Origin of the sequence: Streptomyces sp. NPDC050416, assembly GCF_044458845.1 — a bacterium.
Lineage (GTDB): Bacteria > Actinomycetota > Actinomycetes > Streptomycetales > Streptomycetaceae > Streptomyces.
In genome coordinates, this window is sequence record NZ_JBITII010000009.1 from 1 (window position 1) to 56896 (window position 56896).

Sequence of the window (56896 nt, forward strand, 5' to 3'; positions counted from 1 at the left end):
GCGGCGGGTTGGTGGGCGTTGGGGGGGGGGGGGGGGGTGGGGGGGGGGGGGGGGGTTGGGTGGGGGGGGGGGGGGGGTGGGGCGGGGCCGGGGCCCCGCGGGGGGGGGGGGGGGGGGGGGGGTGGGCAGGTGCGGCGGGTATGTGGGCTGGGGTGGGTGAAGGGGCTCCGCCCCTTTGACCCCGCCAGGGGGCTTCGCCCCCTGGACCCCCGGGATCTCTGCCCACCCGCCGCCCGAAGCGGTCGGACAGGAAGCTGGGCTCGCGTCCCCTCAGGCCCTGATGATCGCCAGTGCCTCGTCCCTCACCCTGGTCATCGTCTCCTGGTCCCTTGCCTCCGCGTTGAGGCGGAGCAGTGGTTCCGTGTTGGAGGGGCGGACGTTGAACCACCAGTCGGCGGCGGAGACGGTCAGGCCGTCCAGCTCGTCGAGGGTGACGCCCTCGCGGTTCTCGTACGCGGAGCGGATCGCGGCGAGGCGGGCCGCCTGGTCGGTGACCGTGGAGTTGATCTCGCCGGAACCGGCGTAGCGGTCGTACTGGGCGACGAGAGCGGACAGGGGGCCCGACTGGCCGCCGAGGGCCGCCAGGACGTGCAGGGCGGCCAGCATGCCCGTGTCGGCGTTCCAGAAGTCGCGGAAGTAGTAGTGCGCGGAGTGCTCGCCGCCGAAGATCGCGCCCGAGCGCGCCATCTCCGCCTTGATGAAGGAGTGGCCGACGCGGGTGCGGACCGGGGTGCCGCCGTTCTCCACGACGACCTCGGGGACCGACCAGGACGTGATCAGGTTGTGGATGATCGTGCCCTTGCCGCCGTGCCTGGCCAGCTCACGGGAGGCCACCAGGGCGGTGATCGCCGACGGGGAGACCGGCTCGCCGCGCTCGTCGACGACGAAGCAGCGGTCGGCGTCCCCATCGAAGGCGAGGCCGAGGTCGGCGCCCTCTTCGCGGACCCGCTTCTGGAGGTCGACGAGGTTGGCCGGGTCGAGGGGGTTGGCCTCGTGGTTGGGGAACGTGCCGTCGAGTTCGAAGTACATCGGGACCAGCGTCAGGGGCAGGCCGGCGAAGACCTCGGGGACCGTGTGGCCGCCCATGCCGTTGCCCGCGTCGACGACGACCTTCAGGGGGCGGATGGAGGTCAGGTCGACCAGGGAGCGCAGGTGCGCCGCGTAGTCCGACAACGTGTCGCGGCCGGTGATGGTTCCCGGCGTCGCGGCGGGCTCGGGGGCGCCCGACTCGCTCCAGCGCTCGACCAGTTCGCGGATCTCGGCGAGCCCGGTGTCCTGGCCGACCGGGGCCGCTCCCATGCGGCACATCTTGATGCCGTTGTACTGCGCCGGGTTGTGCGAGGCGGTGAACATGGCGCCCGGCAGGTTCAGCGCGCCCGAGGCGTAGTAGAGCTGGTCCGTGGAGCACAGGCCGATCTCGGTCACGTCGGCGCCCAGCGCCGCCGCCCCGCGCGCGAAGGCCCGCGACAGGCCCGGCGAGGAGGGCCGCATGTCGTGCCCGGTCGCGATGGCGCTCGCGCCGGTGACCCGCACGAAGGCAGCTCCGAAGAGCTCGGCCAGGGACTCGTCCCACTGGTCGGGGACGACCCCGCGTACGTCGTACGCCTTGACGACCTGCGACAGATCAGCAGCCACGGCCAACCTTCCTGAAAAAGTACTGTCGGTCCGCCCAAACTACCCCCGGCCACTGACAGCGCGCTGTGCGGACGCCGAGTCGGCGCCCGGGCGTCGTCTCAGGTCACGGCAGCATCCAGTCCAGGACGGGGGTGCTCTGGCCGACCACGATCAGGCACATCACCAGCAGCAGGCCGAGGCTCCACGGCAGTACCTTGCGCAGCAAGTCGCCCTCGCGGCCCGCGAGGGCGACGGCCGCGCAGGCGATGGTGAGGTTCTGCGGGGAGATCATCTTGCCGAGGACGCCGCCGGAGCTGTTGGCGGCGGCCAGGAGGTCGGGCGGCAGCCCGGACTCGCGGGCCGCGGTCACCTGGAGGGCGCCGAAGAGGGCGTTGGCCGAGGTGTCCGACCCGGAGACGGCGACTCCGAACCAGCCGAGGACGGGCGAGAGGAAGGCGAGCCCGGCTCCGGCCGCCGCCACGAAGTGGCCGATGGTCGCCGCCTGCCCGGAGAGGTTCATGACATACGCCAGCGCCAGACGGACGTCACCGTCAGGATCGCGAAGCGCAGCTCGTGCACGGTCGCGAGCCATTCCTTCACCGCCACGCGCGCGTGCACCCCGATGACGGCGGCCGTGCTGATCCCGGCGAGCAGCACGAGCGTGCCGCCGGTCGACACGATCGGCCAGGTGAAGACGTTCCCGCCGACCGGTTCGCCGTCGGAGCCGAGCACGTTCAGCAAGGGCCAGTCGTAGGTCTGGGTGGTCCTGTCCAGCCAGTCCTTGACGGCCGGGATCTGGGCGACGGAGAAGATCTGGACGATCAGCGCGTAGGGGGCGCGCGCAGGACCTCGCGGGGCGGGTCCTCCTCGTCCAGTTCCTCGCTGCGTACGCCGGTCAGCACGGAGGCGCGTACGGACTCGGTGGCGGGCACGCGCGCGTGCGGCACGGCGACCAGGGCGCCCGCGCCCGCCAGGGCGGCGCCGATGTCGGCGAGTTGGGCGGAGACGTAGTTGGAGGCGGCGAACTGGGCGACGGCGAAGGCGACTCCGCAGGCGAGGGCGGGCACCCAGGTCTCGCGCAGCCCGCGCCGGCCGTCCACGAGCCAGACCAGCACGAGGGGCACCACGAGGGCCAGCAGCGGTGTCTGACGGCCCACCACGGACGCCACCGAGTCCAGCGGCAGCCCGGTGACCTGGGCGAGCGTGACGACCGGTGTGCCCATCGCGCCGAGGGCCACGGGCGCGGTGTTGGCGACCAGGGCGACGACGGCCGCGCGCACGGGTTCGAAGCCGAGGGCGACCAGCATGATCGCGCTGATCGCGACGGGCGCCCCGAAGCCGGCGAGCGCCTCCAGCCGCGCCCCGAAGCAGAAGGCGATGGCGAGCGCCTGGATGCGGGGGTCGTCGGAGAGCCGCCCGAAGGACCGGCGCAGGATGTCGAAGTGCCGGGTGCGGACGGTCATCCGGTCCACCCACAGGGCGTTGACGACGATCCACAGGGTGGGGAAGAGGCCGAAGACGGCGCCCTGGGCGGCGCCGGCGAGCGTCTGCCCCAGGGGCATGCCGTAGGCGAGCCGGGCGACGAGTACGGCGGCGAGGAGGCCGGTCAGGCCGGCCAGGTGCGCCTTCATGCGGACGCCGCCGATCAGGACCAGGACCAGGACGAGCACGAGGGGCAGGGCGGAAAGGCCCAGTGAGCCGGCGACGGGTTCCGGTTCCTGGACGTACACGGGCGCCTCCCCGCCTTCCGTCACGCGAAAGCGATTTCTCGCGCCTCCCCAAACGGAATGGTCATGTCCGCGCCAAGCGCGCGTTCAATGGGTGTGCACGGGGAGGAACCGGGAGGTGCGGTCAGTTGTCGGGCGAGCGGAGCACCCGCAGGTGCCCTCGCCGGGCGACCTCCATCGGGTCGGCCGAGCGCCCGCCGCCACCGGCCCCGGCCGCCCGTTCCTGGGGACGGGCCGCCTCGCGCACGGCATTGGCAAGCGCTTCCAGATCGTCGCCACTGGGGCGCGCCGGGGCCGAGCCGTCGAGGAGCCGGACGACCTCCCAGCCACGCGGGGCGGTGAGGCGCTCGGAGTGCTCGGCGCACAGGTCGTAGCAGTGGGGTTCGGCATAGGTGGCGAGCGGGCCGAGGACCGCGGTCGAGTCGGCGTAGACGTACGTCAGCGTCGCGACGGCGGGACGGCCGCAGGCGGTGCGCGAACAGCGACGTACAGGGCTCACGACGTTGGACGGTACCGCACTCTTGAGCGGGCCGCGACGACTCTCCACCAGGTCACTCCCCCGTGTCGTGCTGTGAAACGCCCCACACCCCCCTTCGGGCGCACCCTGCTGACCTGCCCGGACAGTGTCGTCCGGGGTGTCGAACGACCTCTCAGGCGGTCAAGAGTCGTCACAAAACCCTCAATTGCCGTGAGGTAGCCGGTCTCGGCGGGATGCGAAATCGAGCCCAACCTTGGCTGGAATGGTCATGTAACGACATGCCGTACCGGTCGGCCGGAAGCCGTCCGTGCCGCCGTGCGGTGCCGGGCGCGGGGACGCGTCGGGGACTACCCTTCAGCAGTGATGGACATGCCCGTAACGCCCCGAGCCGCCGCCCCCGGGCCCCGCCGCCGTGATCGCCACGGCCGGGGCATGCGCGGCCCGATCGCACCGCCGCAGGTGCCGCTCGCCGCCAGCCGCGCGGATGCGTTCGCCGATCTGGTGCAGGACTCCGTGGAGCGCCTGGAGCGGCGCTGGCCGCAGCTCGCCGACATCGATTTCCTGGTGCTGGAGGTGCCGCGGCTCGACGGGCCCGGCCAGGCCTGGAACGACGAGGCGGTACCGCTGGGCGGCACGATCAGCGCCCGCGAGGGCCGCCCCGCGCGCGTGGTGGTCTACCGGCGGCCGGTCGAGATCCGCACCAAGGGCCGCGACGAGCGGGCGGCGCTGGTGCACGAGGTCGTCGTCGAGCAGGTCGCCGAGCTGCTGGGGCTGACCCCGGAGACGGTCGATCCGCGGTACGGCGAGGACCAGGGCTGAGACGGCCGGCAGCGGTCGGGGCTGCTTCCGCAGCGCCTACCGCAGTGGTCAGGGCTACTTCTGCAGCACCTACTTCTGCAGCACCGACAGGTCCTCGTCCGCCTCCGGCACCGCGACCGTCCCCCGGTCGTCGGGGAGCGTCTGCACGGTGAAGCCGGGCACGCCGCCCTCCGTCGCCACCAGGGTGCGGGCGCCGTAGACCGGGCCGCCGGACTTCGGCTCGACCGTGAGCGCGTACGTGCCCTTCAGGCCGCTGGGGACCGGGGGCTCGATGTCCTGGGTGGTGCCGGCCTTGATCGTGTACGTCTTCGACACCGGCGTGCCGCCCTCGCTGCCCGCCGAGGCGGTGACCTCGACCGTGGCGGCGCGGTCGGGGGCGGTCAGGGAGAGTGTGCTGCCCTTGGCGCTGTTGTCCGCGGACGTCGCGCGCGTGCCGACGGGGCGGGTGGCCGGGATGAAGGCCGTCTCCTGCTTGTCGCCCTTGCCGCGTACGACCCGCAGGGCCGCCACGAGGGGCACGGACCGGTCCGTCGGCGTCAGCACCAGGGAGCCCGCCTCGCCGCGCGTCACTTCGCCCAGGTCGACGGCGGTGGTCATGCCGCCCTTGACGTGCACCGTCTCGTGTCCGGCCGGGGTGATCAGCCCGGAGGGGGAGGCGAGGCGCACCTTGAGGTCCGCGTCGGCGTCGCCCGGGGTGAAGGCAACCAGGCGCACGGAGGTGGCGTCCTTGGGGATGCCGGGCAGGACCAGGCTGCCCGTCGGGTCCGTGGACGCGGTCAGCCAGTCGCCCCCGAGCTTGTCGTCCAGGGCCTGCACGGCGGCGCCCACCCGACCGCTGCGGACGTTGACGTGCACGGTGAGGTTCGTCTGCTGCTCGTCGGTGAGGGTGGAGAGCAGGACCGGGTCGCTGGAGTGCGGCTGGACCGTGATGCCCTCCCCTACCGTGGACTTGAGGGTGCCGTCCTTGCCGTAGAGCTCGATGTCGACCACGGCGGCCGAGTCGTCGGGGTTCGTCAGGTGGACGTAGTCGGTGCGGTCGGGCGCGGTGCTGGCGCCGGGGAACCAGAAACTGGTGTCCGGGGCCGTGCAGTTGACGCCCTGGAGGCCGCGGCCGGTGCCCGCGGCGACCTCCGTCGTCTCCTGGACCGTCCAGCCGGGCGCGAACCTGCCGTCCGCGGTCCCGACCAGCGCGGGCGGTTCGGCGCCCGAGGTGTCCCCGGTGACCGGCTTGCCGGGCTCCTTGGGGGTCAGCACCGGCTTCTCGGTCTTCCGCTCGCCGGTCTTCCCGCCGTCCTTGCCCTTGTCCCCGCCCGCGCCGTCCTTCGACTCCTGGGCGGCCGCCTGGAGTTCGGCCTTGCCGCCGCTCCCGGTGCCCTTCGTGACGGGTGTGAAGGAGGTGTACGACGTCTCCGCGATGTCGGACATGCTGGGCGCGGGGCACAGCAGGCTCGTGCGCTCCACGGGCAGTTGGGCGGCCGCCTTGGCGGTGGTGTCCGCGCCCGGGGTGTCCGGGGCGGACAGCGCGGCGAAGCCGGTGACGGCGGCGAGCGCGGTCGCGCCGGCGATCAGGGACAGGGTCGTGCGGTTCACTGCTGGCTCCCGTCGGGACGCTCACTGCCCGTGCCGTGGGGGTGGTGCTGCTGCGCCGGGTCGTACGGCGTGCCGTGGCCCTGGGGGTAGGCCTGGTCGTAGCCCTGTTGGTCGTACGACGGGTTCTGGGGCTGGCCGCCGTACGCGTACGGGTCGTACTGGCCGCCCTGGTAGGGATCCGCCGGGTACTGCTGTCCGTACGCGTCCGCCGGGTACTGGGCGCCCTGATACTGGTCGCCGTGGTTCGCGTACTCGCCGCTCTGGTAGCCGGCGTTGTCCCACTGCCCCTGGTTCTGCTGGGGCAGGGGTACCGGGGGCTGCTCGGGTTGCGGGGGCGGGAACTCCCCGGGCTGCGCCGCCCCTTCGGCCTCGGCCTCCGCCTGGGCGCGCAGGCGGCGGGCCCGGCGGCCCTCGCCCGCGACCGGCTGGGCCGGGACGACCGGCTCCTCGGGCAGGTCGTCGTCGACGTCGCGGCGCCGGCCGGGCAGGGCCAGCACGACGAGGACGACGGCGAGGAGGCCCTGTGCCCACAGCCACGCGGTGTGGCCGACCGGGTCGTCGTAGGTGACGTCCAGCCTGCCGCCGGTGGCGGGGAGCTCGAAGCCCTGGGCCCAGCCGTCGACCGTGGTGCGGGTGAGCGGCTTGCCGTCGAGCGTGGCGGTCCAGCCCTCGGAGGCGGTGTCGGCCAGGCGCAGCACGCGTCCGTCGGGGCCGGCCGGGATCGTGGTGTGGATGTCGACGGGCCCGGCGGCGACGGTCTGCGAGGTGCCGGAGCCGGAGGCGGGGACGATGGTGGCGCGTGCGACGTCCTGGTCGATCTGCCACAGCGCGCCGCTGTCCTGCTGGCTGAGCCGGGTCAGGCCGGGCGTGGTGTCGAGGACGCGGGTGACGTCGCGGGGAGCGCCCCGGTGGACGAGGACGTAGCGCACGGCGAAGCCGCCGAGCTGGTCGGCCTGGTCGGCGCCGGAGCCGGCGACGAGGTTGGCGACGACCTTGTCGAGCCTGCTGTTCTCGCCGTCGGCCGCGGCGATCTCGCCGTCGCCGAGGCGGGCGCCGGAGCCGCGGACCAGCATGTATCCGACGTGGGAGGCGGAGTCGCTGTCGAGGACGAGGGTGCGGGCCTGGTCGCTGCCGCCGCTCTCCTCGGCGACGAACGCGGGGACCTGGGTCGGGTCGCGCCGCTCCAGGGGGCCGTCGGCGCCGCGGATCATCCAGCCCGCGGCGACGAGCAGCGGGCCCGCGGCCGAGGCGAAGGCGATCAGCACGGCGACGGGCTGGCGCCAGCCGAAGCTCTGCTCGGCCACGCGCGCGCGTGCCCCGTCGGCGCCGAGCGCGGCGGCCGCCAGCAGGGCGATGCCGTAGACGAGCGTCGCGGGGCCGGACCAGGTGGAGTTGTTGGCCAGGACCGCGAAGACGAAGCCGGTCAGGGCGGCCGTCCAGGCCGTCCAGATGCCCAGCCTGCGCTCCGAGCGGAGCAGGGCGGCGAGCGCGGCCAGGACGATGCCGATCAGCATGAGGCCGCTGACGGTGCCGGGGCCGCCCGGGCTGGCGCCGAGCAGGTCGAGGGGAGAGGCGGCCGACGGGCCGTACTCCAGACCGGCTTCCTGGAAGAAGCCGAAGGGGAGCAGCGACAGCGACCAGGGCGCGAGGACCAGCAGGGGCGTGCCGAGCTGGGCGAGGAACCGCAGCCCGTACGCCGTGATGTCGGTCCGGCGCAGGACCAGCAGCCCGGCGCCGAGGAGCAGCGCGATGGGCCACACGATCGGGGTGAACGCGGTGGTGACGGTCAGCAGCAGCGCGTACGCCCAGGTGGCGCGCCAACTGCCACGCGCCCCCGAGGGGTTCGCCAGGCCGCCGGCGGCGATGCCCGCGCGGGCGATGAGCGGGAGCAGCACGGCCAGGACGGCGGTGCCGATCCGGCCGCCGGCGAGGGCGCCGGTGGCGGCGGGCAGGAAGGCGTAGACGACGGCCGCCCACGCGCGCAGCAGCCGGGACTCGACCAGCGGGCGGGAGGCGAAGTAGGCGGTGACGCCGGCGAGCGGCACCGAGCAGACGAGCAGCAGCGTGACGGCGAGGCCGGTCGAGCCGAACAGCAGGGACGCCAGCATCGCCACGAGCGCGAGGTACGGCGGCGCGGAGGAGGTGCCGCCGGCGGCGACCGGGTGCCAGGCGTCCAGGTAGCGCGCCCACAGGTCGGAGGAGCCGGCCGGGGCGGGCAGCAGGGCGCCGCCCGTGAGCGCGCCGCCGCCGAGGAGTTCGCGGCAGGCGGCCAGGGAGACCACCAGCAGGACCAGGAAGAGCACCGGGCCGGGCTTGCGCGCGACGCGCTTGAGCCGGGCGAACTGCTCGATCTCCAGGAAGTCGGCGTCGTCACCGCCGGGGCCGGACTCGACGGCGCCGCCGTGCCGTCCGGCGCCGGAGGCGACCTCGGAGTCGGAGCCGCCGACGAGGTTGCCCGCGACCTGCTCGATGGTCATCCGGACGGTCGCGCCGGGCGGCGGGAACAGCGGCCGCAGCTCGTCCTTGTCGACACCGGAGGCGCCTCTGCCGCGCCGCCCGGCGAGGATCCGCTCGGGCCTGAGGAGCGTGCCCATGAGGCCGCGGATCTCGTCGACGGCCTGTCCCGGGACCTTGCCGACGAGGTAGGCGACGGTCCGCAGCAGCGTGCCGAGCACGATCCGCAGCAGCACCCAGGGCAGGACGGCCGTACGCGCGTTGACGAGCAGGGTGTAGACGGCGCCGGCCTTGTCGACCTTGTGAGGAGAGGCGGCCGTACGGCCCACGCAGTCGACCGTGCGGCGCTCGCGGGATGCCGCCTCGGCGTGCCGGACGACGGCATCGGGCGCGACGAGGACCCGGTAGCCGGCCGCGTGTGCGCGCCAGCACAGATCGACGTCGTCGCGCATGAGGGGCAGGTGGCGGTCGAAACCGCCGAGCTGTTCGAAGATGTCGCGGCGGATCAGCATGCCGGCGGTGGACACCGACAGCACGGGCCGGACGTGGTCGTGCTGGCCCTGGTCCTGCTCGCGGCGGTCCAGGCCGGTCCAGCGGCGGCCGGAGTTGGCGATGCTGACGCCGACCTCCAGCAGCTGCCGCCGGTCGTACCAGCCGCGGAGCTTGGGGCCGACGACGGCGACGTCCTCGCGGCCCAGCTCGTACTCGTTGTCCACGACGCGCAGCAGCTGGGCCAGGGCGTCGGGCTCCGGGGCGCAGTCGTCGTGCAGCAGCCACAGCCACTGGACCGGCTCGCCGTGCGGGAACTCGGGCAGGTCGTAGGCGTCGTCGCGCCAGGAGCGGGTGACCGGGTCCCAGCCGCTGGGCCGCTTCAGATACGGCAGCTCCTCCGGGGTGAGGTGCGGGGCCGTGCGGTCGCACTCCTCGACGGCCTGGCCGAAGCCGGTGCGGCGGGCGAGGTGCAGCACGCGGTCGGCGCCGAGGGCGTCGGTGACCAGCTGGGCGGAGTCGTCCGCGCTGCCGGTGTCGGCGCCCATCGCGTACTGGACGGGTCGCTCCTGGCCGAGCAGCCCGGCGAGCGCGTCGGGCAGCCAGCGGGCGCCGTCATGGGAGACGAGGACCGCGGTCACCACATGACGCGGGAACTCAGGTGCGGCAGCGCTGTCGTGATGAGCTGCCGGGTGGCTGTGCACGGACATCGAGGTACGGGCCCCGGTTCGGTGGACTGCGGTGGACGCCCGCGACCGGTGGGGGCAGCGGGGCGTCTCGGACGAGCGACCACACTATCGGCTGCGCAACAAGGGGGCCCGCCGCCTGTGGATAACCCACCCGCGACGGGCCGTTCGAACCGGGCGTACGGATCCGGATGACGTCAGACCGCGGCCTTCTTCAGCCGGCGGCGCTCCCGCTCGGACAGGCCGCCCCAGATGCCGAAGCGCTCGTCGTTCGCGAGGGCGTACTCGAGGCACTCGGAGCGGACCTCACAGGCGAGGCAGACCTTCTTGGCCTCCCTGGTCGAGCCGCCCTTCTCGGGGAAGAAGGACTCGGGGTCGGTCTGGGCGCACAGTGCGCGCTCCTGCCAGCCGAGTTCCTCGTCCGCGTCGTCGACCAGCAGTTGCTGCACCGTCTCGGTCATGTGCGCCCCTCGTCTGTCTTTCGCGTCCCCGTGATCTAGCCGTTACCGATTCCGGCTGAACGACACGAGTGAAATTACAAGTGTGCGGCTCCGGGCGAGTCAAGCCGAGATCTGCTATTGAGCCCCTTATTCACTCTGCGGAACCAAGCCCAAGCGGAAAGTGTTCAAATCACCATAAAACCTGACACACCGACGGAGCCCGCAGGGGCTCACGCCGTCCGCCGGACCCCTTGCAGACCTGTACGAAGAAGGACGCCCAGAGGTTCGATCTCGTTCCGGCACGCACCTCGAAGCGAAACGGATCACAGTCGGATCACGAGTACGCAACGGGGTTTCGTGCGCCCGGTTGGACGCCATGTGTCCCGGGCGGGCCATGAACAAACCTTTCATCTGAGTGAACGACCGGATGAGGTGAACCACATCCCACATGACGGGTGCCGAGTTGACAGTGAAGGTGTGAACCGGTGTCCTTGTGGGCATGCTCGCGAACTCGGCACTCACCTCGACCCGCACCGCCGGGTCCCACGGTGCTGCCCGCGCTCGCTGTAGCTGTTGCTGTTCCAGCTGTTGAGCCTCACCTGCTCCAGCCGAAGGCCGAGCCACCCGTCTCTCGGCCTCTGTTCCCTCTGACCTTCTTTCACTGAGGAACCACCACACCCATGAACAGCGACAGCGACCTCCAGATCGCCGGCGACATCCTCGAAGTCCCGCATCTGCTCCAGACCCCGCGCGAGCATCCGGCCACCGTCGCCGAGTTCGTCGGACTCGCCCGCTCCATCGCCGCAGACCGCTCCCAGTGGGAGCACCTCGTCCATTACGACGCGACCAGCCGCTGGTACCACCGGCTGCGCACCGGCCCGGGCTACGAGGTGTGGCTCCTGTCCTGGGTGCCCGGACAGGGCAGCGGGCTCCACGACCACGGCCGCTCCTCCGGTGTGCTGACCGTGCTGGACGGCACGCTGACCGAGCGCACGGAGCGGGGCACACGCGCGTTGCGGGCAGGCGCGCAGCGTGTTTTCGCGCCGGGGTACGTGCACGAAGTCGTCAACGACGCACTGGAGCCGGCGGTCAGCCTGCACGTCTACTACCCGGGCCTGACGGAGATGCCGATGCACACGGCCCAGCACTGCGAGGCCCGGAGCGTACCGGGGACCGTGACCGCCTGACCGATGGCGGACGTGCCCGATCGGTTGGCGTGCCTGTCTGACCGGTTGCGGTAGTCGCCGACCGGTTGTCACAGGCGCCTGCAAGACTGGCTTCCATGCGCATTGTGGTTCTGGCAGGCGGCATCGGTGGTGCCCGGTTCCTGCGTGGTCTGAAGCGTGCCGTGCCGGACGCGGACATCACGGTCATCGGAAACACCGGGGACGACATCCACCTCTTCGGGCTGAAGGTCTGCCCGGACCTCGACACGGTGATGTACACGCTCGGCGGCGGCATCAACGAGGACCAGGGCTGGGGGCGCGCCGACGAGACCTTCCACCTCAAGGAGGAACTCGCGGCGTACGGCGTCGGGCCCGAGTGGTTCGGCCTCGGCGACCGGGACTTCGCCACGCACATCGTGCGGACGCAGATGATCGGCGCCGGGTATCCGCTGAGCGCGGTGACCCAGGCGCTGTGCGACCGCTGGGAGCCGGGCGTGCGGCTGATCCCGATGTCCGACGACCGCGTGGAGACCCACGTGGCCGTGGAGATCGACGGCGAGCGCAAGGCGATCCACTTCCAGGAGTACTGGGTGCGGCTGCGCGCCTCGGTGCCCGCGGAGGCGATCGTGCCGGTCGGTGCCGACCAGGCCAAGCCCGCGCCGGGAGTGCTGGAGGCGATCGCCGAGGCGGACGTGATCCTCTTCCCGCCGTCCAACCCGGTCGTGTCGATCGGCACGATCCTGGCCGTGCCCGGCATCCGGGAGGCCATCGCCGACGCCGGGGTGCCGGTCGTCGGCCTGTCCCCCATCGTCGGTGACGCCCCCGTGCGGGGCATGGCCGACAAGGTGCTCGCCGCCGTGGGAGTCGAGTCGACCGCCCCGGCGGTGGCCGAGCACTACGGCTCGGGCCTGCTGGACGGCTGGCTCGTCGACACGGTGGACGCGGGCGCTGTGGAGCGGGTCGAGGCGGCGGGGATCCGCTGCCGGGCCGTGCCGCTGATGATGACCGACGCCGACGCGACCGCGCAGATGGCGCGGGAGGCGCTGGCACTGGCGGAGGAGGTGCGGGCGGCTTGAGCGGCGAGGTCCCGGAGAACCGGCAGGGTGCCGACGGGTACCGGCTGTGGGCCCCGGGCGGGATACCCGAGGTCACGGCCGGGGACGATCTGGCCAAGCTGATCGCGGCCGCCGAGCCCGGCCTGGGCGACGGTGACGTCGTGCTGGTCACGTCGAAGATCGTGTCCAAGGCGGAGGGCCGGGCGGTCCGGGCGGCCGACCGGGAGGCGGCCATCGACGCCGAGACGGTCCGCGTGGTCGCCCGGCGCGGCAGCCTCCGGATCGTCGAGAACCGGCAGGGCCTCGTCATGGCCGCGGCCGGGGTCGACGCCTCCAACACCCCGCCCGGAACAGTGCTGTTGCTGCCCGAGGACCCGGACGCCTCCGCCCGCGCGATCCGCGACGGGCTGCGCGACATCCTCGGCGTCGACGTCGGTGTCCTGGTCACCGACACGTTCGGCCGGCCCTGGCGCGCGGGGCTGACGGACGTCGCGATCGGCGCCGCCGGGGTGCGCGTCCTGGACGATCTGCGCGGGGGCACGGACGCGCACGGCAACCCGCTCAGCGCCACCGTCGTCGCCACGGCCGACGAACTCGCCGCGGCCGGCGACCTGGTCAAGGGCAAGGCGGCCGGACTCCCCGTCGCCGTGGTGCGCGGACTGCCGCACGTGCTGGCGCCGGGCGACGGAGAGGGAGCGCGGGCCATGGTGCGCGGCGCGCGCGACGACATGTTCCGGCTCGGCACGTCGGAGGCGGTACGGCTGGCGGTGACCCAGCGGCGCACGGTCCGGGCCTTCACGGACGAGCCCGTCGACCCCGGCGCGGTACGGCGGGCGGTGGCCGCGGCGGTGACGGCGCCGGCGCCGCACCACACCACCCCCTGGCGCTTCGTGCTGCTGGAGTCCGAGGAGTCGCGGACGCGGCTGCTCGACGCCATGCGCGACGCGTGGATCGCGGATCTGCGGCGGGACGGCAAGTCGGAGGAGTCCATCGCCAAGCGGGTCCGGCGCGGGGACGTCCTGCGGAACGCGCCGTATCTCGTCGTCCCGTGTCTGGTCATGGACGGCTCGCACACCTACGGCGACGCGCGGCGCGACGGGGCCGAGCGGGAGATGTTCGTGGTCGCCACGGGCGCCGGCGTGCAGAACTTCCTGGTCGCGCTGGCCGGGGAGCGGCTGGGTTCGGCGTGGGTGTCCTCGACGATGTTCTGCCGGGACGTGGTGCGCGAGGTGCTGGGGCTGCCGGACGACTGGGACCCGATGGGCGCGGTGGCGGTCGGGCATCCGGCGGAGGAACCGCGTCCGCGGCCGGAGCGGGACGCGGGGGCCTTCATCGAGGTGCGGTGACCGGCGCTGCCCGGCGCCTACGCTCGTAGGGCTCCTCTCGCTTCGCATCGTTTCCCAGGGACTTCACTCATGGCAGGACGGTTCGCTCCCCGGCCCACGCGTACCACTGTGCGCGGTGGCCATGTCGGCGTGGCCGGGGGCGTGCCGAGGCAGGCGGCGGGGCCGGGGCAGGCCGCCGGGCCGGGGCGGGTGCGCGACTGGGTGCCGGACGGGCCGCTGGATCTCGGTCTGGTGCTCGGGCCGCTGCGGCGCGGGCCGGGTGATCCGACGTTCCGGGCGATGCCGGACGGGTCCGTGTGGCGGGCCTGTCGTACACCCGCCGGGCCCGGGACGCTACGGGTGTGCGCCTACGGCGGTGGGGTGCGCGGCCAGGCCTGGGGGCCCGGGGCGGAGTGGCTGCTGGACCGGTTGCCGGAGCTGCTCGGGGCCGCCGACAACCCGTCCGTGTTCGTGCCCCGGCACCGGCTGGTGGCGCTGGCCCGGCATCGGCGGCCGGGGCTCAGGCTGACGCGGAGCGGGCTGGTGCTGGAGTCGCTGATTCCGTCGATTCTGGAGCAGAAGGTCACGACCGATGAGGCGTATCGGGCGTGGCGGCTGCTGGTGCGGAAGTTCGGGGAGCCGGCGCCGGGACCCGCGCCCGGGCGGATGTACGTGATGCCGGGGCCTCGGGAGTGGGCGTTGATCCCGTCGTGGGAGTGGCATCGGGCCGGGGTCGACAACAAGCGGGCGTCGACGATTCTGCGTGCGGTGCGGGTGGCCGGGCGGTTGGAGGAGGCGGCCGGGATGGAGCCGGGGGCGGCTCGGGCGCGGCTGGAAGTCGTGCCGGGGGTCGGGCCGTGGACGTCGGCGGAGACGGTGCAGCGCAGTCACGGGGCGCCGGATGAAGTGACCGTGGGGGATCTGCACCTGCCGCGGATCGTGGGGTGGGCGTTGGCCGGGGACCGGGATGCGGATGACTCCGTGATGCTGGAGTTGCTTCGGCCGTATGCGGGACAGCGGCATCGGGCGGCTCGGTTGATTTTGTTGAGTGGGGTAGCGCCGGGGCGGAGAGCGCCGAAGATGCCGCGGTGGGATATCGGGGCGTTGTGAGCTGCGCCGGGTTTCCGGTGCTGCGGCGTTGGTGCTGAGGCCGGGTGGGTCCGCAGCCCGGCGGAGCGGGGTGCCGCTGCGCCCACCCGTGCCGCCCGGGGGCACCTCCCAGGCCCTTGAGGCACTGGGGGAGGCACGACTGCCCGCAGCGGCGGCAGCGTGCGTTACTGGTCCGAAGAGAAGCGGACTGCTCCCGCTGGGATTCGGGCGTCGCACCAGATGCGGGCGCCGTCGCGGAGTTCGTTGTCGGGGCCGATGACCGCGCCGTCGCCTATCACCGTGCCGGTGAGGACGGAGCGTTCGCCGACGCGGGCCCGGGTGCCTATGAGGGAGTCGGTGATGACCGCGCCCGGTTCGATCACGGCGCCCGGGAGGATCGTGCTGCCGAAGACGCGGGCGCCCTCCGCGACGAACGCGCCCTCGCCCACCACCGTGCCGCCGGACAGCTTCGCGTCGGCCGCGACCGTCGCCGTCGGCAGGACCAGGCGGTCGCCGCAGCGGCCGGGGACCGCCGGGGACGGGGCCCGGCCCAGGACCAGGTCCGCCGAGCCCCGGACGAACGCCGCCGGAGTGCCCAGGTCCAGCCAGTACGTCGAGTCGACCATGCCCTGGAGATGGGCCCCGGCGGTCAACAGGTCCGGAAACGTCTCGCGCTCCACCGACACCGGCCGGCCCCGCGGGATCGTGTCGATGACCGAGCGGCGGAAGACGTACGCCCCCGCGTTGATCTGGTCGGTGACGATCTCCTCGGGCGTCTGCGGCTTCTCCAGGAACGCCAGGACCCTGCCCGTGTCGTTCGTGGGGACGAGACCGTAGGCGCGCGGGTCCGTGACCTTGGTGAGGTGCAGGGAGATGTCCGCGCCCGTGGTCTCGTGAGTGTCGACCAGGGCCCGGATGTCGAGGCCCGTCAGGATGTCGCCGTTGAAGATCAGCACCGGGTCGTCGGGGCCGGAGTGCAGCCGGGAGGCGACGTTGCGGATGGCGCCGCCCGTGCCGAGGGGCTCCTCCTCCGTCACGTACTCCAGGTGGAGTCCCAGCGCGGAACCGTCACCGAAGTACGGCTCGAAGACCTCGGCCAGATAGGACGTGGCCAGGACGATGTGCTCGACGCCCGCCGCTCTCGCTCTTGCCAGCTGGTGCGTGAGGAACGGCACCCCGGCCGCCGGCACCATGGGCTTGGGTGTGTGCACCGTGAGCGGGCGCAGCCGGGTGCCCTTGCCGCCGACCAGGAGGATCGCTTCTGTCACGTGTCGTCTCTGCTTCCTGCCGGGACCGGCCGAACTGTCTTTCGGCCGGTCAGTGTATGCAGACCGTTCCGTGGCGCCTTCGCTGGCCGTGCGGCATTCCGCCCGATGCCCCCGGCGGTGAACGTGTGTCTCAGCGGCCCTGGTACCGGGCCGCCTTGGAGCGGGCCGAGCCGAGCTTCTTGTAGAGGTTCCGCCCCGGGCACTCCGTGATGAAGCCGTCCCGGTGACCGGAGATCACGTTCAGTCGTACCTTCTTGCCCTTCCGATGGAGATTGCTGCCCCCCGACTTCAGGTAGGTCTTACCCCGCGGATTCACCCGGTACAGGCCCAGCTTCCACGCCGTGAGCCGGGCGACGGCCCGGACGGAGGCGGACGACGGCTTCTTGGCGTCGTACGACCCGAGGACGGCGATCCCCATGGTCTTGGTGTTGAAACCAAGGGTGTGCGCGCCGAGGACGGGCTTGGCCACGCCACCGGCACGGCCCTCGTAGATCTTTCCGCACTTGTCGATGAGGAAGTTGTAGCCGATGTCCCGCCAGCCCATGCTCTTGACGTGGTAGCGGTAGATACTGCGGATGAGTGACGGGGAGTGCGAGCAGCGGTAGTTGTTGCCGCTGGCCGTGTGGTGCACGAAAGCCGCCTTGACCTTCTTCGTGTACCGGAAACCCCGCTCCCGCAGCCCCTCGTCCGCGCCCCAGCCGCGCCGCGTGACGATGCGCGGGCGCGGGCCGACGTACGGTTTCGCCCGCTGCTGCTGCTCCGTCAGCTCGCCGGAGTTGAGGGCGAGGAACTCCTGCTCGGTCTCCGCGCGGTTCAGTGCCGGGATCTCGGTGGCGCCGAGCGGGGCCAGGTCGGCGTTGACGGCGGAGGCTTCGGTGGCGGCGGAGTTCTCACCGGCGAGGCCGGCGAGGTCGACGGTGCGGGGGCCGCCCGCGGAGGCGTCGGGCGGTGGGGCGTCATCGCCCGGGTCGACTAGTTCGAGGCGGAGGCCGGAGGGGAGCGGGGGCGCGGCGGGCAGGTTGCGGGTGTCCGTGCCGTGGTGCGCGGAGTCGGCTTCCGCGCTCTCGGGTTCGGAGCGGACGCGGAGTTCCACGCCGTCGGAGTCGCCGACCCACAGCGGTGCCGTGGCGCCGCGGACGCGGCCGGAGGTTCTCTCGGGTGTGTCGGGGTCGGCCGCGTGGTCGCCGTTGTGCGTCTCGACGTCCTGCCAGCCCGACCAGGTGCCGGTGCCGGCGGCGCGGGTGCGGACCTGGACGCGGCCGTGCAGTTCGGCTTCGGGGTCGTCCCAGACGACGCCGACCAGGGAGAAGTGGCGTACGGCACGGCGGGTCAGGCCCTGGTCGGGAGCGCCGGGAGTGGTGGGGGTGGCACGGTTGCGGGTGAGGGGTTCGAGGGGGAGGGACTGGGTACTTCCGGGGGCGTACGGTTCGGCCGCGCGCCGGCTGGTGAGGGTCGTGTCCGGTGTCCCCGCGTGGGGCGCGGGTCTCGCTGCCGTGGCGGCTTCCGTGGTCGGCACCGGTCTCGCCGTCGCCGCGACGGCGGGTGGAGTGAGCGGGAGGGCCAGAGCGGCCGCACAGGTGACACCGATCGAAGAGGCAAGAAATCCACGCATGCTTCTGAGATTGGACATAGCCCTATTAATCTGTCCATTTGGGATTTGACGGACCGTCGGCCGGGGTTCGGCCGAACCGGTGGCGGATTCACGGCGGACGGCGGTCGGGCCGTTGGGCGGCGGCGTGGGTGCGGCGTACGCTTGCGCGGGTGAACGCCACCGATCGCACCCCTGCCGACCTGCTGAATTCCGCGCTCGCAGCGGATCCGGGACGCCCCCTGGTGACCTTCTACGACGACGCCACGGGCGAACGCGTCGAACTGTCCGTGGCCACCTTCGCCAATTGGGTGGCCAAGACCGCCAACCTCCTCCAGGACGAGCTGTCCGTCGAGCCCGGGGACCGGGTGGCGCTGCTGCTGCCCGCGCACTGGCAGACGGCGGTGTGGCTGCTGGCGTGTTCGTCGGTGGGAGTCGTCGCGGACATGTCGGGGGATGCGCGGGCCGCCGATGTCGTGGTGAGCGGGCCGGACGGGCTGGAAGCTGCGCGGGCGTGTTCCGGGGCGCGGATCGCGATGGCGCTGCGGCCGCTCGGGGGGCGGTTTCCGCAGGTGCCCGAGGGGTTCGTCGACTACGCGGTGGAGGTGCCGGGGCAGGGGGACCGGTTCGTTCCGTATGCGCCGGTGGATCCGGACGAGCCCGCGCTGATCGTGGCGGGGCGGGAGTTCAGCGGGGCGGAGGTGGTCGAGCGGGCTCGGGCGGAGGCGGCGGGGCTGGGGTTGACCGGGCCGGGGTCGCGGATTCTGACGGGGTTGCCGTACGACACGTGGGAGGGGTTGAACGCGGGGTTGTACGGGCCGTTGGCCACGGGCGGGTCTGTGGTGTTGTGCCGGCATCTGGAGCGGGCGGGGGACGGAGTGCTGGACAAGCGGGTGGAGAGCGAGCGGGTTACGGCTATTGCCCGGTAGGGCCTGTTTGGTGGGTGCTCGGTGTAGGGCTGGGGGCGGGTGGGTGCGCAGCCCGGCGTGGCGGGGTGCCGCTGCGCCCGTCCATGCCGCCTGGGGGCACCTCCCAGGCCCTTAAGGCACTGGGGGAGGCACGACTGCCAGCGGCGGCGGCATGCGCGCCCGCAGCTCAGCAGGAACTGCCTCTCCCCCGTTCAGCCCATCCTCACATCACCCCCGACCCCCATCCACGCCAAAGTCGTAAGAGCAGTGCGCGCGCACGTTCGTACGTCGTGAGGGGTGGTCTCTGTCGTGGGCGACACCGGGAGGCTCGGGCCGAGGGCGGGGGCGTCCGCCAGTGGGCCGGGGCTCGTGCGGCGGCGTCGGCGGCGGTGGGTGCGGATCGGGGCGTTCGGGCTCGCCGGTGTCGTCGTCGCGGCCGCCGGGGCCGGATGGGCTGTGTACGCGAAGCTCAGCGGGAACATCACGCCCGACGAAGCCGCCGCCGCGGAGCTCGCGCGGTACGAGAAGGAGCGGCCCACCTCGCTGGTCAAGGACGCGCGGAACATCCTGCTGATCGGGTCCGACTCGCGCGAGGGTGACGACAACGCGCGCTACGGGCGCGACTCCGGGACCGAGCGGTCGGACACGACGATCCTGCTGCACCTGTCCGCGGGCCGGGGCAGTGCCACCGCCGTCTCCCTGCCCCGGGACCTGATGGTGAACGTGCCGGGCTGCCGGCGCCCGGACGGGTCGCGCAGCGCGCCGCGGTTCACCATGTTCAACCAGGCGTTCCAGGTGGGCGGTTCGGCCTGCACCATCCGGACCGTCGAGAAGCTCACCGACATCCGCGTCGACAACCACGTCGTCGTCGACTTCCACGGCTTCAAGGAGATGGTCGACGCGGTCGACGGCGTGGAGGTGTGCCTGCGGGAGCCGATCGACGACCGGGCGGCCAAGCTGCGGCTCCCCGCCGGACGGGTGACCCTGGACGGCGAGCAGGCGCTCGGCTACGTCCGCGCCCGCAAGACGCTCGGTGACGGCAGTGACACGGAGCGGATGGAACGGCAGCAACGGTTCCTCGGGGCACTCGTCAGCAAGGTGCGCAGCAATGACGTCCTGCTGAATCCGGCGAAGCTGTATCCCGTGCTGGACGCCGCCACGTCCTCTCTCACAACGGATCCGGATCTGGCCAGCCTTCGTGGTTTGTACGAACTCGTGCGGGGGCTGCGCAACATCCCCATGGGACGTGTGCAATTCCTGACCGTTCCCCGGGAGTCGTACGCGTACGACGCGAATCGCGACCAACTCGTGGAGCCCGAGGCTCAGAGGCTGTTCGAGCGGCTGCGTACGGACACACCTGTGGTGGTGGCCGGGAATGTGCCACGCGGTTCCGCCCCGCCGAGGCCTACCGGTTCGCGTGACGGGTCGTACGGGGATTCGCATCCGGGGCCGTTCACCAGGCCCGCCGTCACCGTTTCTCCTCCACCGACGTTCCGGGGGAACACGGCAGCCGAGGACACCTGTGAGTAAAGCGGGCACCAAGGCCACTCCAAGGCAATGGACTCTTCACCCGAGAAATGGGCGAATTGCCCAGGTGTAGGGACGTGGAATTTGTCACCGCCGTCGTTCGGCACTGAACTTGGCGGTTAATGTGAGCGATCCGGTGCGCCCGGCTCTGAGGACGGTCCTGAGGTCGCGCACTGTGTGACAGAGACCCGGGCGCCTTGAAGGGGGAGGCGCCGCGTGCCCCGACGGAGGAAACAGACAACCGTGGACGCGCAAGGCCGTGGGCGGGCGGACGATATCGATCCCGCAGACCAGTGGGTGCTCAATCCGAACACCGGCGAATACGAACTGCGACTGCCCCCTTCCGCACCGCAGTCGGGCGTCCCCAGCCCTCGCCGGCCGCCGGCCTCCGACGGGGCCTCGCCAGTGCGCGGCCGCAGGGGGGCCGGGGGGCGCACGGATGCCGGCAGGCGCACGGACGGCAGCCGCCCGGAGGGCAGTCACACGGATGCGCCCGGCCGTGGGGCCCCGCCGCGCAGGCGACGCGGGGTGCCGGAGGAGCCGCTGCCGGGGCGGCGCGGGCGGCGGCCCGCCAAGAAGGCCGCGAAGGGCAAGAAGGTCCTGCTGTGGACCGGCGGCACGATGGCGTTCGTGCTGGTCGCGGGTGCGGGCGCCGCGTACTTCTACATCGAGCACCTGAACGGCAACATCGCGTCCGTCTCCGACGACGGCGCGAGCACCGGTGGCTTCCAGAAGGACAAGGCCATCAACATCCTGCTGATCGGCACGGACAAGCGCACCGGCAAGGGCAACGAGAGCTACGGCGACTCGGGCAGTGTCGGGCACGCCGACACCACGATCCTGCTGCACGTCTCCAAGGACCGTTCGAACGCGACCGCCCTCAGCATCCCGCGTGATCTGATCGTCGACGTCCCGGACTGCCCGACCACGCAGGAGGACGGGACGCAGAAGGTCATCCCCGGCACGCAGAAGGTCCGCTTCAACACCAGCCTCGGCCAGGACGGCCGCACCCCCAGCTGCACCATGCGGACCGTGACCGAGCTGACCGGGGTCAAGCCGGACAACTTCATGGTGGCGGACTTCAACGCGGTCAAGACGCTGACCAGCGCGGTGGGCGGGGTCGAGGTCTGTCTGGGCAAGGACATCGACGACCCGGACTCGCATCTGAAGCTGTCCAAGGGCACGCACACCATCGAGGGCGAGCAGGCGCTGGCGTTCGTACGGACCCGGCATGCCGTCGGTTTTGGCGGCGACCTGAGCCGGATCGGGCTCCAGCAGCAGTTCCTGAGCGCGCTGATGCGCAAGCTGAAATCCAACGACACGCTCACCAGCCCCTCCAAGATGCTCGACCTGGCCGAGGCGGGCACCAAGGCCCTGACCGTCGACTCTCAGCTGGACACCATCGGCAAGCTGAAGGACCTCGGTCTGGAGCTGGGCAAGCTCGACACCAAGAACCTGACGTTCACCACGACCCCGGTGATCGACAACCCGGCGGAGAAGGTCAAGAGCACGGTCGTGCTGAACGAGTCGACGGCCCCCCAGGTCTTCGACATGATCAAGAACGACGTCTCCTTCACCGCGGTCAAGGACAAGAAGAAGAAGGAGGCGGCCGCGGTGGCCGCCCGCCTGAAGGGCAGCAAGGCCCCGGCCTCCGACGTCCGGGTGCGGATCCTCAACGGCGGCGCCGACCCCGGCAGCGCCCAGGAGACGCTCAGCTGGCTCCAGGTCGAGGAGGGCGTGACCAAGTCGGAGAACGCCGGCAACGCGCCCGCGCAGCTGGCGAAGACGACGCTCGAGTACGCCCCCGACCAGGCCGACCAGGCCCGCCGCCTCGCCGACATCATGGGGCTGTCCGGGTCGGCGATGAAGCCGGGCGAGAGCGTGGAGAACGCCCAGGGGCTGCCGGCGATGACGCTGACCCTGGGCAAGGACTTCAAGGGTGCGGGCGCTTCCCTCACCGCTCCGTCGAAGGCGCCGGAGGGTGTTCAGAAGTCCACGGCGGACAAGGTCGAGTGCGCCGAGTGACCTGACGGGCCCGCGGTACGTCTCACAGGGCGTACGGCAGGCCTTGTCCGGTGACACGGGGGTGGGAAGAGCAGATGGCACAGAGCAGCAGTGTGTACGGGGAGGGGACCAGGCCGGGGGCCGTCCCTGGCGAGCCGGTCCCGGGCAGACCCGTCGGGCCGGGCGACGACGACGGCCCGGGAGGCCGCAGGCCGGGCCGCGGGCGCCGCGTCCTGCGCTGGTCGGCGGCGTCCCTCTCCGTGCTGATCCTCGCGACCGCCGGCGCCGGCTACCTCTACTACGAGCACCTCAACGGCAACATCGAGAAGGGCCGGCGCAGCAGCGGCGACTCCAAGGCGCGCAGGACCGCCCCGAACGCGGCCGGGCAGACGCCCCTGAACATCCTGCTGATCGGCTCCGACAGCCGTGCCTCCGACGAGAACGTGAAGCTGGGCGGCGCGCGCAAGGACCGCGGCAATCCGCCGCTGGCCGACGTGCAGATGCTCATCCACCTCGCCGCGGACCGCAAGAGCGCCGCCGTGGTGAGCATTCCGCGCGACACCCGGGTCGACATACCCAAGTGCACCGACCCGAAGACCGGGCGGACGTACCCGCCGGTCAACACGATCATCAACACCTCGCTGGCCCGGGGCGGAGCGGGCTGCACGCTGGCGACCTGGGAGAACCTCACCGGGATCTACGTCGACCACTGGATGACGATCGACTTCGCGGGCGTGGTGAAGATGGCCGACGCCATCGGCGGGGTCGAGGTGTGCGTGCGGCAGAACGTGTGGGACCGCCCCCTGCCCGGCGTGCCCGGCGGTTCGGGTCTGAAGCTGACGGCCGGCCGGAAGAAGGTCCAGGGCGAGCAGGCCCTCCAGTGGCTGCGCACCCGGCACGCCTGGGGCAGCGACCCGCTGCGGGCCAGGGCGCAGCACATGTACATGAACTCGATGATCCGCACGCTCAAGGCGCAGAACGTCTTCACCGACACGGGGCGGCTGACGGATCTGGCCGAGGCGGCGACCAAGTCGCTGCACGTGTCCGAGGAGCTCGGCACGGTGAAGAAGCTGTACGACCTGGGGATGCAGCTGAAGACGGTCCCGACGGACCGCATCACCATGACGACGCTGCCCACGGTCGAGGACCCGCAGGACCGCAACCACCTGGTCCCGGCCGGTGCCGACGCCGACCGCGTGTGGGACATGATCCGCGACGACGTGCCCTTCGACGGCAAGGGCGCGAAGAAGGCGTCCAAGGCGGCCGAGGAGCCCGAGACGTCCAAGGACCGCGCCGCCGCGGACGACGCGATCGGGGTCCTGGTGCAGAACGCCACACGTTCCACCACCCTCGGCCCGGTGACCGGCCGCGCGGGCGCCATCGCGCGGTCGCTCGCGGAGAAGGGCTTCACGAAGGCCGCCGCCGACACCTCGGGCGCGCTGTCCGAGGAGCGGACCCTGGTGCGCTATCCGAGCGCCGAACTGGCGGGCGACGCACAGCGTGTCGCCAAGTCGCTCGGCATTCCGGCGAGTTCGGTGCGCCGGTCGACGGACGTCTCCGGCGTCACGGTCGTCGTGGGCACCGACTGGCGTACGGGTACGGCCTATCCGAAGCAGCCGGCTCCGAAGGCCGGGGACTTGCCCGGCGACGCGGACGCCCTCAACGGCTCGGACACCGGAAAGTGCATGGACGTGTACGCGCCGTATCGCTGGTAGTGACCGGAGTGGCAACGCGCATGCCGGTCGACGACTTCCTTCCACACCCGCACAGGGAATTGGACGGAATTGCCCAATTGTATGGACGTTGAATTTGTCATTCAGCGCACATCGACGTTCAACTGGGCGGATAGTGTGAGCGATCCAGTGCTTCTGTGATGACCAGTACCCGTGCGCCTTCCGGGGGGAGAAGGCGCCGCGTGCCCCGACGGAGGAAACAGACAACCGTGGACGCGCAACGCCGTGGCCGGGGGGACCAGATCGACCCCGCAGACCAGTGGGTACTCAATCCGAACACCGGCGAATACGAACTGCGACTGAACCCCTCCGGTGCGCAGTCGCCGGTATCCGGGGCACGCGGATCCACCCGCCCGACGAGGGCGGGCGGCACGCGTGCCGACGTTCCGCCCCAGCGCCGGCGGCGCGGTGCGCCCGAGGAGCCGCCGCCTGGGCGGCGCGGTGGCCGCCGGCCGGTGCAGCGCAAGCCCAAGAAGGCGAAGAAGGCGCTGGTGTGGACCGGCGGCACGATGGCGTTCGTACTGGTCGCGGTCGGCGCGGCCGGCTACTTCTACCTCCGGCACCTGGAGGGCAACGTCACGACGACCGACGTCGGCAGCGCGGGCGCCAGCAACTTCAGCAAGGACGAGGCCTTCAGCATCCTCATCATCGGCACGGACAAGCGCACCGGTGAGGGCAACGAGGGCTACGGCGACAAGGGCAGCTCCGGGCACGCCGACACCACGATCCTGCTGCACGTCGCCGAGGACCGCTCCAACGCGACCGCGCTCAGCATCCCCCGGGACCTGATCGTGAACATCCCCGACTGCCCGACGAAGCTGGAGGACGGCTCGGAGAAGATCGTCCCGGGCCAGCGGGGCGTCCGCTTCAACCGGAGCCTCGGGGAGGGGGGCCGGGACCCGGGCTGCACGATGCGCACGGTGAAGGAGAACACCGGCATCCAGGTCGACCACTTCATGATGGCCGACTTCAACGCGGTGAAGACGCTGACGACGGCGGTGGACGGGGTCGACGTCTGTGTGGAGAAGCCGGTCAACGACAAGGAGTCCAAACTCGTCCTGCCCGCAGGCCCGTCGAAGGTCGAGGGCGAGCAGGCCCTCGCGTTCGTCCGTACCCGCAAGAGCTTCGGCAACAGCGGCGATCTGGACCGGATCAAGGTGCAGCAGCAGTTCCTGGGCTCGCTCATGCGCAAGATGTCCTCCGGTGACACCCTCACCAGCCCCTCGAAGCTGCTGAAGCTGGCCGAGGCCGCGACCAAGGCACTGACCGTGGACCAGGCCATCGGCAGCGTCGGCACGCTCAAGGACATCGCCCTGGAGCTGAAGAAGGTGCCGACGAAGAACATCGCCTTCACGACCGTCCCGGTGAAGGACAACCCGGCGGAGACGGTGAAGGCGACGGTCGTCCTCGACGAGTCGAAGGCTCCTCAGGTGTTCGACATGATACGGAACGACGTCTCGTTCACCGAGGTCAAGGAGCAGAAGAAGAAGGAGAAGGACGCCGAGGCCGCGCGGCTGAAGGGCACCAAGGCACCGGCCTCCGAGGTCCGGGTCCGGGTCCTCAACGGCAGTGCCGTCTCCGGTGCCGCGCAGAAGACCCTCCAGTACCTCCAGGTCGAGGAGGGCGTGACCAAGTCGGAGAACGGCGGGAACGCGCCCGCCGAGCTGGCGAAGACCACGCTGGAGTACGCCCCCGACCAGGCCGACCAGGCCCGCCGCCTCGCCGACATCATGGGCCTGTCCGGGTCGGCGCTGAAGCCCGGCGAGAGCGTGACCAACGCCCAGGGCCTGCCCGCCATGACCCTGACCCTCGGCAAGGACTTCAAGGGCGCCGGCGTGAAGCTCGACGCCCCGGTCGAGAAGGCGGACGTGGAGAAGTCCACCGCCGACAAGGTGAAGTGCGCGAGTTGACCCGCTGAGGGCAACTGACCGGCCCGTCGTGCGTCTAACAGGAGGCAGGACGGGCCTGTTGCGTGTGCGGGGGCCGGGAAGGACCGGGAAGTGACGCAGAGCGGTGTGCGGGAGAACGAGTCGCGGCAGGGCGTCCGCCGGGAGCCGGGCCCGGGTGAGACCACGTCGGCGACGGGCGGCACCCCCGGCGGTCACAGCGGCGAGGGCCGGCCTCGGCGTACCCGGCGGCTGCTGCGGTGGTCCGCGGCCGTGCTCGCCGTCCTCATACTCGGGACGGCCGGGGCCGGATACCTCTACTACCGGCACCTCAACGGCAACATCAAGAAGGACGCGCTGAACCTCGGCGACCACAAGGTCGCCGCCCCGACGCCGAACGCCGCCGGGCAGACCCCGCTGAACATCCTGCTCATCGGCTCGGACGCGCGGGACAGCAAGGAGAACCAGAAACTCGGCGGCGCCCGTGAGACGTTCGGCGCCGCGCCGCTGGCGGACGTGCAGATGCTGCTGCACCTGTCCGCCGACCGCAGCAACATGTCGGTCATCAGCATGCCCCGCGACACGCTCGTGAAGATCCCGAAGTGCACCGACCCGGACGACGGGAAGGTGTACCCGGGAACCCAGGGGCGGACGATGACCAACCAGAGCCTCGGAAACGGCGGCCCCGGCTGCACGGTGGCCACCTGGCAGGAGCTCACCGGCATCCACATCGACCACTTCATCATGGTCGACTTCGCCGGCGTGGTGTCCATGGCCGACGCCGTCGGCGGCGTCCCGGTGTGCGTCGACGCCAACATCCACTCCCGCACCTCCGACGGCAAGGGCTCGGGCCTGAAACTGGAGAAGGGCACCTCGTACATCCAGGGCGAGCAGGCCCTCCAGTGGCTGCGCACCCGCTACGGCTTCGAGGACGGCAGCGACCTCGCCCGCGCCAAGGCCCAGCACATGTACATGAACGCGATGGTCCGCCAGTTGCGCGAGAACGCCACGCTCAGCAGCCCGAACAAGCTCCGCAGACTGGCCGAGGAGGCCACCCGGGCGCTGACCGTCGACCCCGGCCTCGACACCGTCAAGAAGCTCTACGACCTCAGCGACGAGCTGCGCAAGGTCGAGCCGGCCCGCATCACCATGACCACGATGCCCAACCGGTACGTCGGCGCCCGCGTGGAGCCCACGGAGGACGCCGAGCAGCTGTTCCGGCTGGTGCGGGAGGACATCGCGCTGGACGGCAAGGACGAGGAGGGGAAGAAGGCTGCGGAGAAGGCCTCCTCCGACCCGGCCGCGGCCGACGACGAGATCCCCGTCCAGGTCCGCAACGGCACCCGGACCGACACCCTGGCCGCGGCACGCGGGCGTGCGAGCACGGTGGCCGGGCTGCTGAAGGAGCATGGCTTCGCCCAGGCCGTCGCCGACACCACCGGCTCGTGGAGCGAGGAGCGGACCGTCGTCCGCTACCCGAGCGCGGACCTGGAGGGCGATGCCCAGCGGATCGCCAAGGCCCTGGGGATTCCACTGAGTTCGGTCAAGCGGTCGACCGATGTCTCCGGCGTCACGCTCGTCGTGGGCGCCGACTGGCGGGAGGGCGCGGACTACAAGGCGCCGAAGCGGAACAACAAGACCCCGAAGTCGGCCGACGCGCTCAACGGCGCGGACGACAAGGCCTGTATGCACGTGAACCCGAACTTCACCTGGTGACGGAAACGGGCCCCTCCCGTGGGGAGGGGCCCGCACGCGTGCGGTGTGCGTCAGGCGGCGGTCGCGTCCGCGTCCGCCCGGACCGCCGGACGCCGGGACGCGATGACCTTCTTCGCCAGCGACCGCGGGCTCGTCAGGAAGCCCCAGCCCCACGACATGTGCATGGTGGCGAGCGCCACGGGGATCTGGAGCCGCGCCTTCAGCGGCAGCCCCTTGCCCGCCGGGACCGAGCCGAGCAGGATCGCCGCGAGATAGCCGCCGGGCACGACGAAGCCCCACGGCGTCAGCAGCGCGCCCACCAGGATCCCGGCCGCGATCGCGCACACGGCGGTCGGCGGGGCGAGGTAGCGCAGGTTGATCGAGCCCTCGTGGTAGCGGGCGACGACGTGCCGCCAGCGGCCGTAGTCCTTGTACTGCTTGGCGAGCGCCTTCACGCTCGGCCGCGGCCGGTAGGACACCTTCAGCTCGGGCGAGAACCAGATGAGCCCCCCGGCCTCCCTGATCCGGAAGTTCAGCTCCCAGTCCTGGGCGCGGATGAACTCCACGTTGTAGCCGCCCTGCTGCTCCAGCGCCTCGCGCCGGAACACCCCGAGGTAGACGGTCTCGGCCGGGCCCGCCTCGCCGCCCGTGTGGAAGGAGGCGTTGCCGACTCCTATCTTCGAGGTCATCGCGGCGGCGACCGCGCGCTCCCAGTCGTTCTCGCCCTCGGCGTGCATGATGCCGCCGACGTTCTGCGCGCCGGTCTCCTCCAGGAGCCGTACGGCGGTGGCGATGTAGTTGGGCGAGAGCATGCCGTGCCCGTCGACGCGGACGACGATCGGGTGGCGGGAGGCGTTGATCGCCGCGTTCAGCGCCGCAGGCGTACGGCCGGTGGGGTTGGGGACGGTGTGCACGCGCTTGCTTTTGAGAGACGCAGTTTCGGCCACGAGCTCGGCGGCGATCTCGTCCGTGCGGTCCGTGGACGGACCGAGGGCGATCACGACCTCCATCTCGCCGCCGTACTCCTGCGCGAGGATCGCTTGGACTGCTCCCCGCAGATGCCGTTCCTCGTTGAGGACGGGCATGATCACGGAAACGGCGGGGAGCCGCGCGTCGGGATTGGCGTTCATAGGGGCCTCACGTTACCGCGAACGGGGGACACCGGTGCGCGCCGCAGGGGCGAGACCCCGGGCCGCAGATCGTATCGGCCTACGGTTTTACGGATCCCACACACGGCCGTCGTCCGGAGGTGTCCCCTTGCCCACGCCGCCGCGGTCCCCTCGGTCCACCGCCGCCCCGCAGCGCCGCCCGCAGCCTACCCCCGGGCACCCGCGCAGGCCCGCGCCGCCCGCACGGCGTCGGAGGCCGCGCTGGGGCATGCGCATGGTCACCACCCTGTCCGTGGTGGTCCTCGCGTCCGCCGGTATCGGGCACGCGGTGATGACCAGCCTGGACGCGGACATCGCCCGGGTCGACCCCTTCAAGGACATGAAGAACCGGCCGCGGGCGGGCCACGGCATGAACGTGCTGCTGGTCGGCACCGACGGCCGCGAGAAGATCAGCGAGGAGGAGCGGCGGAAGTACCGGCTGGGCGGGGCGCCCTGCCACTGCACCGACACGATCATGATCGTGCACATCTCGGAGGACCGGGAGCGGGCGAGTGTGGTGAGCCTGCCGCGCGACTCCTACGCCGTGATGCCCGCGCACGTCGACCGAACGACGGGCAAACGGCACGGCGGGCACCCGGTCAGGCTGAACGCGGCGTACGCCGAGGGCGGGCCGCAGCTGACCGTGCGGACGGTCGAGAGCATGACGAAGGTGAAGATCGACCACTACCTGGAGGTCGACTTCACCAGCTTCATGAGGACGGTCGACGTGGTCGGGGGCGTACAGATCTGCACGGCGGATCCCCTGAAGGACAGCTACACCGGCCTGAACCTCCCGCCCGGACGGCACACGCTGGCGGGCGGGCAGGCGCTCCAGTACGTACGCGCCCGGCACATCGACGGGGCGTCGGACCTCGGCCGGATGAAACGGCAGCAGCGCTTCATGGCGGCGCTCGTGGAGCGGATCACCTCCTCGGGGATGCTCCTCAACCCGATGAAGTTCCGGGACGTGACCCGGGCCGTGCTCGGCTCGGTGCGCGCCGACAAGGGCTTCGGCACGGACGAGATGCTGGACCTGGGCCGGGCCATGCGGAACTTCTCCCCCTCCTCCTCCGAGTTCACGACCGTCCCGATCGGGCGGATGGGATACGCCGTGAAGGGCGTCGGCTCCACGCTCAAGTGGGACCCCGTGAAGGCGGAGCGGCTCTTCCACGCCCTGCGCGAGGACCAGCCGCTGTCCGTGCACCGGGCGCGCGGCGCGGCCCGTATCGTCTCGGTCGCCCCTCAGCAGATCCGCGTCCAGGTGGAGAACGGCACGCGCACGCCCGGACTGGGCCGCCGGGTGGACGCGGCCCTGGCCTCGACGGGTTTCCGGACGACCCGGGCCCCGGTGAACGCCGCCGTCCGTGACGTCAAGCGCACGATCATCGCCCACGACCCCCGCTGGGACCGCTCGGCCAAGTCCCTCGCCACGGCCCTGCCGGGCAGCGAGCTCCGCCCGGTCAAGGGCCTGGGCGCGACCCTGAAGGTCATCGCGGGCGCGGATTTCGAGCGCGTCCGCAAGGTGCGGGCCGAGGACCCGGGGCAGGGCGAGTTCGGGGTGGTCCGCGGCGATGAGGTGGCGTGCCCGTAGGGACCGTGACGCACGCATGGTGGATTCCTTCCCTCCGCCCCGTGGCGGTCGGGCCCCGGCAGGCGTAGGACGGAAGGGCACGAGGGCCGGCCCCGGCCCTCACACCCCGCCCGGGAGGAATCATGACCCAGCAAGCCACCATGCCCCCGCTGAGCAAGGAGATGCAGGACTGCGTCCAGGCGTGCATGACCTGCCACAGCGTGTGCGAGGAGACCATGAGCTCCTGCCTGCAGATGGGCGGCCAGGCCCAGATGCAGATCATGCGCGCGGTCATGGACTGCGCCGAGATGACGCGCATGTGCGCCGACATGATGATGCGGCGCTCGCCGCTGTCGGCCGAGATGTGCGCGATGTGCGCCCGGGCCTGTGACATGTGCGCCGAGGCGTGTATGTCCCTGCCGGACGACGCCCAGATGATGCGCTGCGCCGAGGCGTGTCGCCGCTGCGCCGAGATGTGCCGGTCGATGTCGGCCGCCACGATGTGAGCACCGCCTCACAGCAGTCGGGGGCACCCCCGTGGGTGCCCCCGACGCATGCCGGTGCTCAGTTGCCCGAGACGGTGACCGCCTCGTCGTTCTTCAGCTGGTCGACCAGCGTCTTCACCTTCGCGGTGTCCCACTGGAGGTTGCCGTTCGCGGAGTTGCCCGCGATCGGCATGTTCATCGACTTGCCCTCGCCGCCGCTGACGCCCTTCATCGCCCAGAACATGGATGCCAGGTCGAACAGGCCCATGTCCTTGTCGACCACGAGGGAGTCCAGGCCCGCGCCCATGGTCGGGTACAGCTTGAACGGGTTGAGGATCGTGCTCGGGGTGGCGACCTGGTTGGCCAGCGCGGAGAGGAACTTCTGCTGATTCTTCGTACGGTCCAGGTCGGAGCCGGCGAGCGCGTAGCGGGTGCGGACGAAGGCGAGGGCCTGCTCGCCGTTGAGGGTCTGCTTGCCCTTCTTCAGGTCCGCGCCCGACTTGGTGTCCTTGATGTCCTGCGGGATGTCCATCTCGACGCCGCCGACCGCGTCCACGATGTTCGCGAAGCCGCCGAAGCCGATCTCCACGTAGTGGTCGATGTGCAGGCCCGTGTTGGCCTCGACGGTACGGACGAGCAGCTCCGGTCCGTCCTCCGCGTACGCCGCGTTCAGCTTCGTCTGGCGGCCGGTGGCCGGGTAGAGCTTGCCGGAGTCGGAGCCCTTGTACGACGGGATCGTGACGTTCGAGTCACGCGGCAGCGAGATCAGCGTCGGGCCGTTGCCGCCGGTGTGCAGGATCATCATCGAGTCCGTGCGCTTGCCCTCGGCGGACCCGGTGTGCAGCTTCTTCTTCTCCTCGGCCGACATGCCCGCGCGGCTGTCGGAACCGACGATCAGGTAGTTCGTGCCCTCGCCCGCCTCCGGCCGGTCGATGACCTTCGACAGGTCGACGTCGCGGTTGAGCTTGGAGTCGGCCCAGAAGTACGTGGCGACGCTCGTCACGACGAGCACCGTCACGAGCGTGATGGTCGTCACCTTGATACGGCGGCGCCAGTTCGGCGCGGGGCGCGGCTCGTACATGCCGTCGCCCGGGCCGCCGGGGCCCCTGCCGCCGGGTGCGCCGTAGACCTGGCCGGTGTTGTAGCCGCTGTCGTAGCCGCTCGGCGGCTCGGCGTAGCCGCCGTCGACGTACGACGGCTGCTGCGGCACTCCGCCCTGGTACGGCGGGGCGCCGCCGTAGCCGGCCTGCCCGGGCGACGCCGCCGGACCGCGGCGGACCTGCCGCATGACACGGGCGCTCTCGGGCTGTGCGCTCGAGCTGCCGCGTCCGTAGCGGTTGCCGCGGTTGTCACCGGAGAATCCCTCGGGCCAGTCATTCATGCGCCCCAGTGTGCAGGTCCCGGTGGTACGCCATACAAGAGTCGTCGGAAAATCAGAGCACGGCTGTGGCGAAGCTGACACAAAACCCCCTCATACCGCCTCGGCATAAGGTAGGGGCCATGACAGACCAGGCCTCAGCTGCGGATTCCGGCACTGCGGATATCCCGGGCAAGCCGACTTCGGCCTCCCGCACCACCCTCAGCCACATCATGACCCACAACGACACCAACCTTCTGGGGACGGTGCACGGCGGCGTGATCATGAAGCTGGTCGACGACGCGGCGGGTGCCGTGGCCGGGCGGCACTCCGGCGGGCCGGCGGTGACGGCGTCCATGGACGAGATGGCGTTCCTGGAGCCGGTCCGCGTCGGTGACCTGGTCCACGTCAAGGCGCAGGTCAACTGGACCGGCCGCACGTCCATGGAGGTCGGTGTCCGCGTCCTGGCCGAGCGCTGGAACGAGTCGGCCCCGCCCACGCAGGTCGGCTCCGCCTACCTCGTCTTCGCGGCCGTCGACGCCGACGGCAAGCCCCGCCGGGTCCCCCCGGTCCTCCCGGAGACGGAGCGCGACAAGCGCCGCTACCAGGAGGCCCAGATCCGCCGCACCCACCGCCTGGCCCGCCGCCGGGCGATCATGGAACTGCGGGAGAAGCGGGCGGCGGAGGGGTTCGAGGACTGACTGAGCCTCCCGCGGGGCGGGAGGCTCACCTTTTCATCTCGAGCCCCTGCCCGCCTCCCCCGTCGGGGAGCAGGCGTCCGTCCGCGAGCGCGGTCAGGCGGAGGGGGCGGGACCGACCGGGCCTCGCCCGCGCGGCAGGGTCGAACCGCTGAGCGATATCTCCGTGCACCGCCAGGCGCTGAGGTGGTCAAGGCCGGACGGCGCCTCCCCCGTAGGCCGGCGAGCCCGGACGGCCTGCTCTGGTGGTTGCCGCGCTGCGCGGTCTCGGGATCAGCGCCGCGTGGAGCACCGGGGCGAGGATGTGGCGGGTCTCGGCCGGGGTCAGGGCGGCGGGGGTGGGGAGGGGGTTGAGGTAGCGCGTGTAGATGAGGCCGCCGAGGATCGTCACGACCGCCGTGGCGCGGGCGGTCGCGTCCCGGCCGCCGAGAAATTCAACAAGCCGGGCCAGCAACTCGCGTTCCAGATACTCGCGGATCACCTCGGCGGCCTCATCGCCCTGGGCGGTGAGCTGTTGGAAGCCGGCGTCCTCCCACAGGTCCGTCACCGCGTCGATCAGGCGGTCGGGGAGGGTCGCCGGGTCGCCGCCGAGAACGTCGTCCACCGCCAGTGCACTGGCGCACTGGAACTGCATCACGTCCGCGAACAGGCCCTTCTTCGAGCCGAAGTGGTACGCGATCAGCGCCGAGTCGACCCCGGCGGCCCCAGCCACCGCGCGCAGGGTGGTCCCCTGGTAGCCGCGCTCAAGGAACAGCGTGCGGGCCGCCGAGACGATCGACTCGCGGGTCGGCGGGTTGCCGCGGGGACGGCCTCGGGTCCGGGCGGCGGGAGCGGCGGCGTTATTCATCAGCGTTGAGCCTGCGTCTGGCGATCGACACAGTCAAGGGCGTTCCAGCAACCTCACGAAGGGATGGCCCGACCTCATGCGCATCGCAGTCTTCGGCGCCAATGGACCGACCGGCCGCCACCTCGCCGAACAAGCCCTCGCAATCGGCCACGAGGTCGTCGCCGTGACCCGCCGCCCCGGCTCCCTCTCTGCACGACCCGGCCTCACCGTGGCCGTCGCCGACGCCACCGACCCGGCGGCCGTCGACGCCGCGATCGCCGGGACGGACGCCGTCCTCTCCGCGTTGGGCGCGCGTTTCAGCAGGGAGACCATCACCACGTACTCGGCGAGCGCCACCGTGATCACCGGAGCCATGGCCCGCCACGGCATCAAGCGGCTGCTCGCCGTCAGCTCCAGCATCGCCGACCCGAGATGGCGTCCCACCGGAGAGCGCTTCTTCAACCATGTGCTCGACCCGCTGGTGAACCGGCGCCTCGGCCGCACGCTCCACGAGGACATGCGCCGCATGGAGGCCGTGATCCGTCAGACGGGCCTCGACTGGACCCTTGTCCGCCCCTCGGGCCTCTTCGAGCACCCCGTCGTCACGGATTACCACACCGCCGAGACCAGCGCCGACGGCGTCTTCACCGCCCGTGCCGACCTCGCCGCGAGCATGGTGCGCGAACTGGAGGAGCGGCGGTACGTCCGTACGGCCATGGGCGTCATTACCACGGCCGTGAAGCCGAACATCGCCAAGCTGATCTGGAACGAGGGCGTGAAGAAGAGGTGAGCGGGGCGACCGTCGAACTCCCGGCCACCGCTCGAGCGTTCCTCACTCTTCCCCACACGGCCGCCTTCACCACCCTGCGCCCCGACGGCACCCCGCACGTCACCCCCGTCCGCTTCACCTTCGACTCGGCCACCGCCCTGGCCCGGGTGACCACCCGGGCGGGAGCCCGCAAGGCCCGGAACGTGGCGGCGGGCGGTCCGGCGGCCCGCGTCGCGCTCTGCCAGGCGGACGGCCTCCGCTGGGTCACCCTCGAAGGCCGAGCCGCCGTCACCGACGCCCCCGCACGCCTGGCGGAGGCGGTCCACCGCTACACCGTCCGCTACCGCACGGCCCCGCCCGCCCCGCTGGACCTGGTCGTCGTCGAGATCGCCGTCGACCACGTCCTGAGCCTCAACCTCTGACTCCCCGCGGGGAAAGCGAAGTGCCGCCCTCCACTACCGCGAGTCCGGCAAGCCCGACCTCGCCTGCTCATTCGACGACCACGCCCGCTACCTCGATGCCCTGGTTCGACGCCCTCGGCCTCGACGAGGCCGTCCTCGTCGGCCACGGCTGGGGCGACGCACACGCCTTCGACCGAGCCGCCCGCGTCGCTGGCACCGTCCTCGGGCTGGCCTTCACGGAGACGATCGTCAAGCCGCTCGTCGGAGACGAGTTCCCGGCGGCGGGACGGCCGGCCACTACTCCCCGGAGGACCCGCCCCGGGGAACTGGCCGCGGCGATCAATGCCTGGGCCTGCGCCCGAGTGCAGTCGCTCGGCAGCGAACGGCCCCCGGCATGAAGACGCCGGGGGCCTGTGACCTGCAAAACCTCTGCTAGGGGAGGTTGCGCGCCATCACGATGCGCTGGACCTGGTTCGTGCCCTCGTAGATCTGCGTGATCTTGGCGTCGCGCATCATGCGCTCCACCGGGTAGTCCCGCGTGTAGCCGTAGCCGCCGAGGAGCTGGACGGCGTCCGTGGTGGCCTCCATCGCCACGTCCGAGGCGAAGCACTTGGCGGCGGCGCCCAGGTAGGTGAGGTCGGCGTCGCCGCGCTCGGAGGCGGCGGCGGCCTGGTAGGTCAGGGCGCGGGCGGCCGAGATCTTCATGGCCATGTCGGCGAGCATGAACTGGATGCCCTGGAAGTCGGCGATCGGCTTGCCGAACTGCTTGCGCTCCTGGACGTAGCCCTTGGCGTAGTCGAGGGCGCCCTGGGCGATGCCGAGGGCCTGGGCGGCGATGGTGATGCGGGTGTGGTCGAGGGTCTTCATCGCCGTGGCGAAGCCGGTGCCTTCCTCGCCGATCATGCGGTCGGCGGGGATGCGGACGTTGTCGAGGTAGACCTCGCGGGTCGGGGAGCCCTTGATGCCGAGCTTCTTCTCCGGGGCGCCGAAGGAGACGCCCTCGTCCGACTTCTCGACGACGAAGGCCGAGATGCCCTTCGAGCGCTTCGACGGGTCCGTCACCGCCATCACCGTGTAGTACTCGGACTCGCCCGCGTTGGTGATCCAGCGCTTCACGCCGTTGAGGACCCAGAAGTCGCCGTCGCGGACGGCCTTCGTCTTCATACCGGCGGCGTCGGAGCCGGCGTCCGGCTCGGACAGGCAGTACGAGAACATGCCGTCGCCCTTGGCGAGCGGGGCCATGTACTTCTTCTTCAGCTCTTCGGAGCCGGAGAGGATCACGGGGAGCGAGCCCAGCTTGTTCACCGCGGGGATGAGGGAGGAGGAGGCGCAGACGCGCGCGACCTCCTCGATCACTATGACGGTCGCCAGGGCGTCGGCGCCCGAGCCGCCGTACTCCTCGGGTACGTGCACGGCGTGCAGGTCGTTCGCGACCAGTGCCTCGAGCGCCTCGCGCGGGAAGCGGGCCTCCTCGTCCACCGCGGCGGCGTACGGCGCGATCTTCGCCTCGGCCAGTGAGCGGACGGCGTCGCGGAGCATGTCGTGCTCCTCGGACGGGCGGTACAGGTCGAAGTCAGCCGATCCGGCCAAGGTCTCTCACGCTCCAAAACGCTGCGATGGTGGCGCTAACTACCGTTAAGTAATCAAAAGTTTATGGGCTCGCCCACAGGAGGGATACGTGACCTAGACGACAGCGGGAAAGTTGCCCCGTTAAGCGCGCTCCCATGCCCCGGATATGCTCGGGCGCGCACCTGCCGTAGACCTCTGGAGCACCCATGGCCCTGAAGATCACCGTGATCGGCACCGGTTATCTCGGCGCGACACACGCGGCGGCCATGGCCGAGCTCGGCTTCGAGGTGCTCGCCCTCGACGTCGTACCCGAGAAGATCGAGAAGCTGGAGCGCGGCGAGGCCCCGATGTACGAGCCGGGGCTCGACGAGTTGCTGCGGCGGCATGTCGCGGGGATCGAGGGCGCCAGCGGGCGGCTGCGCTTCACTCAGGACTGGGCCGAGGTCGGCGCGTTCGGCGATGTGCACTTCGTCTGCGTGAACACCCCGCAGCGGCACGGCGAGTACGCCTCCGACATGAGTTACGTCGACTCCGCGTTCGCCTCACTCGCCCCGCATCTGCACGGTCCCGCCCTGGTCGTCGGCAAGTCGACCGTGCCCGTCGGCACCGCCGACCGGCTGGCGGCCTACCTGTCCGCGCACGCGCCGGCCGGCGAAGGCGCCGAGCTGGCGTGGAACCCGGAGTTCCTGCGCGAGGGCTTCGCCGTCAAGGACACGCTGCACCCCGACCGGATCGTGGTGGGCGTGCGCAGCGAGCGCGCCGAGAAGCTGCTGCGCGAGGTGTACGCCACGCCGATCGCCGAGGGCTCGCCGTTCGTGGTGACGGACTTCCCGACCGCCGAGCTGGTGAAGACCTCCGCGAACTCCTTCCTCGCGACGAAGATCTCCTTCATCAACGCGATGGCGGAGGTGTGCGAGGCCGCGGGCGGTGACGTCGCCAAGCTGGCGGAGGCCATCGGCTACGACGACCGGATCGGCAAGAAGTTCCTGCGGGCCGGGATCGGCTTCGGCGGCGGCTGTCTGCCGAAGGACATCCGGGCGTTCATGGCGCGCGCCGGTGAGCTGGGCGCGGACCAGGCGCTGACCTTCCTGCGGGAGATCGACTCCATCAACATGCGCCAGCGCGGGCAGATGGTCGAGCTGACCCGGCAGGCGCTGGGCGGCGGGCCGTTCCTCGGCAAGCGCGTCGCCGTCCTGGGCGCGACCTTCAAGCCCGACTCGGACGACGTCCGGGACTCCCCCGCGCTGAACGTCGCCGGGCAGATCCACCTCCAGGGCGGCCAGGTCACGGTCTACGACCCCAAGGGCATGGACAACGCCCGCCGCGTCTTCCCGACCCTCGGGTACGCCGACTCGGCGCTGGAGGCGGTGCGCGGTGCCGACATCGTGCTGCACCTGACGGAGTGGCGGGAGTTCCGCGAGCTGGACGAGGAGGCCCTCGGCGAGGTCGCGGCGGCCCGGGTCATCCTCGACGGCCGCAACGCCCTCGACCCGGAGCGCTGGCGCAAGGCCGGGTGGACGTACCGGGCGATGGGGCGGCCGACCGCCTGAGTCGAGGGCCGCGTCGCGGACGGCTCCTCGAATTCCGGTCCGCGTTCCATGAATTCCTGATGGCTTTGCGGGAGATTCGGGAATTCTCGTGGGGTCCGTGAAGAAACGGGCGGATCAGCGCGGATTTTCTGTGCGCCTTTCACTGTCACGCCCGGCGCCGAGGCCTCGCTCGGCCAGGTCCCCCAAGGGCAGCAGCCCCTTCCGGCTTCGACATATGCCGTCGCGCTCGAAATCACCAATATGAGTTCGAATTTCATTCGAGCAGACCGCGGAATCGACCGTTCTCACAGCCTGGCCCCCTGACAGAGAGGGTCAGGAAACAATCGATTAACAGACGCGTAGTTGCACGGAATCCCCCTTCCACTCCACTGGTCGTCATTCGCCACACCTTCCATTTGGCTTGACCCGACCATGCCAGGAGTGCCCCATGCCCTTGTTCTCCCGGGCGGAGTGGCCGCGGGATCACCGCGACGAGTTGGTGGCCGGCGCGCTCGTCGGCGCCGTCGTCATCGTGCTGGGTTACGCGTCGGGCATCGGTGCCCCCTCCGCCTCCGGCGGCACGCAGACCGCAGCTCCCCCCGCAGCACCGCCCGCGGCCACCGCGCCGGCCGACCCCACACCGGCCGCGCCGGGCGGCCCCGGCGTATCCGACCCGGGCGCCGGTGCGGGCCAAGTCCCCGTAGGCGGTGGCCCATTGCCCGGCTACGGCGGAATCGGTGCGGACGCAGGGTACGGCACCGGCGGCTCGGACGGGTCCGGCCACACCGGCCACACGCCCTCCCCGCCCACCGGCACCGGCTCCCCCTCCCCCTCTCCCACCCCCACACCCACCCCGTCGGGGTCCGCCCCGGCCGACGGTGACACCTGCGAGGACGGCGAGGTCATCCTCGTCCAACCCCTCCTCGGCGGGCTCACCGAGCCCGTGTTCGGGCTGCTCGACGGCGCGGGCGAGACCCCCGCTCCGCAGCCCTCCCCCTGTGGCGGCCTGGCCTCGGCCGGCAGCCTCCTCGGCGGCATCGCGTCCCCCCTGCCGGAGGCGACCCCGTGACCACGACCGCTCGCCGCGCCCTGCTGCTGCTCCTGCTCACCCCGCTCCTCTACGTCCTGGCCGGGGCGCCCCAGACCGCCTCCGCCCACACCGAGCTCGTCTCCTCCGCCCCGAAGGACGGGGCGGAGCTGAAGAAGGCCCCCGGCCACCTCACCCTCACCTTCGACGAGGCCGTCGACCTCGCCGACGTCCGTGTGCTGACGATGAGCGGTGACCGGCTGCCGGTGTCCCATGCGCCGGGCGGCGGGGCCGACGCCGTGCGGGTGGCGCTCGCCGCCCCGGAGCACGGTGAGATCGCCGTCATGTGGTCCGTCGTCGACGCGGAGGACGGGCACGCCTCCTCCGGCCGGATCGCCCTCACCATCGGCGCCCCGGCCGCCGGCACCGGCGGCGACGAGGCCGCCGCCTCCACTCCCGCCCCCTCCCCCGCGCTGCGCAAGGCCCTCGTCGCCGCCCGCTGGGCCGGCTACCTCGCGCTCGCCCTGTTCGTCGGCGGTCTCGCCTTCGTGGTGCTGCTGTGGCCGCGCGGCGCGGACGAGCCGCGGTGCCGGGCGCTGCTCGTCCTCGCCTGGACGGTCGGGCTGCCGGCCACCGTCGCGAGCATCGGCCTCCAGGGCGGCTACGGCACGCTCGGCGGCCTGCGGGACGCGCTGCGCCCGGCGACGTACGCCGATCTGCTGGCCACCGAGCCCGGGGTCGTGCTCGCCGCCCGCGCTCTGCTGTGGGTGCTGGCGGCCGTGGTGCTCGGTGCCCTGCTCCAGGGTGGTGCCGCCACCTCCCGTTCCCCGGGCTGGCGGGTGGGCGCCCTCGCGGTGACGTTCGGGCTGCTGCGGACGACCGGTATGACGGGCCACGGCTCCGAGGGCCCCGAGCCCACGTGGGGTGCCGTCGCCGACTTCGTCCATCTGCTGGGCGCCTCCCTGTGGATCGGCGGGCTGGCCGTGCTCGCGCTGGCCGTGCTGCCGCGTCGGCGAGCGGGGGAGCTGGCGGAGGTGGTGCCGGGTTACTCACGCCTCGCGGCGGTGAGTGTCACCGGGATCGTCGGCGCCGGACTGGTCCTCGCCTGGCAGGTGGTGGGGTCGTACGACGCCCTGCTGCACACCTCGTACGGGCAGCTGCTCCTGCTGAAGACGGGCGTGCTCGGGGCCGTCCTGCTCGCCGCGTTCGCGAGCCGCCAGTGGGTGCGCACCCGCCTCGATCTCGCCGTGCTGCTGCGCGGCGACGCCGCCACCGTGCGGCCCTTCGGTTACTCGGTCGCGGCCGAGACGGGGCTCGTCCTCGTCGTGCTCGCCGTGACGAGTCTGCTGGTCACGGCCGACCCCGGCCGCTGAACTCCCCCAAGCACAAGGAGCAGAAGTGAAACGAACCAACGAGAGCGACGAGACCGGTCAGGGGCGGCGCCGGCCGCCCGCCGGGAACCGGGGTCTGCTCGTCGCCGGGCTCGGTGCGGCGCTGGCCGCCGTGCTCAGCCTCGGATTGCTGAGCGCCGTCTCCGGTTCCACACCGGCCGGCTCGGAGCAGGTCACGGGCGCGGCTCAGGCGCCCGTGGCCGCCGCCGAGGCACGGCCCGCCGCCGCCGAGGCCGACCACCAGGTCGACATCATGGGCAACAAGTTCGGCGACGGGAAGCAGCTCGTCGTCGAGGTCGGCGAGACCGTCCAGTGGACCAACCACGACAGCGTGCCGCACACGGTCACCACCACCAAGGCCCCGGTGAAGTTCGACTCGGGGACGCTGGAGCAGGGTGACTCCTGGTCGTACACCTTCACCAAGGCCGGGACCTACGAGTACTACTGCGCGGTGCACCCGGACATGACCAGCTCGGTGAAGGTCGTCGCGGCCGGCGGTGGCGGCGGTGGCGGCGGGTCGACGCCCGCCCCGACGCCTGCCCCGACGGGCACCCCCACGGCAGGTCCCGCCCCCACGCACGCACCGACCACCGCGCCCACCACCGGCCCGTCCCCCACGGGCGGCACCGGCGGCGGGAGCGGAGGCGGCTCGGGCGGCAGCGACGAGCAGTGCGCCAGCGTCCAGAACGAGCTGCTTCCGATCCTGCAGCACCTCTACACGGCGCACCTGGAGCGGTCGCCGGGGCAGCAGGTGCAGGACGCGCTGGCCCTCGACTCGTACCTCAGGACGCACACGGTGTGGGTCGAGAGCATCCTCAAGCCCGCGATCGCGGACGGCGGTTCGGTGCTAGACGACACGCTCGGCGTGCTGCTGAACCACATCAACAAGGCGCACCTGGAGGAGTCGCCCGGGCAGCAGGTCACCGATCTGCTGAACCCCGACGCCTACGTGAAGATGCACACCGTCTGGGCCGGGCAGATGCTCAAGCCCACGACGGACTTCCTCACCGGCAACTGCTGACGCGGTCCGCGACAGCAGGGTGGACGCCGCTCCGGCCGGGGCTCAGCCGGCCGGAGCGGCGCCCGCTCCATTCTCCACACCCTCACCATGCTTCGGGAACCGCCTTCCAAGGAGACCGGGATGACGACCGTCACCCTGCCCACCGTCCCTCCCCCGTCGCCGTCGCGCGGCGGCGCCGGCAGCCGGCTGCCGCTGCCCGGCCGGTACACCGTGGCCCCCGGCCGCTCGCTCACCGAACTCACCGCCTGGTGCGGACCGCTGCCCGTGCTGCGCCGGCGCGTCACGCTCGGCGGGGCGTCCCTCACCGTGCCGGAGGACGCCGAACACCCTTCGTTCCGCTACGAGTTCGACGACCGCCTGCTGTCCGCCGCGCTCACCTCGGAGCGGGTGGACGAGGTCCACGGCCGTCTCCAGCTCACCGGCGACCTCGACCTGGACGGCCTGGCCTTTCCCGTCCTGCTGCGGCTGCGGGTGGTCGAGCGGGCCGACGACCGGTTGCTGGTCGTGGGGCACGCCCGGCTGCCGTACCGGCTGCTGCGGCGCGCCACGGGGTTCCGGCTGCCGTGGCGCCGGCCGGCCACCCGGCTGCGACTGCTGGTCGCGGCGGAGTTCGCGTGAGGGCGGCCCGGCGGACGGCCCGGGGTGCCGCCGTGTCCGCCGTCCTGACGCTCCTCGCCCTGCCGCTGCTGCCGGCCGGGCAGGCGTCGGCGGCCTCGTACAGCGTGACGATGAAGGGGTACGCCTTCTCGCCCGCGAGCCTGAGCGTCCCGGCCGGGTCGACGGTGACCTGGACCAACCAGGACACGGCACCGCACGACGTGAAGACCACCTCGGGCCCCGTCCAGATCCACTCCCCGATGCTCGACAAGGGACAGAGCTGGAGCTTCACGTTCACCACGGCCGGGTCGTACGGCTACGTCTGCACCGTCCACCCGAACATGACGGCCGGGATCACGGTCCGTGCGGCGGCACCGGCGACGACGGCGGCACCGACGGCGCACGAGCACCACACCGGCTCCTCCTCGAAGCACCGGGCGACCGCGCCGAGCCGCACCACGCCGGGCGGCGGGACGCCGACGATGCGCATGCCGTCCTCGTCGCCGTCTTCCGCCACCTCCCCGGCGGCCGCGGGCCAGTCACCGCCGGCGTCACCGTCCACGGCCGCACAGGCCGCGCAGCAGCCGCAGACCCAGACGGCCGCCTCATCCACCCGCCCCCTCGACCCGCTGCTCGTGCTGACCGGCATCGTGGCCGGGGTCGCGGTGCTGTGCCTGCTCCTGGTCGGCTCCCGGGCGTCGGCTCCCCAGGCATCCCGGGCGCCACGGGAGGAGGAGCCGTAGGTCAGCCCTTCGCCCGGTAGCGGCGCATCTTCGCCCGGGCGCCGCAAACCTGCATCGAGCACCAGCGGCCCCGGCCGGCCGGGCTGCGGTCGTAGTACGCCCAGAGGCAGTCGGTGGCCTCGCAGGCCTTGAGCCTGCTCCAGGTGCCGGCGACCAGTGCCTCGGCGACGGCGGCTGCGACCCGGGAGAGCAGCGGGCCTCCGTCGGCCGGGGCGAGGGCCGCCGAGCCGTCCCGGCGGTCGACCGCCACCAGCAGCGGCGCCCCGGCCAGCAGGTCGCCGAGCGGGGTCACCTCGCGGTGCGGCGGGTGGCCCGCGTGGGCGAGCAGGACCACGCGCAGCGACTCACGCAGCGCCTTGGCGTCCTCGACCTCGTCCTGCGTGATCCCGAAGCGCGCCCGGCCCTCCGCCGTGTCCAGCGAGTCGGCACCCGACTCGATGTCCAGCGTGTTCACCAGGGCCTCGACCAGGGCCAGGCCGCCGGGCGCGGGCGCTCTCTCCGTCATGGCTGGACCGTACCTCTCGCGTTTCCCCTTGCGAGGTTACCGCCAATGCGGGAGCATGCAGTAACGGTTACCGGTTACCCGGCCTATGAGGGTAACCACGAAGGTGACCCGCAAGGTAACAGCCGCTTCAAGGAGGAAGTCATGGCTCTCGCCAAGCTGGATGTCGTCGTCCTGGACTGTCCCGACCCGCGCGCACTGGCCGGTTTCTACGCCGAGGTGCTCGGCGGCACTCCCACGGTGGAGTCCGACGACTCGGGCGAGTGGGTCGACCTGAAGGTGCCGGGCGGAGCGGCGCTGGCCTTCCAGCAGTCCCCGGGGTACGTACCGCCGAAGTGGCCGTCGCCCGACGGCTCTCAGCAGTTCCATCTCGACCTGGTCGTGGAGGATCTGGACGCGGCCGAGAAGGGCGTGCTGGCGCTCGGCGCGAAGCCGCTGGACGCCGAGGACCGGACGCGGACGTTCCGGGTTTATGCCGATCCGGCCGGGCACCCGTTCTGCCTCTGCGCCTGCTGACACCGGGAGGCTTCATGTCCGCTGTGGCACGTTTCCGTTCCGTCGTCGTCGACTGCCCCGATCCGCGCGAGCTGGCCCGTTTCTACGCGCAGGTCGGGGGCGGCACGCCCGAGGACGACGACCCCGACTGGGTGGTGCTGCGGATCCCCGGCGGGCCGCGGCTCGCCTTCCAGCGCTCGCCCGGGTACACCCCGCCGGAGTGGCCCCGGTCCGACCGCAACGCCCAGCAGTTCCACCTGGACTTCGACGGCGGGTCGACCTGGGAGGAGATCGACGCGGCCGAGGAGCGGGTGCTGGCGCTGGGGGCGCGGGTGCTGGACCGGGAGGACTACGAGAAGAAGGACTTCCGGGTGTACGCCGACCCGGCGGGGCATCCGTTCTGCCTGTGCCGGATCGAGCACACGCCCTGAGTCACCCGCCGGTCATCCGTCCAGCTCGGAGATGGTCGCCGTCGACGGCTCGCGTCGCTGCTGGGCGGCGCGGGCGGTGAAGTCGGCGCCGCGCAGAATCCGCTGGACGTTGCCCCAGGTCAGCAGGGCCACGTCCGCCTCGTCCCAGCCGCGTCGCAGCAGCTCGGCGATCAGCCGCGGATAGCAGGAGGTGTCGCCGAGCTCCTGCGGGTGGGCCGAGCCCGAGTCGTACGTACCGGACAGCCCGACGCACTGCGCCCCGGCCACGCCCCGGATGTGGTCGAGATGGTCGGCGACGTCGCGGACGGTCGGGCCGGTCTGCTCGGCGGTCAGCGGCACCAGGCACAGTCCCTTGGCCGCGCCCAGCTCCGCCAGCAGGTCGTCGGGGAGGTTGACCGGGTGGGGGCGAAGGGCCCGGGCGGCGGAGCGGCTGAACAGCACGGGAGCCCGGGACAGGATCAGCACCCGGCGGACGGTCGGCGCGGAGGCCCCGGAGAGATCCGCGATCACACCGATCCGGTTCATCTCGCGCACGACTTCCTCGCCGAACCGCGTCAGCCCCGCGTCACTCGCCCAGGAGACCCCGGTCAGCGTCAGTACGCGCAGGCCGAGGAAGCGCAGCTGGCGCAGGACGCCCAGCGAGTCACCCATGGCCGGGGCCCCGGCGGGACCGAGGAGCACGGCGACGCGGCCGCAGTTGCGGGCGTCCGCGACCTGCCCCGCCGAACAGGCCGGCCGCAGCCCCTCCTCGCAGCTCCGGGCGATGCTCTTGGCCACGTCCAACTGCTCCAGGGTGGCGCCGACGGCCCGGTCGCCGTCCAGGCCCTCGGGCAGGTGCAGCGACCAGAACAGCGCGCCCACATGCCCGCGGCGCAGGCGGGGCACGTCCGTGCCGACGGTGCCCTCGCCCTCCTCCAGGTCGTAGTAGGACAGGCGCCTGAGTGCCCAGGGCAGTCCGTTGTAGCCGTCGGCGACGGGGTGGGCGGCGAGGATGGCGTGGGCCCGGGTCATCGGCGCGTCGTCCGGGTCGGAGACGGGCTCATAGGGCTCCGCCGGGTCCGCCGCCATGACGGCCTCATCGGGGGACGACTGGGACAGGTCGTCGAACTCACCGGCCGCGGCGGTGGGGCGCAGGTCGTCCTGGAGGTCTGCCATGGCGGCTCCGTACGGTCGTTCGTGAGGTACGGTCACCGTCGCACGCAGCGCTGAAGGGTTCCTGGTGGGCGGGGCGTTCGGAGTACGGTCCCGGGCTCGCGCGGCGACCCCCTCAGGGCAGCCGGGCCGCCTCGATCACCTCGTCGAGGGTGTCACGGGAGCGGACCAGGTCGGCGATCATCCGGTCGATGCGGGCACGCTCGGTGGTGAGCTCGGCGACCAGGTTGGGTGTGGCGCGGACCGAGGGCCCGCCGTCCGTGTCCCGCAGGCACGGCAGCAGCTGGACGATCTTCTCGCTGCACAGTCCCGCCGCGAACAGCTCCTGGATCCGGATGACCCGGTCCACGGCCGCCTCCGGATACTCCCGGTGTCCGCCGGACGTCCGCTCGGCGGTGAGCATCCCCTGTTTCTCGTAGTAGCGCAGCGACCGCTCGCTGACATTGGTACGCCGGGCCAGTTCACCGATCCGCACGTCCCACTCCCGGACTTGAATCTGACATCAGTGTCAGGTTTTAGCGTACGGGCATGACGCAGCACACGACAGCACTCTTCGAACCGGCTCGTCTCCCCGGGCTGGACCTGCCCAACCGTCTGGTGATGGCGCCCCTGACCCGCAACCGGGCCGAGGCCGACGGCACCCCCACCCCACTGATGGCCACGTACTACGCCCAGCGCGCCTCCGCCGGGCTGATCATCGCCGAGGCCGCGACGCCGAACGCGGTCGGGCAGACGTACCCGAACATCACCGCCGTCCACACCCCCGCGCACGTGGCCGGCTGGCGGCAGGTCACGGACGCCGTGCGCGACGCGGGCGGCCGGATGTTCCTCCAGCTCCAGCACGGCGGCCGGGTCGGCCACCCGGCGACCAGCGGGCTGACGCCGGTCGCGCCCTCGCCCGTCCCGCTCCCCGAGACGATCTTCACGCTGGAGGGTCACCGGCCGGCCCCGGTACCGCGGGAGATGACCGCCGAGGACATCCGCACCACCGTCGCCGACTTCGCACGCGCCGCCCGGAACGCGACCGACGCCGGGTTCGAGGGGGTGGAGGTGCACTCCGCCAACGGCCATCTGCTCCACCAGTTCCTCGCCCGCAACACCAACCTGCGCACCGACGGCTACGGCGGGCCGGTCGCCGCCCGGATCCGGTTCACCGCCGAGGTGACCGAGGCCGTGGCCGCCGAGATCGGCGCGGAGCGTGTGGGTCTGAGGGTCTCCCCCGGCAACACCGTCAACGGCATCGAGGAGGGCGAGACGGAGGAGATCTACCCGGCGCTCGTCGAACGGCTGGGCGGCCTGAATCTGGCGTATCTGCACCTGGGGTACGCAGACCCGGACACGCCGGTGTTCCGCACGGTGCGCGCCGGCTGGCCCGGGGTGATCGTCGCCAACCCGGTGCTGAAGGAGATCTCCACGCAGGCTGTGCTCCGGGCGTCCGAGGACCTGCTGGCCGCCGGTGCGGACCTGATCGCGCTCGGCCGGCCCTTCCTCGCCAACCCGGATCTGGTGACGCGGCTGCGGCTCGGGGCGCCCCTGAACGAGATGCGCGACCGGTACTTCATGTACGTGGGCGGGGCGACCGGCTACACCGACTACCCCGCCCTCGACGCTCAGCCGTCGAGCGACTCGATCGTCTTGTTGGACGGCGACCGCGTCGCCTGAAGCCCCCGGGCCACGGCCTGCGCCGCGTCCAGCACCCGGACCGCGTTCTTCCAGGTCAGCTTCGCCAGGTCGGCCTTGGACCAGCCGCGGTCCATGAGTTCCGCGATCAGGTTCGGGTAGCCGGAGACGTCGTCCAGGCCGTCGGGGGTAAAGGCCGTGCCGTCGTAGTCGCCGCCGATGCCGAGGTGGTCGATGCCGGCCGCCTCGCGCATGTGGTCCAGGTGGTCGGCGACCGTGGACACCGTGGCGACCGGGCGCGGGTGCCGCTCCTCGAAGGCACGGTGGACCTTCATGGCCTCCGCGGTGGTGTCGAGGTGGTGGAAGCCGTGGGCGCGCATGTTCTCGTCGGCCGCGGCCGTCCACTCGACGGCGGCCTGGAGCACGAACTTCGGCACGAACGTCACCATCGCGACGCCGCCGTTGGCGGGCAGCCGCTCCAGGACGTCGTCCGGGATGTTGCGCGGGTGGTCGCACACGGCCCGCGCCGAGGAGTGGGAGAAGATCACCGGGGCGGAGCTCGTGTCGAGCGCGTCGCGCATGGTCGTCGCCGCCACGTGGGAGAGGTCGACGAGCATGCCGAGCCGGTTCATCTCCCGCACGACCTCCCGGCCGAACGCGGTGAGGCCGCCGGACCTGGGTTCGTCGGTCGCGGAGTCCGCCCAGTCCACGTTGTCGTTGTGGGTGAGCGTCAGATAGCGCACGCCCAGCGCGTACAGACCCCGCAGGGTGCCCAGGGAGTTGGCGATGGAGTGCCCGCCCTCCGCGCCCATGAGGGAGGCGATCCGGCCCTCCCGGCGCGCGGCCTCCATGTCGGCGGCCGTCAGCGCGGGCCGCAGGTCCTCCGGGTGGCGGTCGATCAACTGCCGTACGCAGTCGATCTGTTCGAGCGTGGCCGCGACCGGGTCGGGCAGGTCCGTACGGACGTACACCGACCAGTACTGCGCACCGACCCCGCCCGCGCGCAGCCGCGGGATGTCGGTGTGCAGGTGGGCGCTCTGGTCGGCGGCGACATCGCGGGCGTCGAGGTCGTAGCGGACCTGCTCGCGCAGCGCCCAGGGCAGGTCGTTGTGCCCGTCGACGACCGGGAACTCTCTCAGGAGTTCCCGGACCGCCTCCGCGGAGGTCATCGTCGTCACTTCCCCGCGCCGAAGCCGAAGCCGCCCGAGCCCTCGACCTTGGAGCGCAGGCGCTTGCCCTTCTCGGTGGCCTGGTCGTTGAGCTCCTGCTGGAAGTCGCGCATGCGGCCGCGGAGCTCGTCGTCGTGCGCGGCGAGGATGCGGGCCGCGAGCAGACCGGCGTTACGGGCACCGGCGACGGAGACCGTGGCGACCGGGACACCGGCCGGCATCTGCACGATCGACAGCAGGCTGTCCATGCCGTCGAGGTACTTCAGCGGTACGGGCACGCCGATGACCGGCAGCGGGGTGACGGAGGCGAGCATGCCGGGCAGGTGGGCGGCGCCGCCGGCCCCGGCGATGATCACCTTGAGCCCACGCTCGTCGGCCTGCTCGCCGTAGGCGACCATCTCGCGCGGCATGCGGTGCGCGGAGACGACGTCCACCTCGTAGGCGATCTCGAACTCGTCGAGGGCCTTGGCGGCTGCCTCCATGACGGGCCAGTCGCTGTCCGACCCCATGACGATGCCGACAACAGGGCTCATTCGGTGATCGTGCCTCTCAGGTAACCGGCTGCGTGACGGGCGCGCTCCAGCACGTCGTCCAGGTCGTCGCCGTAGGTGTTGACGTGACCGACCTTGCGGCCGGGCTTCACGTCCTTGCCGTACATGTGGATCTTGAGCTGGGGGTCGCGGGCCATGCAGTGCAGGTACGCGGAGTACATGTCCGGGTAGTCGCCGCCGAGGACGTTGACCATGACCGTCCACTTCGCGCGCGGGCGCGGGTCGCCGAGGGGCAGGTCCAGGACCGCCCGGACGTGGTTGGCGAACTGGCTGGTGACCGCGCCGTCCATCGACCAGTGGCCGGAGTTGTGCGGGCGCATCGCGAGTTCGTTGACGAGGATGCGGCCGTCGCGGGTCTGGAACAGCTCGACGGCGAGGTGCCCGACGACGCCGAGTTCCTTGGCGATGTTCAGCGCCATCTCCTCGGCCCGCAGGGCGAGGCCCTCGTCGAGGCCGGGGGCGGGCGCGATCACCGTGTCGCAGACGCCGTTGACCTGGCGGGACTCCACGACCGGGTAGGCGACGGCCTGGCCGTGCGGGGAACGCACGACGTTGGCGGCGAGCTCGCGGACGAAGTCGACCTTCTCCTCGGCGAGCACGGGGACACCGGCCCTGAACGGGTCGGCGGCCTCCTCGACGGAGTCGACGACCCACACGCCCTTGCCGTCGTAGCCGCCGCGGACGGTCTTGAGAACGACGGGGAAACCGTCACCCTCGGCGGCGAAGGCCGCCACGTCCTGCGGATCGGAAACGATTCTGTGTCTGGGGCAGGGCACGCCGATCGCGTCGAGCTTCGCGCGCATCACGCCCTTGTCCTGGGCGTGCACGAGCGCGTCGGGGCCGGGGCGCACGGGGATGCCGTCCGCCTCCAGGGCCCTGAGGTGCTCGGTGGGTACGTGTTCGTGATCGAAGGTGATCACATCGCACCCGCGTGCGAAGGCGCGCAGCGTCTCCAGGTCGCGATAGTCGCCGACGACGACATCGTTCACGACCTGCGCAGCTGAGTCCTGCGGGGTGTCACTGAGGAGCTTGAACCTGATGCCCAGCGGGATGCCTGCCTCGTGTGTCATACGAGCGAGCTGGCCCCCGCCGACCATGCCGACTACCGGGAAAGTCACGCCCCCAGGGTATCTGCCGCGCCAAGGTGGCCGGTTTCCTGTCCCACCCCGGCCCCGTCCGGACCATCTCCGGCCGCCCACCGCCGCCCGCAGGAAGATCGCGCTGAAGGGTGGTTAGCATGGCTGGGTTGACGCCGACCACGGACGGGGGCCTGCACGACCATGGGACATGGTGCCTCGCGGCTCCGACGGCTCGTCCACGAAGTCGCCAAGTTCGGCGCGGTGGGCGGTGCCGGGGTGCTCGTCAACCTCCTCGTGTTCAACCTGGTGCGGCACGTCACCGACCTCCCGGTGGTGCGCGCGAGCGTCATCGCGACGGTCGTGGCGATCGTCTTCAACTACGTCGGCTTCCGCTACTTCACCTACCGCGACCGCGACAAGAGCCGCCGTACGCGGGAAATGAGCCTGTTCCTGCTGTTCAGCGCGGTCGGCCTGGTCATCGAGAACGGCATCCTGTACGCGGCCACGTACGGCTTCGGCTGGGACACCCCCCTGCAGAACAACATCTTCAAGTTCCTCGGCATCGGCGTCGCCACGCTGTTCCGCTTCTGGTCGTACCGCAGCTGGGTGTTCCGCGCCCTCCCGGCCCGTGAGGCGGTGGCGGACGCGGAATCGATCCTGAAGGACGAGCGGGCCAGGCGGTCGCGGAGCAATCAGCGGGTGCCGTAAGCCGTCGTGGGACGCGTCAGCGGATCATCGGCTCGTCCTGGCCGCCGTGGGACTTCCCGACGGGCGTGCGGGACAGGAACAGGGCGAACACCGGCGGCTTGGTCTGGAGCATCTCCAGGCGGCCGCCATCCGCTTCCGCCAGGTCGCGGGCCACGGCCAGGCCGATGCCCGTGGAGTTGCGGCCGCTGATGGCCCGCTCGAAGATCCGGGCGCCGAGATCGGCGGGGACCCCGGGGCCCTCGTCCGTGACCTCGATGACGGCCTGGTTGCCGGTGACGCGGGTGCGCAGCGCCACCGTGCCGCCGCCGTGCATCAGGGAGTTCTCGATCAGCGCGGCCAGCACCTGCGCGACCGCTCCCGGTGTGCCGACGGCCTCGAGGTGCCGCTTGCCGGAGCTGACGATCGCCCGGCCCGCGCTGCGGTAGGCGGGGCGCCACTCGGCGAGCTGCTGCTGGATGACCTCGTCGAGGTCGAAGGTGACGGCGGAGCCGGTGCGCGGGTCGCGGGAGTTCGTCAGCAGCCGCTCCACGACGTCCGTCAGCCGCTCGACCTGCGTCAGCGCGATCGTCGCCTCTTCCTTCACCGTGTCCGGGTCGTCGGTGAGGGTGATCTCCTCCAGCCGCATGGACAGGGCGGTGAGCGGCGTCCGCAGCTGGTGGGAGGCGTCCGCGGCCAGCCGCCGCTCGGCGGTGAGCATGCGCGCGATGCGCTCGGCCGAGCCGTCCAGTACGTCCGCGACCCGGTCCAGCTCGGGCACGCCGTACCGCTTGTGCCGGGGTCGCGGATCGCCCGAGCCGAGCCGCTCGGCCGTCTCCGCCAGGTCGGTCAGCGGCGACGCCAGCCGGTTCGCCTGGCGCACCGCCAGCAGCACCGCGGCCACCACGGCGAGCAGCGCGACCAGCGCGATGATCAGCAGAGTGCGGCCGACCTCGCGGGTCACCGAGGAGCGCGGCTCCTGGACGGTGACCGTCTCACCCTCCTCGCCGGGCGCGCTGGCGCTGATGACGTCACCGGTCGGCTTGGTGCCGACCTCGATGGGCGCTTCCCCGGGGATCCGGATCACCGCGTAGTAACGGTTCTGCGTGATCTGGTCGCGCAGTACCTCCGCGTCGACCTGCTGCGCCCCGAAGAGCCGGCTGTCGACGATGCTGGCCAGCCGGACCGCCTCGGACTCCACCCGCTCCTGGGCGCTGTTGCTGATCGTCCTGGTCTCGACGATGACGAGGGAGACCCCGAAGACGGCGATCACGACGAGCACCACGGCGAGCGTGGACTGGATCAGTCGGCGGCGCATGTCCCGTTACCCGTGCCTACCCGTGCCTGCCCCGCGGCTCAGCTCTTCTCGAATCGGAAGCCCACGCCGCGCACCGTGGCGATGTACCGGGGGTTGGCCGCGTCGTCGCCGAGCTTCTTGCGCAGCCAGGAGATGTGCATGTCGAGGGTCTTGGTCGACGACCACCAGGTGGTGTCCCAGACCTCGCGCATCAGCTGGTCGCGGGTGACGACCCGGCCCGCGTCGCGCACCAGCACCCGCAGCAGGTCGAACTCCTTGGCGGTGAGCTGGAGCTCCTCCTCGCCCATCCAGGCGCGGTGCGACTCGACGTCGATCCGCACGCCGTGGGTGGCGGGCGGCTGCTGCGGCTCGGTGGCGCCGCGGCGCAGCAGGGCGCGGACGCGGGCCAGCAGCTCGGCGAGCCGGAACGGCTTGGTGACGTAGTCGTCGGCGCCCGCGTCGAGCCCGACGACGGTGTCCACCTCGTCGGCGCGCGCGGTCAGGATGAGGATCGGGATGCTGTGGCCTTCGCCCCGCAGGCGGCGGGCCACCTCCAGACCGTCCATGCCGGGCAGACCCAGGTCGAGCACGACCAGGTCGACGCCACCCTGCATTCCGGCGTCGAGCGCCGTGGGTCCGTCCTCACGCACCTCGACCTCGTAGCCCTCCCGGCGCAGAGCACGGGCGAGAGGCTCCGAGATGGACGCGTCGTCCTCGGCGAGCAGTACACGGGTCATGAGGTGATGGTAGTCCCGCAAGCCCCTGAGCTGGGGTGTGACCGGAAGCCTTGATTCTTACCCGCGGCACACCCGTTTCTTACGAACTGCGGGTAGGTGCTCAGACCTCTGCCTGTGGGGTGCGATCCTGGTAAGGACCATGGAAATAGGGCTTGCGGTTCCCCTGAAACCTGTGATCCGTGTCTCAAGTCCTTCCATATACGGCGGTGTCCTGCCGTATGGTGAATCAACGCCTGTAGCACCATGGCGACCTTCGGAGGCCGTTTGCCCCTGGAGGTCTCTTTTGTGTGCGGGTCTGTGCGTGGGCCGGCTCGCCGGCCCCCCGGACCTGAAACGACCTGTGGCCGGGCCTCCTCGTGCGGATACGCGCGTAGAGGCGTGGATCCCGGTGGCGACCGCCCGCCGCTCCGTGACCCGGAGCGGACCCCCGTAGGCGTCGGGCGGACGGCCGTACGAACCGGTGCCGGCAGCTCCCCCCGGGCGCACCCACCGCTGCTGCGGAGCGCGTCCCGACCAGCAAGGAACGATCATGGCGTCCAGCCTGACGAAGGACTCGGCCCGCCCGGACATCCCCGGCTCCGAGAAGACCTTCTTCGGCCACCCCCGCGGACTGGCCACTCTGTTCATGACCGAGATGTGGGAGCGGTTCAGCTTCTACGGCATGCGGGCCCTGCTCGTCGTGTACCTGCTCTCCGGCGGGCCCGACGCCAAGAAGGGCAGCATGGGCGGCGGGCTCGGGATGGACCTCGCCACCACCACGGCGATCTACTCGGTGTACCTGTCGATGGTGTACCTGCTCGCCATGCCCGGCGGCTGGCTCGGCGACCGGGTCTGGGGCCCGCGCAAGACCGTGGCGATCGCGGCCGTCACGATCATGGCCGGTCACCTGGTGCTGGCCCTGCCCGGCGGCCAGGCGCCCTTCTTCGCGGGTCTGGCCCTGGTGGCACTGGGCTCGGGCCTGCTCAAGGCCAACATCTCCACCATGGTCGGCCACCTCTACGACGGCCCGGAGGACCCGCGCCGTGACGGCGGCTTCACGATCTTCTACATGGGCATCAACATGGGTGCCTTCTTCGCGCCGCTGATCATCGGCACGGTCGGCCAGCAGGTGAGCTGGCACCTCGGCTTCGGTCTGGCCGCGGTCGGTATGGGCATCGGCCTCGTGGCCTTCCTCGTCGGCACCCGGAACCTGAGCCCGCAGAGCAGCGTCGTGCCCAAGCCGCTGGCGGCCGAGGAGCGCGCGTCCTGGCTGCGCAAGGGCCTGCTCTGGCTGGCCGTCGCGGCGGTCTTCTACGGCGTCGTCGGCCTCACCGGCCACTTCACCCTCAATTGGGCGATGATCCCGCTCACGGTGATCGGTCTGGTCATTCCGGCCGGTGTGCTGATCCGCATCAAGCGGGACAAGGAGCTCAGCGACGTCGAGCAGTCGAAGATGACCGGCTACATCTGGTTCTTCGTCGCGGCCGCCGCCTTCTGGATGATCTACGACCAGGGCGGTTCCACGGTCCAGGCGTTCGGTGAGACGAAGGCCTCCGGCTCGCTGCTCGGCTTCGACTTCCCGTCGTCCTGGTACCAGTCGCTGAACCCGGTGTTCATCATGGCCCTGGCTCCGGTCTTCGCCTGGTTCTGGCTGTGGCTGAACCGCAAGGGCAAGGAGCCGAGCACCGTCGCCAAGTTCGCCGCGGCCCTGTTCTTCATCGGCGTCTCGTTCTTCTTCTTCCTGCTGCCGCTGGGCATGGCCGGCGGTGACACGCTGGTCAGCCCGATGTGGCTGGTGGGCATCTACCTGATCCAGACCGTCGGTGAGCTGTGCCTCTCGCCGGTCGGCCTGTCGGTGACGACGAAGATGGCCCCGGCCAAGTACGCCAGCCAGATGATGGGCGTCTGGTTCCTCGCGGTCACGGCGGGCGACTCGGTGACGGGTCTGCTCTCCAACCCGGCCGTCGGGGGCGTCGACCTGAGCGGCACGGGCGCGGTCGCGGCCGAGGCGGTCCTCGCCGCCCTGGCGGGTGGCGCGGTGTACATGTACCGCAGGAAGGTCAAGGCGCTGATGGGCGACGTCCACTGAGGCGTCCCGCCGGGCCCTGAGGAACGGGCCGCCGCACCTTCGAGGTGCGGCGGCCCTTCTCGTGTCCTTGTCCGATGACCTCCTCCGATGACCTTGTCCGGCGTCCTTGTCTCATGTCCTCGTGGAGCTCGGCGGTTCGGCGTCCGGGGAGACCCACGGCAGGGCCGGGGGCCGGCGGGTGACGGGCAAGCGCAGGCGCAGGCGGCGGCGGGGCGGGCGGGCCGCGTGCACGGCGTGGCGGGGGCGGGCGTGGTCCACGACGGCCAGGCCGGCACGGAACAGCGCCGCCGGGACGACCATGCAGACGAGGACCCAGAACAGGGTCACGCCCCAGGGGCGGCCCACGCCCCAGGGGTGCTCGGCGAGGATCTTGCCGCCGTACTTGAGGGACACGGTGTAGTCGCCGTGCGCCCCGGCCGCGAGCCGCAGGGGGAGTTCGATGCGGGCCTTGCCTCCGGGCCGGATCGTGCCGCGCCAGCGCTGGTCCTGCCACTGCGGGGCGAACACGCCGTGGGAGGTGCCGACCTGGAAGACGGGGTCCTTAACGGGGGACGTCCCGACGTTCCCCACGGTGACCACGAGTGTCCGGGCGGGCGGGGAGCCGAACCAGGTCAGCAGCCCGCCGGAGCCCCGCAGCCGGGTGTCCGCGAGCAGGGAAAGCCGCCCGCCGGCCCGGTCGGCGGACAGCGGCTCGACCGCGTGCCCGGCGACTCGGAGGACCGCGTCGGCCTCGGCCCCCGCCCCCGTCACCGTGGCCACGTGCACCACGCAGGGGCACGGCACGGGCGGCTCCACGACGGGCAGTTCACGGCGGAAGCGCCCTTCGGCGTCGGTGGTGACGGCCCGGCCGTCGGCGTTGGCGCAGGAGTTGGTGCCGCCGGTCACGCCCCGGGACGGCTCGGCCTGCCCGCAGACCAGCAGCGTCAGCAGGGCACGCGGACGCCAGCCGCTGCCGGTGACGATGACCGAGCCGCCCGTCCCGGCCTGGGCCCTGGACAGCTCGACGACCGGTCGGTCCGCCGCCCCGGCGGGCCCGGCGCCCACCAGACCCAGCGGGAGCACCAGCAGGAGGGGCAGGACGAGGGACAGCAGGAGACGCGGTGACAGGTGCGGGACACGGGCGACGGACGGCATCACGTACGGCATCGTCTGCATCGGCGGCTCCAGCGGTCGTGCGGGGGGTGCGGGGGTGCGCTCAGTGGCGTACTCGCGCTGTCCGGTGACGTCGTGTCAGCCACAGGGCGCCCGCCGCGCCGGCGAGCAGGACGGTTCCGCCCAGGGTGCCGAGGGCTACGGCCGAGTCCTCCGGGCCGGTCTGCGGGAGCTCGTCGCCGGAGCCGGATCCCGCGTTGGAGCCGCCGCCCTGGGTGGAGCCGGTGGCACCGCCGCCGCTCGTGGCCGTGACGTCGAGGGTCAGGGACGGGCCAGGGTCGTTCGTCGGCGTGCACGTGGTCGTCGTGCCGAGCGCCTTGATGGTGAGCACGCCGGCCGTGAAGGAGACCTCGCCGCTCTTCTTCGGCGTGTACGTGCCGCTCAGGTCGTTGATCTTGATCGGCGTGTTGGCGGGGATCGCGGCGTCGTTGGCGGGGCCGGTCACCGCCAGGGTGCCGCTGTCCGCGCCGCCCAGGGCGATGGTGGCGCTCGGGGTCATCGCGCCCTTGCCCAGTTCGACCGGGCTGGAGGAGACGCCCTTCTGCCAGGACATGGTGATCCGGTAGCCGCTGCCGCTCTTGACACCCTTGATGTCGATGGGCGAGACGGCGCTCTTGTCGCCGATCGGCGTCTTGCACTGGTAGTTGACGTCGACGACCTCGGCCCGGGCCGTGGGGGCGGCGATCAACACCGCCGAGCCGGCCAGGGCCGCGGCGGACGCGAGCGCGGCGGTTCGATTCCGGTACGACACGGAGCCGCTCCCCTTCCTGTTTCCTGACGGTGCATCAGATCGGGCCGTCAAGGTACGCCCGGGGCGTTGAGGAAGGAAGACACAGTGCGCGCCGGATCTGTGGCGATCCGGAGTGGGGGGCGGGGAGGGGGATGTGCGGCGGAGGTTCGGTGAGGGCGGGCGGGCGGGCGGCCGGGCAGGCACCCAGCGGGGCAGTTGTCACGCGGGGCAGTGGTGCAGCCGTCACGCGGGGCAGTTGTGCAGCCGGGCGACGTGCAGCCACCGGCGAACTGCCCGCTCAGCCCTTCACCCGAACGGCCGTACGAGGAGAGCCGGGAGTCCGCACCCGTCCGGTCACCCGGACAGCCGAAGCCGCGCCCGGTCGTTCACCTACGGGGTGCACGGCCCGTACTGCGGTCGATCACCTACGGAGTGCGCGGGCCGTAACGCGGTCGGCCACCCGAGACCCAGCCGAAGCCGCGGACGCAGCCGCACGGTCACCCGGAAAACGGCCGAAGCCCCACCCCGACGGCCCCCGGGAAATCCGAAGCCCGCCC

At 71.8% G+C, this 56896-nt stretch carries 48 protein-coding genes and 2 pseudogenes; 28 read left to right on the forward strand and 22 right to left on the reverse strand.

The window, feature by feature from the left end; all coding sequences use genetic code 11:
* Positions 1–270: 270 nt before the first annotated feature.
* The 3 genes and pseudogenes from ACIBL4_RS26320 to ACIBL4_RS26330 form a co-directional block, all read right to left on the reverse strand.
* Complete coding sequence (locus tag ACIBL4_RS26320) at positions 271–1635, reverse strand: phosphomannomutase/phosphoglucomutase (protein WP_399414179.1); 1365 nt, start codon at positions 1633–1635, stop codon at positions 271–273.
* 103 nt (positions 1636–1738) lie between these two features.
* Positions 1739–3344 (reverse strand): annotated as a pseudogene (locus tag ACIBL4_RS26325) (L-lactate permease).
* Positions 3345–3465: 121 nt separating this feature from the next.
* Positions 3466–3888, reverse strand: coding sequence for a DUF3499 domain-containing protein (locus tag ACIBL4_RS26330; protein WP_399414181.1), 423 nt, complete (start codon positions 3886–3888; stop codon positions 3466–3468).
* A 294-nt stretch (positions 3889–4182) separates the two neighbouring features.
* Here ACIBL4_RS26330 and ACIBL4_RS26335 point away from each other — a divergent pair, with 294 nt between their 5' ends.
* Entirely contained in the window at positions 4183–4638 is a 456-nt protein-coding gene (locus tag ACIBL4_RS26335) for a metallopeptidase family protein (RefSeq protein ID WP_356927591.1), read from the forward strand.
* A 69-nt stretch (positions 4639–4707) separates the two neighbouring features.
* On the opposite strand, the gene ACIBL4_RS26340 is transcribed toward ACIBL4_RS26335, so the two are convergent.
* The 3 genes from ACIBL4_RS26340 to ACIBL4_RS26350 form a co-directional block, all read right to left on the reverse strand.
* Positions 4708–6228 carry a DUF5719 family protein gene (locus ACIBL4_RS26340; protein WP_399414183.1) on the reverse strand — a complete coding sequence of 507 codons (1521 nt, stop codon included), beginning with the start codon at positions 6226–6228 and terminating at the stop codon, positions 4708–4710.
* Entirely contained in the window at positions 6225–9881 is a 3657-nt protein-coding gene (locus ACIBL4_RS26345; RefSeq protein WP_399414185.1) for a glycosyltransferase, read from the reverse strand. Before ACIBL4_RS26345 ends, ACIBL4_RS26340 begins: the two co-directional genes overlap by 4 nt.
* 173 nt (positions 9882–10054) lie before the next feature.
* Positions 10055–10318 carry a WhiB family transcriptional regulator gene (locus ACIBL4_RS26350; protein WP_010034659.1) on the reverse strand — a complete coding sequence of 88 codons (264 nt, stop codon included), beginning with the start codon at positions 10316–10318 and terminating at the stop codon, positions 10055–10057.
* Between the two features lie 659 nt (positions 10319–10977).
* Between ACIBL4_RS26350 and ACIBL4_RS26355 the strand changes: the two genes are divergently transcribed.
* The 4 genes from ACIBL4_RS26355 (at position 10978) to ACIBL4_RS26370 (ending at position 14953) form a co-directional block, all read left to right on the forward strand.
* Positions 10978–11484: a cysteine dioxygenase gene (locus ACIBL4_RS26355; protein WP_399414187.1), complete on the forward strand. Its 507-nt coding sequence runs from the start codon at positions 10978–10980 to the stop codon at positions 11482–11484.
* A 95-nt stretch (positions 11485–11579) separates the two neighbouring features.
* Positions 11580–12539: a 2-phospho-L-lactate transferase gene (gene cofD, locus ACIBL4_RS26360; RefSeq protein WP_399414189.1), complete on the forward strand. Its 960-nt coding sequence runs from the start codon at positions 11580–11582 to the stop codon at positions 12537–12539.
* Positions 12536–13864 (forward strand): coenzyme F420-0:L-glutamate ligase, encoded by a 1329-nt coding sequence (locus ACIBL4_RS26365; protein ID WP_399414191.1) that lies wholly within the window; start codon positions 12536–12538, stop codon positions 13862–13864. The genes cofD and ACIBL4_RS26365 overlap by 4 nt, the downstream gene beginning before the upstream one ends.
* 69 nt (positions 13865–13933) lie before the next feature.
* A complete protein-coding gene (locus ACIBL4_RS26370) occupies positions 13934–14953 on the forward strand; it encodes a DNA-3-methyladenine glycosylase family protein (RefSeq protein WP_399414193.1) in 1020 nt (339 codons plus the stop codon).
* A gap of 164 nt (positions 14954–15117) precedes the next feature.
* Here ACIBL4_RS26370 and ACIBL4_RS26375 read toward each other — a convergent pair whose 3' ends face one another.
* The gene (locus ACIBL4_RS26375) at positions 15118–16200 is read right to left on the reverse strand and encodes a sugar phosphate nucleotidyltransferase (protein WP_399414195.1); all 1083 of its coding nucleotides are present in this window, start codon (positions 16198–16200) and stop codon (positions 15118–15120) included.
* Positions 16201–16330: 130 nt separating this feature from the next.
* Entirely contained in the window at positions 16331–17812 is a 1482-nt protein-coding gene (locus ACIBL4_RS26380; RefSeq protein WP_399414197.1) for a peptidoglycan recognition protein, read from the reverse strand.
* Between the two features lie 149 nt (positions 17813–17961).
* On the opposite strand from ACIBL4_RS26380, the gene ACIBL4_RS26385 reads away from it, so the two are divergent.
* From ACIBL4_RS26385 to ACIBL4_RS26410, 6 genes are all read left to right on the forward strand, one after another.
* Complete coding sequence (locus ACIBL4_RS26385; RefSeq protein ID WP_399414199.1) at positions 17962–18717, forward strand: TIGR03089 family protein; 756 nt, start codon at positions 17962–17964, stop codon at positions 18715–18717.
* Positions 18718–19005: 288 nt separating this feature from the next.
* Positions 19006–20226 (forward strand): LCP family protein, encoded by a 1221-nt coding sequence (locus tag ACIBL4_RS26390; protein ID WP_399414201.1) that lies wholly within the window; start codon positions 19006–19008, stop codon positions 20224–20226.
* A gap of 240 nt (positions 20227–20466) precedes the next feature.
* Positions 20467–22248, forward strand: coding sequence for an LCP family protein (locus ACIBL4_RS26395; RefSeq protein WP_399414203.1), 1782 nt, complete (start codon positions 20467–20469; stop codon positions 22246–22248).
* Positions 22249–22322: 74 nt separating this feature from the next.
* Positions 22323–23942, forward strand: a complete 1620-nt coding sequence (locus ACIBL4_RS26400) for an LCP family protein (protein WP_399414205.1) — start codon at positions 22323–22325, stop codon at positions 23940–23942.
* Between the two features lie 227 nt (positions 23943–24169).
* Positions 24170–25870, forward strand: coding sequence for an LCP family protein (locus ACIBL4_RS26405; RefSeq protein WP_399414207.1), 1701 nt, complete (start codon positions 24170–24172; stop codon positions 25868–25870).
* Between the two features lie 90 nt (positions 25871–25960).
* On the forward strand, positions 25961–27562 hold the full coding sequence (locus tag ACIBL4_RS26410) for an LCP family protein (RefSeq protein WP_399414209.1): 1602 nt from the start codon (positions 25961–25963) through the stop codon (positions 27560–27562).
* A gap of 50 nt (positions 27563–27612) precedes the next feature.
* Here the strand turns inward: ACIBL4_RS26410 and ACIBL4_RS26415 are convergent, their stop codons facing one another.
* Positions 27613–28671: a glycosyltransferase family 2 protein gene (locus tag ACIBL4_RS26415; RefSeq protein ID WP_399414211.1), complete on the reverse strand. Its 1059-nt coding sequence runs from the start codon at positions 28669–28671 to the stop codon at positions 27613–27615.
* 247 nt (positions 28672–28918) lie between these two features.
* On the opposite strand from ACIBL4_RS26415, the gene ACIBL4_RS26420 reads away from it, so the two are divergent.
* Entirely contained in the window at positions 28919–30280 is a 1362-nt protein-coding gene (locus ACIBL4_RS26420; protein ID WP_399414213.1) for an LCP family protein, read from the forward strand.
* 122 nt (positions 30281–30402) lie between these two features.
* Positions 30403–30765: a four-helix bundle copper-binding protein gene (locus tag ACIBL4_RS26425; protein WP_399414215.1), complete on the forward strand. Its 363-nt coding sequence runs from the start codon at positions 30403–30405 to the stop codon at positions 30763–30765.
* A gap of 58 nt (positions 30766–30823) precedes the next feature.
* Here ACIBL4_RS26425 and ACIBL4_RS26430 read toward each other — a convergent pair whose 3' ends face one another.
* Positions 30824–32125, reverse strand: a complete 1302-nt coding sequence (locus tag ACIBL4_RS26430) for an LCP family protein (protein WP_399414218.1) — start codon at positions 32123–32125, stop codon at positions 30824–30826.
* A 119-nt stretch (positions 32126–32244) separates the two neighbouring features.
* Between ACIBL4_RS26430 and ACIBL4_RS26435 the strand changes: the two genes are divergently transcribed.
* Positions 32245–32802 (forward strand): acyl-CoA thioesterase, encoded by a 558-nt coding sequence (locus ACIBL4_RS26435; protein WP_356927609.1) that lies wholly within the window; start codon positions 32245–32247, stop codon positions 32800–32802.
* Between the two features lie 187 nt (positions 32803–32989).
* On the opposite strand, the gene ACIBL4_RS26440 is transcribed toward ACIBL4_RS26435, so the two are convergent.
* Positions 32990–33646, reverse strand: coding sequence for a TetR/AcrR family transcriptional regulator (locus ACIBL4_RS26440; protein WP_399414220.1), 657 nt, complete (start codon positions 33644–33646; stop codon positions 32990–32992).
* 76 nt (positions 33647–33722) lie between these two features.
* Between ACIBL4_RS26440 and ACIBL4_RS26445 the strand changes: the two genes are divergently transcribed.
* From ACIBL4_RS26445 to ACIBL4_RS26455, 3 genes and pseudogenes are all read left to right on the forward strand, one after another.
* Entirely contained in the window at positions 33723–34415 is a 693-nt protein-coding gene (locus ACIBL4_RS26445; RefSeq protein WP_399414222.1) for an NAD(P)-dependent oxidoreductase, read from the forward strand.
* The gene (locus ACIBL4_RS26450; RefSeq protein ID WP_399414224.1) at positions 34412–34816 is read left to right on the forward strand and encodes a pyridoxamine 5'-phosphate oxidase family protein; all 405 of its coding nucleotides are present in this window, start codon (positions 34412–34414) and stop codon (positions 34814–34816) included. Before ACIBL4_RS26445 ends, ACIBL4_RS26450 begins: the two co-directional genes overlap by 4 nt.
* Positions 34817–34856: 40 nt before the next feature.
* Positions 34857–35118, forward strand: a pseudogene (locus ACIBL4_RS26455) (haloalkane dehalogenase); the annotation flags it as partial.
* Between the two features lie 109 nt (positions 35119–35227).
* On the opposite strand, the gene ACIBL4_RS26460 reads toward ACIBL4_RS26455, so the two are convergent.
* Positions 35228–36385 (reverse strand): acyl-CoA dehydrogenase family protein, encoded by a 1158-nt coding sequence (locus tag ACIBL4_RS26460; RefSeq protein WP_399414226.1) that lies wholly within the window; start codon positions 36383–36385, stop codon positions 35228–35230.
* A gap of 185 nt (positions 36386–36570) precedes the next feature.
* On the opposite strand from ACIBL4_RS26460, the gene ACIBL4_RS26465 reads away from it, so the two are divergent.
* The 6 genes from ACIBL4_RS26465 (at position 36571) to ACIBL4_RS26490 (ending at position 42672) form a co-directional block, all read left to right on the forward strand.
* Positions 36571–37914 (forward strand): UDP-glucose dehydrogenase family protein, encoded by a 1344-nt coding sequence (locus ACIBL4_RS26465; RefSeq protein WP_399414228.1) that lies wholly within the window; start codon positions 36571–36573, stop codon positions 37912–37914.
* A 427-nt stretch (positions 37915–38341) separates the two neighbouring features.
* Positions 38342–38962: a hypothetical protein gene (locus ACIBL4_RS26470; protein WP_399414231.1), complete on the forward strand. Its 621-nt coding sequence runs from the start codon at positions 38342–38344 to the stop codon at positions 38960–38962.
* On the forward strand, positions 38959–40293 hold the full coding sequence (locus tag ACIBL4_RS26475; protein WP_399414233.1) for a copper resistance CopC/CopD family protein: 1335 nt from the start codon (positions 38959–38961) through the stop codon (positions 40291–40293). The genes ACIBL4_RS26470 and ACIBL4_RS26475 overlap by 4 nt, the downstream gene beginning before the upstream one ends.
* 25 nt (positions 40294–40318) lie before the next feature.
* On the forward strand, positions 40319–41332 hold the full coding sequence (locus tag ACIBL4_RS26480) for a cupredoxin family copper-binding protein (protein ID WP_399414235.1): 1014 nt from the start codon (positions 40319–40321) through the stop codon (positions 41330–41332).
* A 120-nt stretch (positions 41333–41452) separates the two neighbouring features.
* Positions 41453–41950, forward strand: coding sequence for a hypothetical protein (locus tag ACIBL4_RS26485; protein ID WP_399414237.1), 498 nt, complete (start codon positions 41453–41455; stop codon positions 41948–41950).
* A gap of 32 nt (positions 41951–41982) precedes the next feature.
* Complete coding sequence (locus tag ACIBL4_RS26490) at positions 41983–42672, forward strand: cupredoxin family copper-binding protein (protein ID WP_399414239.1); 690 nt, start codon at positions 41983–41985, stop codon at positions 42670–42672.
* 1 nt (position 42673) lies between these two features.
* Here the strand turns inward: ACIBL4_RS26490 and ACIBL4_RS26495 are convergent, their stop codons facing one another.
* Positions 42674–43177, reverse strand: a complete 504-nt coding sequence (locus ACIBL4_RS26495) for a CGNR zinc finger domain-containing protein (RefSeq protein ID WP_399414241.1) — start codon at positions 43175–43177, stop codon at positions 42674–42676.
* 141 nt (positions 43178–43318) lie between these two features.
* Here ACIBL4_RS26495 and ACIBL4_RS26500 point away from each other — a divergent pair, with 141 nt between their 5' ends.
* The gene (locus tag ACIBL4_RS26500; RefSeq protein ID WP_399414243.1) at positions 43319–43690 is read left to right on the forward strand and encodes a VOC family protein; all 372 of its coding nucleotides are present in this window, start codon (positions 43319–43321) and stop codon (positions 43688–43690) included.
* 14 nt (positions 43691–43704) lie between these two features.
* On the forward strand, positions 43705–44100 hold the full coding sequence (locus ACIBL4_RS26505) for a VOC family protein (protein WP_399414245.1): 396 nt from the start codon (positions 43705–43707) through the stop codon (positions 44098–44100).
* A gap of 12 nt (positions 44101–44112) precedes the next feature.
* On the opposite strand, the gene ACIBL4_RS26510 is transcribed toward ACIBL4_RS26505, so the two are convergent.
* Positions 44113–45255, reverse strand: coding sequence for a dipeptidase (locus ACIBL4_RS26510; RefSeq protein WP_399414247.1), 1143 nt, complete (start codon positions 45253–45255; stop codon positions 44113–44115).
* Positions 45256–45367: 112 nt separating this feature from the next.
* Positions 45368–45727 carry a MerR family transcriptional regulator gene (locus ACIBL4_RS26515; protein ID WP_399414249.1) on the reverse strand — a complete coding sequence of 120 codons (360 nt, stop codon included), beginning with the start codon at positions 45725–45727 and terminating at the stop codon, positions 45368–45370.
* 53 nt (positions 45728–45780) lie between these two features.
* Between ACIBL4_RS26515 and ACIBL4_RS26520 the strand changes: the two genes are divergently transcribed.
* Positions 45781–46914, forward strand: coding sequence for an alkene reductase (locus ACIBL4_RS26520; protein ID WP_399414251.1), 1134 nt, complete (start codon positions 45781–45783; stop codon positions 46912–46914).
* Here ACIBL4_RS26520 and ACIBL4_RS26525 read toward each other — a convergent pair.
* The 3 genes from ACIBL4_RS26525 to ACIBL4_RS26535 are packed head-to-tail and all read right to left on the reverse strand — an operon-like array spanning position 46863 to position 49710.
* The gene (locus tag ACIBL4_RS26525) at positions 46863–48041 is read right to left on the reverse strand and encodes a dipeptidase (RefSeq protein WP_399414253.1); all 1179 of its coding nucleotides are present in this window, start codon (positions 48039–48041) and stop codon (positions 46863–46865) included. The two genes, ACIBL4_RS26520 and ACIBL4_RS26525, sit on opposite strands and share 52 nt — an antisense overlap.
* 5 nt (positions 48042–48046) lie before the next feature.
* Complete coding sequence (gene purE, locus ACIBL4_RS26530; protein WP_399414255.1) at positions 48047–48574, reverse strand: 5-(carboxyamino)imidazole ribonucleotide mutase; 528 nt, start codon at positions 48572–48574, stop codon at positions 48047–48049.
* Complete coding sequence (locus ACIBL4_RS26535) at positions 48571–49710, reverse strand: 5-(carboxyamino)imidazole ribonucleotide synthase (protein WP_399414257.1); 1140 nt, start codon at positions 49708–49710, stop codon at positions 48571–48573. The genes purE and ACIBL4_RS26535 overlap by 4 nt, the downstream gene beginning before the upstream one ends.
* A 162-nt stretch (positions 49711–49872) precedes the next feature.
* Between ACIBL4_RS26535 and ACIBL4_RS26540 the strand changes: the two genes are divergently transcribed.
* Positions 49873–50379 (forward strand): GtrA family protein, encoded by a 507-nt coding sequence (locus ACIBL4_RS26540; RefSeq protein ID WP_399414259.1) that lies wholly within the window; start codon positions 49873–49875, stop codon positions 50377–50379.
* A 16-nt stretch (positions 50380–50395) separates the two neighbouring features.
* Here ACIBL4_RS26540 and ACIBL4_RS26545 read toward each other — a convergent pair whose 3' ends face one another.
* Together ACIBL4_RS26545 and ACIBL4_RS26550 are read right to left on the reverse strand one after the other, a co-directional pair.
* Positions 50396–51673, reverse strand: a complete 1278-nt coding sequence (locus ACIBL4_RS26545) for an ATP-binding protein (RefSeq protein ID WP_399414261.1) — start codon at positions 51671–51673, stop codon at positions 50396–50398.
* A 38-nt stretch (positions 51674–51711) separates the two neighbouring features.
* Positions 51712–52389 (reverse strand): response regulator transcription factor, encoded by a 678-nt coding sequence (locus tag ACIBL4_RS26550; protein WP_399414263.1) that lies wholly within the window; start codon positions 52387–52389, stop codon positions 51712–51714.
* Positions 52390–52918: 529 nt separating this feature from the next.
* On the opposite strand from ACIBL4_RS26550, the gene ACIBL4_RS26555 reads away from it, so the two are divergent.
* Positions 52919–54457: a peptide MFS transporter gene (locus ACIBL4_RS26555; protein WP_399414265.1), complete on the forward strand. Its 1539-nt coding sequence runs from the start codon at positions 52919–52921 to the stop codon at positions 54455–54457.
* A gap of 111 nt (positions 54458–54568) precedes the next feature.
* Here the strand turns inward: ACIBL4_RS26555 and ACIBL4_RS26560 are convergent, their stop codons facing one another.
* Both ACIBL4_RS26560 and ACIBL4_RS26565 read right to left on the reverse strand, forming a co-directional pair.
* Positions 54569–55591, reverse strand: a complete 1023-nt coding sequence (locus ACIBL4_RS26560; protein WP_399414572.1) for a hypothetical protein — start codon at positions 55589–55591, stop codon at positions 54569–54571.
* Between the two features lie 61 nt (positions 55592–55652).
* Positions 55653–56360, reverse strand: coding sequence for an LPXTG cell wall anchor domain-containing protein (locus ACIBL4_RS26565; RefSeq protein WP_399414267.1), 708 nt, complete (start codon positions 56358–56360; stop codon positions 55653–55655).
* Positions 56361–56896: the final 536 nt, after the last annotated feature.

Excerpts from the sequence above, each read along its gene's own strand:
- ACIBL4_RS26430 (WP_399414218.1), bottom strand. The coding sequence starts at position 32,125 with ATGAATGACTGGCCCGAGGGATTCTCCGGTGACAACCGCGGCAACCGC.
- ACIBL4_RS26525 (WP_399414253.1), bottom strand. The coding sequence starts at position 48,041 with ATGACCTCCGCGGAGGCGGTCCGGGAACTCCTGAGAGAGTTCCCGGTC.
- ACIBL4_RS26485 (WP_399414237.1), top strand. The coding sequence starts at position 41,453 with ATGACGACCGTCACCCTGCCCACCGTCCCTCCCCCGTCGCCGTCGCGC.
- purE (WP_399414255.1), bottom strand. The coding sequence starts at position 48,574 with ATGAGCCCTGTTGTCGGCATCGTCATGGGGTCGGACAGCGACTGGCCC.
- ACIBL4_RS26420 (WP_399414213.1), top strand. The coding sequence starts at position 28,919 with ATGCGCATGGTCACCACCCTGTCCGTGGTGGTCCTCGCGTCCGCCGGT.
- ACIBL4_RS26500 (WP_399414243.1), top strand. The coding sequence starts at position 43,319 with ATGGCTCTCGCCAAGCTGGATGTCGTCGTCCTGGACTGTCCCGACCCG.
- ACIBL4_RS26560 (WP_399414572.1), bottom strand. The coding sequence starts at position 55,591 with ATGCCGTCCGTCGCCCGTGTCCCGCACCTGTCACCGCGTCTCCTGCTG.
- ACIBL4_RS26555 (WP_399414265.1), top strand. The coding sequence starts at position 52,919 with ATGGCGTCCAGCCTGACGAAGGACTCGGCCCGCCCGGACATCCCCGGC.
- ACIBL4_RS26400 (WP_399414205.1), top strand. The coding sequence starts at position 22,323 with ATGGCACAGAGCAGCAGTGTGTACGGGGAGGGGACCAGGCCGGGGGCC.
- ACIBL4_RS26425 (WP_399414215.1), top strand. The coding sequence starts at position 30,403 with ATGACCCAGCAAGCCACCATGCCCCCGCTGAGCAAGGAGATGCAGGAC.
- cofD (WP_399414189.1), top strand. The coding sequence starts at position 11,580 with ATGCGCATTGTGGTTCTGGCAGGCGGCATCGGTGGTGCCCGGTTCCTG.
- ACIBL4_RS26370 (WP_399414193.1), top strand. The coding sequence starts at position 13,934 with ATGGCAGGACGGTTCGCTCCCCGGCCCACGCGTACCACTGTGCGCGGT.
- ACIBL4_RS26545 (WP_399414261.1), bottom strand. The coding sequence starts at position 51,673 with ATGCGCCGCCGACTGATCCAGTCCACGCTCGCCGTGGTGCTCGTCGTG.
- ACIBL4_RS26550 (WP_399414263.1), bottom strand. The coding sequence starts at position 52,389 with ATGACCCGTGTACTGCTCGCCGAGGACGACGCGTCCATCTCGGAGCCT.
- ACIBL4_RS26540 (WP_399414259.1), top strand. The coding sequence starts at position 49,873 with ATGGGACATGGTGCCTCGCGGCTCCGACGGCTCGTCCACGAAGTCGCC.
- ACIBL4_RS26355 (WP_399414187.1), top strand. The coding sequence starts at position 10,978 with ATGAACAGCGACAGCGACCTCCAGATCGCCGGCGACATCCTCGAAGTC.
- ACIBL4_RS26465 (WP_399414228.1), top strand. The coding sequence starts at position 36,571 with ATGGCCCTGAAGATCACCGTGATCGGCACCGGTTATCTCGGCGCGACA.
- ACIBL4_RS26505 (WP_399414245.1), top strand. The coding sequence starts at position 43,705 with ATGTCCGCTGTGGCACGTTTCCGTTCCGTCGTCGTCGACTGCCCCGAT.
- ACIBL4_RS26345 (WP_399414185.1), bottom strand. The coding sequence starts at position 9,881 with ATGTCCGTGCACAGCCACCCGGCAGCTCATCACGACAGCGCTGCCGCA.
- ACIBL4_RS26350 (WP_010034659.1), bottom strand. The coding sequence starts at position 10,318 with ATGACCGAGACGGTGCAGCAACTGCTGGTCGACGACGCGGACGAGGAA.
- ACIBL4_RS26495 (WP_399414241.1), bottom strand. The coding sequence starts at position 43,177 with ATGACGGAGAGAGCGCCCGCGCCCGGCGGCCTGGCCCTGGTCGAGGCC.
- ACIBL4_RS26380 (WP_399414197.1), bottom strand. The coding sequence starts at position 17,812 with ATGCGTGGATTTCTTGCCTCTTCGATCGGTGTCACCTGTGCGGCCGCT.
- ACIBL4_RS26440 (WP_399414220.1), bottom strand. The coding sequence starts at position 33,646 with ATGAATAACGCCGCCGCTCCCGCCGCCCGGACCCGAGGCCGTCCCCGC.
- ACIBL4_RS26520 (WP_399414251.1), top strand. The coding sequence starts at position 45,781 with ATGACGCAGCACACGACAGCACTCTTCGAACCGGCTCGTCTCCCCGGG.
- ACIBL4_RS26445 (WP_399414222.1), top strand. The coding sequence starts at position 33,723 with ATGCGCATCGCAGTCTTCGGCGCCAATGGACCGACCGGCCGCCACCTC.
- ACIBL4_RS26415 (WP_399414211.1), bottom strand. The coding sequence starts at position 28,671 with ATGAACGCCAATCCCGACGCGCGGCTCCCCGCCGTTTCCGTGATCATG.
- ACIBL4_RS26470 (WP_399414231.1), top strand. The coding sequence starts at position 38,342 with ATGCCCTTGTTCTCCCGGGCGGAGTGGCCGCGGGATCACCGCGACGAG.
- ACIBL4_RS26435 (WP_356927609.1), top strand. The coding sequence starts at position 32,245 with ATGACAGACCAGGCCTCAGCTGCGGATTCCGGCACTGCGGATATCCCG.
- ACIBL4_RS26335 (WP_356927591.1), top strand. The coding sequence starts at position 4,183 with ATGGACATGCCCGTAACGCCCCGAGCCGCCGCCCCCGGGCCCCGCCGC.
- ACIBL4_RS26510 (WP_399414247.1), bottom strand. The coding sequence starts at position 45,255 with ATGGCAGACCTCCAGGACGACCTGCGCCCCACCGCCGCGGCCGGTGAG.